This is a genomic window from Streptomyces sp. NPDC097617 (assembly GCF_044761485.1).
Lineage (GTDB): Bacteria > Actinomycetota > Actinomycetes > Streptomycetales > Streptomycetaceae > Streptomyces.
Window position 1 is genome coordinate 246,667 of record NZ_JBIWCL010000006.1, and the last position, 56,052, is coordinate 302,718.

At 69.7% G+C, this 56,052-nt stretch carries 53 protein-coding genes, 2 tRNA genes and 1 pseudogene (2 of these 56 cut by a window edge); 20 read left to right on the forward strand and 36 right to left on the reverse strand.

Translation table 11 applies throughout. From position 1 onward, the window contains the following. The 12 genes from ACIQZO_RS13795 to ACIQZO_RS13850 all read right to left on the reverse strand — a co-directional run. Positions 1-288, reverse strand: the start of a protein-coding gene (locus ACIQZO_RS13795) for a hypothetical protein (RefSeq protein WP_403624863.1). Its footprint begins 1,956 nt before the window's first position; 288 of the gene's 2,244 nt are visible here — the first part of the coding sequence; the start codon lies at positions 286-288; its stop codon lies beyond the left edge, outside the window. 1,224 nt (positions 289-1,512) lie between these two features. Then, complete coding sequence (locus ACIQZO_RS13800; protein ID WP_403624865.1) at positions 1,513-3,885, reverse strand: phage tail tape measure protein; 2,373 nt, start codon at positions 3,883-3,885, stop codon at positions 1,513-1,515. Between the two features lie 403 nt (positions 3,886-4,288). Continuing rightward, the gene (locus tag ACIQZO_RS13805) at positions 4,289-4,600 is read right to left on the reverse strand and encodes a hypothetical protein (protein WP_403624868.1); all 312 of its coding nucleotides are present in this window, start codon (positions 4,598-4,600) and stop codon (positions 4,289-4,291) included. 55 nt (positions 4,601-4,655) lie between these two features. Continuing rightward, positions 4,656-5,210, reverse strand: coding sequence for a hypothetical protein (locus ACIQZO_RS13810; RefSeq protein ID WP_403624871.1), 555 nt, complete (start codon positions 5,208-5,210; stop codon positions 4,656-4,658). 1,026 nt (positions 5,211-6,236) lie between these two features. Continuing rightward, positions 6,237-6,791, reverse strand: a complete 555-nt coding sequence (locus tag ACIQZO_RS13815) for a hypothetical protein (protein WP_403624874.1) — start codon at positions 6,789-6,791, stop codon at positions 6,237-6,239. 183 nt (positions 6,792-6,974) lie between these two features. Continuing rightward, entirely contained in the window at positions 6,975-7,931 is a 957-nt protein-coding gene (locus tag ACIQZO_RS13820) for a major capsid protein (RefSeq protein WP_403624877.1), read from the reverse strand. An 87-nt stretch (positions 7,932-8,018) separates the two neighbouring features. Continuing rightward, the gene (locus tag ACIQZO_RS13825; protein ID WP_403624880.1) at positions 8,019-8,579 is read right to left on the reverse strand and encodes a hypothetical protein; all 561 of its coding nucleotides are present in this window, start codon (positions 8,577-8,579) and stop codon (positions 8,019-8,021) included. A gap of 8 nt (positions 8,580-8,587) precedes the next feature. Continuing rightward, on the reverse strand, positions 8,588-9,445 hold the full coding sequence (locus ACIQZO_RS13830; protein WP_403624883.1) for a hypothetical protein: 858 nt from the start codon (positions 9,443-9,445) through the stop codon (positions 8,588-8,590). A gap of 122 nt (positions 9,446-9,567) precedes the next feature. Continuing rightward, on the reverse strand, positions 9,568-10,626 hold the full coding sequence (locus tag ACIQZO_RS13835) for a phage portal protein (RefSeq protein ID WP_403624886.1): 1,059 nt from the start codon (positions 10,624-10,626) through the stop codon (positions 9,568-9,570). Continuing rightward, positions 10,616-10,984, reverse strand: coding sequence for a hypothetical protein (locus tag ACIQZO_RS13840; RefSeq protein WP_403624889.1), 369 nt, complete (start codon positions 10,982-10,984; stop codon positions 10,616-10,618). The genes ACIQZO_RS13835 and ACIQZO_RS13840 overlap by 11 nt, the downstream gene beginning before the upstream one ends. Positions 10,985-11,036: 52 nt before the next feature. Next, positions 11,037-12,722 (reverse strand): terminase large subunit, encoded by a 1,686-nt coding sequence (locus ACIQZO_RS13845; RefSeq protein WP_403624891.1) that lies wholly within the window; start codon positions 12,720-12,722, stop codon positions 11,037-11,039. Then, positions 12,715-13,197 (reverse strand): P27 family phage terminase small subunit, encoded by a 483-nt coding sequence (locus tag ACIQZO_RS13850; RefSeq protein WP_403624894.1) that lies wholly within the window; start codon positions 13,195-13,197, stop codon positions 12,715-12,717. Before ACIQZO_RS13850 ends, ACIQZO_RS13845 begins: the two co-directional genes overlap by 8 nt. 550 nt (positions 13,198-13,747) lie before the next feature. Between ACIQZO_RS13850 and ACIQZO_RS13855 the strand changes: the two genes are divergently transcribed. Continuing rightward, the gene (locus ACIQZO_RS13855) at positions 13,748-13,978 is read left to right on the forward strand and encodes a hypothetical protein (RefSeq protein ID WP_403624897.1); all 231 of its coding nucleotides are present in this window, start codon (positions 13,748-13,750) and stop codon (positions 13,976-13,978) included. Here the strand turns inward: ACIQZO_RS13855 and ACIQZO_RS13860 are convergent, their stop codons facing one another. The 6 genes from ACIQZO_RS13860 to ACIQZO_RS13885 form a co-directional block, all read right to left on the reverse strand. Then, a complete protein-coding gene (locus tag ACIQZO_RS13860) occupies positions 13,979-14,326 on the reverse strand; it encodes an HNH endonuclease (RefSeq protein ID WP_403624900.1) in 348 nt (115 codons plus the stop codon). It lies immediately after the preceding gene. A 248-nt stretch (positions 14,327-14,574) separates the two neighbouring features. After that, a tRNA-OTHER gene (locus ACIQZO_RS13865) sits at positions 14,575-14,654 on the reverse strand. Positions 14,655-15,389: 735 nt separating this feature from the next. Continuing rightward, the gene (locus ACIQZO_RS13870; RefSeq protein WP_403624903.1) at positions 15,390-17,063 is read right to left on the reverse strand and encodes a recombinase family protein; all 1,674 of its coding nucleotides are present in this window, start codon (positions 17,061-17,063) and stop codon (positions 15,390-15,392) included. Between the two features lie 105 nt (positions 17,064-17,168). Beyond that, the gene (gene otsB / locus ACIQZO_RS13875) at positions 17,169-18,017 is read right to left on the reverse strand and encodes a trehalose-phosphatase (RefSeq protein ID WP_403624906.1); all 849 of its coding nucleotides are present in this window, start codon (positions 18,015-18,017) and stop codon (positions 17,169-17,171) included. Between the two features lie 39 nt (positions 18,018-18,056). Further along, positions 18,057-18,293 carry a DUF3263 domain-containing protein gene (locus tag ACIQZO_RS13880; RefSeq protein ID WP_030031449.1) on the reverse strand — a complete coding sequence of 79 codons (237 nt, stop codon included), beginning with the start codon at positions 18,291-18,293 and terminating at the stop codon, positions 18,057-18,059. A gap of 50 nt (positions 18,294-18,343) precedes the next feature. Further along, positions 18,344-19,642: an extracellular solute-binding protein gene (locus ACIQZO_RS13885; protein WP_403624909.1), complete on the reverse strand. Its 1,299-nt coding sequence runs from the start codon at positions 19,640-19,642 to the stop codon at positions 18,344-18,346. A 176-nt stretch (positions 19,643-19,818) separates the two neighbouring features. Between ACIQZO_RS13885 and ACIQZO_RS13890 the strand changes: the two genes are divergently transcribed. The 3 genes from ACIQZO_RS13890 (at position 19,819) to ACIQZO_RS13900 (ending at position 22,932) form a co-directional block, all read left to right on the forward strand. Continuing rightward, positions 19,819-20,751 carry an ROK family protein gene (locus ACIQZO_RS13890; RefSeq protein WP_403625046.1) on the forward strand — a complete coding sequence of 311 codons (933 nt, stop codon included), beginning with the start codon at positions 19,819-19,821 and terminating at the stop codon, positions 20,749-20,751. Then, a complete protein-coding gene (gene nagA, locus ACIQZO_RS13895; protein WP_403624912.1) occupies positions 20,751-21,914 on the forward strand; it encodes an N-acetylglucosamine-6-phosphate deacetylase in 1,164 nt (387 codons plus the stop codon). Before ACIQZO_RS13890 ends, nagA begins: the two co-directional genes overlap by 1 nt. A 100-nt stretch (positions 21,915-22,014) precedes the next feature. Continuing rightward, entirely contained in the window at positions 22,015-22,932 is a 918-nt protein-coding gene (locus ACIQZO_RS13900; RefSeq protein WP_403624915.1) for a 1-phosphofructokinase family hexose kinase, read from the forward strand. Positions 22,933-22,957: 25 nt separating this feature from the next. Here the strand turns inward: ACIQZO_RS13900 and ACIQZO_RS13905 are convergent, their stop codons facing one another. Next, positions 22,958-23,980: a CBM35 domain-containing protein gene (locus ACIQZO_RS13905; protein WP_403624918.1), complete on the reverse strand. Its 1,023-nt coding sequence runs from the start codon at positions 23,978-23,980 to the stop codon at positions 22,958-22,960. Between the two features lie 68 nt (positions 23,981-24,048). Next, a complete protein-coding gene (gene cdgB, locus ACIQZO_RS13910; RefSeq protein WP_403624921.1) occupies positions 24,049-25,797 on the reverse strand; it encodes a diguanylate cyclase CdgB in 1,749 nt (582 codons plus the stop codon). A gap of 302 nt (positions 25,798-26,099) precedes the next feature. Here cdgB and ACIQZO_RS13915 point away from each other — a divergent pair, with 302 nt between their 5' ends. Then, positions 26,100-26,669, forward strand: coding sequence for a flavin reductase family protein (locus tag ACIQZO_RS13915; protein WP_403624924.1), 570 nt, complete (start codon positions 26,100-26,102; stop codon positions 26,667-26,669). 65 nt (positions 26,670-26,734) lie between these two features. Here the strand turns inward: ACIQZO_RS13915 and arfB are convergent, their stop codons facing one another. Continuing rightward, complete coding sequence (gene arfB, locus ACIQZO_RS13920; RefSeq protein ID WP_403624927.1) at positions 26,735-27,160, reverse strand: alternative ribosome rescue aminoacyl-tRNA hydrolase ArfB; 426 nt, start codon at positions 27,158-27,160, stop codon at positions 26,735-26,737. A 188-nt stretch (positions 27,161-27,348) separates the two neighbouring features. Between arfB and ACIQZO_RS13925 the strand changes: the two genes are divergently transcribed. Continuing rightward, complete coding sequence (locus ACIQZO_RS13925) at positions 27,349-27,924, forward strand: TerD family protein (RefSeq protein ID WP_326589478.1); 576 nt, start codon at positions 27,349-27,351, stop codon at positions 27,922-27,924. Positions 27,925-28,025: 101 nt separating this feature from the next. Continuing rightward, positions 28,026-28,544 (forward strand): GNAT family N-acetyltransferase, encoded by a 519-nt coding sequence (locus tag ACIQZO_RS13930; RefSeq protein ID WP_403624930.1) that lies wholly within the window; start codon positions 28,026-28,028, stop codon positions 28,542-28,544. Between the two features lie 12 nt (positions 28,545-28,556). On the opposite strand, the gene ACIQZO_RS13935 is transcribed toward ACIQZO_RS13930, so the two are convergent. Beyond that, entirely contained in the window at positions 28,557-29,969 is a 1,413-nt protein-coding gene (locus ACIQZO_RS13935; RefSeq protein ID WP_403624933.1) for a M1 family metallopeptidase, read from the reverse strand. Between the two features lie 86 nt (positions 29,970-30,055). Beyond that, positions 30,056-30,613, reverse strand: a complete 558-nt coding sequence (locus ACIQZO_RS13940) for a heme-binding protein (RefSeq protein WP_403624936.1) — start codon at positions 30,611-30,613, stop codon at positions 30,056-30,058. A gap of 324 nt (positions 30,614-30,937) precedes the next feature. Between ACIQZO_RS13940 and ACIQZO_RS13945 the strand changes: the two genes are divergently transcribed. From ACIQZO_RS13945 to ACIQZO_RS13955, 3 genes are read left to right on the forward strand one after another with little or no spacing between them, the layout of a single operon-like run. Further along, on the forward strand, positions 30,938-32,143 hold the full coding sequence (locus ACIQZO_RS13945; RefSeq protein WP_403624939.1) for a sensor histidine kinase: 1,206 nt from the start codon (positions 30,938-30,940) through the stop codon (positions 32,141-32,143). Next, a complete protein-coding gene (locus ACIQZO_RS13950; protein ID WP_109780026.1) occupies positions 32,140-32,760 on the forward strand; it encodes a response regulator transcription factor in 621 nt (206 codons plus the stop codon). The genes ACIQZO_RS13945 and ACIQZO_RS13950 overlap by 4 nt, the downstream gene beginning before the upstream one ends. Before the next feature lie 44 nt (positions 32,761-32,804). Then, positions 32,805-33,308 (forward strand): hypothetical protein, encoded by a 504-nt coding sequence (locus ACIQZO_RS13955; RefSeq protein WP_403625049.1) that lies wholly within the window; start codon positions 32,805-32,807, stop codon positions 33,306-33,308. On the opposite strand, the pseudogene ACIQZO_RS13960 reads toward ACIQZO_RS13955, so the two are convergent. Both ACIQZO_RS13960 and ACIQZO_RS13965 read right to left on the reverse strand, forming a co-directional pair. Continuing rightward, a pseudogene (locus ACIQZO_RS13960) lies at positions 33,285-34,301 on the reverse strand (glycoside hydrolase family 26 protein); the annotation flags it as partial. The gene ACIQZO_RS13955 and the pseudogene ACIQZO_RS13960 overlap by 24 nt on opposite strands. A gap of 279 nt (positions 34,302-34,580) precedes the next feature. Further along, positions 34,581-35,228, reverse strand: coding sequence for a pentapeptide repeat-containing protein (locus ACIQZO_RS13965; RefSeq protein WP_403625052.1), 648 nt, complete (start codon positions 35,226-35,228; stop codon positions 34,581-34,583). A gap of 147 nt (positions 35,229-35,375) precedes the next feature. On the opposite strand from ACIQZO_RS13965, the gene ACIQZO_RS13970 reads away from it, so the two are divergent. The 5 genes from ACIQZO_RS13970 to ACIQZO_RS13990 all read left to right on the forward strand — a co-directional run bounded on the left by ACIQZO_RS13970 (position 35,376) and on the right by ACIQZO_RS13990 (position 39,847). Continuing rightward, positions 35,376-36,347: a zinc-binding dehydrogenase gene (locus tag ACIQZO_RS13970; RefSeq protein ID WP_403625054.1), complete on the forward strand. Its 972-nt coding sequence runs from the start codon at positions 35,376-35,378 to the stop codon at positions 36,345-36,347. A gap of 359 nt (positions 36,348-36,706) precedes the next feature. Next, on the forward strand, positions 36,707-37,459 hold the full coding sequence (locus tag ACIQZO_RS13975; protein ID WP_403624942.1) for a DUF6879 family protein: 753 nt from the start codon (positions 36,707-36,709) through the stop codon (positions 37,457-37,459). Then, positions 37,456-38,298: a helix-turn-helix domain-containing protein gene (locus tag ACIQZO_RS13980; RefSeq protein WP_403624945.1), complete on the forward strand. Its 843-nt coding sequence runs from the start codon at positions 37,456-37,458 to the stop codon at positions 38,296-38,298. Before ACIQZO_RS13975 ends, ACIQZO_RS13980 begins: the two co-directional genes overlap by 4 nt. 224 nt (positions 38,299-38,522) lie before the next feature. Continuing rightward, positions 38,523-38,669 carry a hypothetical protein gene (locus ACIQZO_RS13985; protein ID WP_403624947.1) on the forward strand — a complete coding sequence of 49 codons (147 nt, stop codon included), beginning with the start codon at positions 38,523-38,525 and terminating at the stop codon, positions 38,667-38,669. Continuing rightward, the gene (locus tag ACIQZO_RS13990; RefSeq protein ID WP_403624950.1) at positions 38,666-39,847 is read left to right on the forward strand and encodes a methyltransferase domain-containing protein; all 1,182 of its coding nucleotides are present in this window, start codon (positions 38,666-38,668) and stop codon (positions 39,845-39,847) included. Before ACIQZO_RS13985 ends, ACIQZO_RS13990 begins: the two co-directional genes overlap by 4 nt. 146 nt (positions 39,848-39,993) lie before the next feature. Here the strand turns inward: ACIQZO_RS13990 and ACIQZO_RS13995 are convergent, their stop codons facing one another. Then, entirely contained in the window at positions 39,994-40,905 is a 912-nt protein-coding gene (locus tag ACIQZO_RS13995; protein WP_403624953.1) for an aminoglycoside phosphotransferase family protein, read from the reverse strand. 251 nt (positions 40,906-41,156) lie between these two features. Here ACIQZO_RS13995 and ACIQZO_RS14000 point away from each other — a divergent pair, with 251 nt between their 5' ends. Further along, on the forward strand, positions 41,157-42,545 hold the full coding sequence (locus tag ACIQZO_RS14000) for an NAD(P)/FAD-dependent oxidoreductase (protein ID WP_403624956.1): 1,389 nt from the start codon (positions 41,157-41,159) through the stop codon (positions 42,543-42,545). Here the strand turns inward: ACIQZO_RS14000 and ACIQZO_RS14005 are convergent, their stop codons facing one another. The 3 genes from ACIQZO_RS14005 to ACIQZO_RS14015 all read right to left on the reverse strand — a co-directional run bounded on the left by ACIQZO_RS14005 (position 42,546) and on the right by ACIQZO_RS14015 (position 44,819). Then, a complete protein-coding gene (locus tag ACIQZO_RS14005; protein WP_403624958.1) occupies positions 42,546-42,953 on the reverse strand; it encodes a hypothetical protein in 408 nt (135 codons plus the stop codon). It abuts the gene before it with no gap. After that, positions 42,950-44,659, reverse strand: coding sequence for a right-handed parallel beta-helix repeat-containing protein (locus ACIQZO_RS14010; protein WP_403624961.1), 1,710 nt, complete (start codon positions 44,657-44,659; stop codon positions 42,950-42,952). The genes ACIQZO_RS14005 and ACIQZO_RS14010 overlap by 4 nt, the downstream gene beginning before the upstream one ends. A gap of 86 nt (positions 44,660-44,745) precedes the next feature. Further along, a tRNA-Thr gene (locus ACIQZO_RS14015) sits at positions 44,746-44,819 on the reverse strand. Positions 44,820-45,004: 185 nt separating this feature from the next. On the opposite strand from ACIQZO_RS14015, the gene ACIQZO_RS14020 reads away from it, so the two are divergent. The 3 genes from ACIQZO_RS14020 to ACIQZO_RS14030 all read left to right on the forward strand — a co-directional run bounded on the left by ACIQZO_RS14020 (position 45,005) and on the right by ACIQZO_RS14030 (position 47,516). Then, positions 45,005-46,093, forward strand: coding sequence for an ABC transporter ATP-binding protein (locus ACIQZO_RS14020; protein WP_403624964.1), 1,089 nt, complete (start codon positions 45,005-45,007; stop codon positions 46,091-46,093). 213 nt (positions 46,094-46,306) lie between these two features. Continuing rightward, a complete protein-coding gene (locus ACIQZO_RS14025) occupies positions 46,307-46,720 on the forward strand; it encodes a hypothetical protein (protein ID WP_403624967.1) in 414 nt (137 codons plus the stop codon). Between the two features lie 28 nt (positions 46,721-46,748). Next, positions 46,749-47,516 (forward strand): NDP-sugar synthase, encoded by a 768-nt coding sequence (locus tag ACIQZO_RS14030; RefSeq protein WP_403624971.1) that lies wholly within the window; start codon positions 46,749-46,751, stop codon positions 47,514-47,516. 162 nt (positions 47,517-47,678) lie between these two features. On the opposite strand, the gene ACIQZO_RS14035 is transcribed toward ACIQZO_RS14030, so the two are convergent. The 6 genes from ACIQZO_RS14035 to ACIQZO_RS14060 all read right to left on the reverse strand — a co-directional run bounded on the left by ACIQZO_RS14035 (position 47,679) and on the right by ACIQZO_RS14060 (position 54,013). Next, positions 47,679-49,199, reverse strand: coding sequence for a DoxX family membrane protein (locus ACIQZO_RS14035; RefSeq protein WP_403624974.1), 1,521 nt, complete (start codon positions 49,197-49,199; stop codon positions 47,679-47,681). A gap of 208 nt (positions 49,200-49,407) precedes the next feature. Further along, positions 49,408-50,379, reverse strand: coding sequence for a 23S rRNA (guanosine(2251)-2'-O)-methyltransferase RlmB (rlmB, locus tag ACIQZO_RS14040; RefSeq protein ID WP_403624977.1), 972 nt, complete (start codon positions 50,377-50,379; stop codon positions 49,408-49,410). Positions 50,380-50,474: 95 nt separating this feature from the next. Then, positions 50,475-51,881, reverse strand: coding sequence for a cysteine--tRNA ligase (gene cysS, locus ACIQZO_RS14045; protein ID WP_403624980.1), 1,407 nt, complete (start codon positions 51,879-51,881; stop codon positions 50,475-50,477). 94 nt (positions 51,882-51,975) lie between these two features. Continuing rightward, positions 51,976-52,497 carry a 2-C-methyl-D-erythritol 2,4-cyclodiphosphate synthase gene (ispF, locus tag ACIQZO_RS14050; RefSeq protein WP_403624983.1) on the reverse strand — a complete coding sequence of 174 codons (522 nt, stop codon included), beginning with the start codon at positions 52,495-52,497 and terminating at the stop codon, positions 51,976-51,978. After that, on the reverse strand, positions 52,487-53,233 hold the full coding sequence (gene ispD, locus ACIQZO_RS14055; RefSeq protein WP_403624986.1) for a 2-C-methyl-D-erythritol 4-phosphate cytidylyltransferase: 747 nt from the start codon (positions 53,231-53,233) through the stop codon (positions 52,487-52,489). The genes ispF and ispD overlap by 11 nt, the downstream gene beginning before the upstream one ends. 297 nt (positions 53,234-53,530) lie before the next feature. After that, entirely contained in the window at positions 53,531-54,013 is a 483-nt protein-coding gene (locus ACIQZO_RS14060; protein ID WP_006380568.1) for a CarD family transcriptional regulator, read from the reverse strand. Positions 54,014-54,646: 633 nt separating this feature from the next. Here ACIQZO_RS14060 and ACIQZO_RS14065 point away from each other — a divergent pair. After that, on the forward strand, positions 54,647-55,330 hold the full coding sequence (locus tag ACIQZO_RS14065) for a DUF461 domain-containing protein (RefSeq protein WP_403624989.1): 684 nt from the start codon (positions 54,647-54,649) through the stop codon (positions 55,328-55,330). A 246-nt stretch (positions 55,331-55,576) separates the two neighbouring features. Here ACIQZO_RS14065 and ACIQZO_RS14070 read toward each other — a convergent pair whose 3' ends face one another. Continuing rightward, positions 55,577-56,052: the 3' portion of a response regulator transcription factor gene (locus ACIQZO_RS14070; protein WP_030387286.1), read on the reverse strand. Its footprint extends 205 nt past the window's final position; only the last 476 of its 681 coding nucleotides appear in the window; its start codon lies off the right edge, out of view — the gene reads right to left on this strand; its stop codon occupies positions 55,577-55,579.

Here is a 56,052-nt window from a genome sequence, read left to right on the forward strand (position 1 = left end):
CACTGACTGACGCGGGCGGACGATGTCCCCTGTTGCCCTCGGAGCCCACGGGCCGTAAAGGGCCGGAGCGGGCTTTCCTCCGGTCCCTGCGAGGGTCACGTCAAGCTGTGCGGACGAGCTCCCCGAGAATGCCCGCATGCTCGCTGGCAGGTCTGTTGCGTACGCCCGGTCCAGAGACCAGGACTGCACTTGCGCGCCGAGCTCGCGGCCGGCGAGGCGGACCGAGTGCGAGGCGGTGCGCTCACCCTGTCCAAGGGCTGCCGTGATGAGCGGCATCGTCATCTTCACGTCGCCACCTCCACGAGCTCTAGCGATACGGACCGCTGGTCTGCGGTCCCGGCCGCTGACGACTGCGAGTAGCCCGTAATCGAGTAGGGCCGCATCCCCTCGCCCGGCGGGACAGACGGAGCGGCGAAAATCTCCAGCGAGGCAGCCCCGATGGCCGTAGCCGGAGTGACTGCCCCGAGCTCCACCACGGGCCACACAAAGGACGCTCCTGCGGGTGCTCGGCCTATCGCCGTGTCTCGGGACTGAGTGACGATGGCGCCCGCGCTGTCCGTCCAAAGGAGCGTGGTCGTAGTCGCCCCCGGAACCGCGTGCGTCAGGCTTACGAGCTCGCCCGGATTGACCGCGAAACGAGTGGCCGTACCGAAACTCAAAGTGGAGTTGGCACCCGAGCTGACGAGCATGGCCTTACCGCCACTGACGGACAGCGTGACCCCGGTACCGGCGGTGTAGTCCGTGGCCGGTCCCGTGCCGGCCTGCATGGCCGCACTGAATCCCTGCCGCTTGACGGTCCGGGCGGTGACGTCCTCGGGGTGTGCCTCACGCAGTACCGCCCCGGTCATGGGTAGGTCTACAAACGGTTTGTTGAACCACATCACGGGGACGACGTAGACGGCATCCTCCGGGGCTGTGGCAATGAACGGGCGGTCAACTTTGGCGCCTGTGCTCCCTGTTGACGAAACGCTGGCACCCGTCGCGGTCTGGAAGTAGTACCGCCATTCGTTAGCGGCTCCGACCATTCCAGGGACCCAAAAGCTAACCTGCATTCCCGGGGCTACCGGGTACGGTGTGCCGTCTGGTCGCTTGTACTGAATGCGCATACTGCCGCCGGATACTGGCATGGATATCCGGAGGATGTCCCAATCCAGCGAGGCCGGAGGGAAAATGACCGCCGGATCATGAATCCACTCGTCCTGAGTCGCAAGCATAATCCGCCCCGAACCGTGTGTAGCCGTAAGCCAGTTGTCCGAGCCCGGATCTACCACCTGAATTGGTCCGGGGCCGTCTACGCGCCGTGCGAGGCGGTCAATGTGGTATGCCTGCTCAGGCTGCATTGCGTCCCATGAGAGGGACAGTCGGCGCGGCTGTGTGGGGGGCGCCCAGGTGGTCACGCCACCGCCGAGCGACCGGAATTCGGTAACTCCAAGCTCGGGGCTTCGGTCCATTTCCGCACCATCGGTGATCTCACGCAGCGCACCTAGGCGCCCGATCCACAAACTCAAAATGTCACCTCCTAGCTAGCTGACGTTGCCCGTACTCCACTGCGCGGGCTATCTCTTGCTCTCCGACCTTGACGACGATTTCGCGTCCTTGGTCGTTCTTTAGAGCCCGCAGGACTGCCGCTAGGGCTTTGTCCTTTGCGCTGGATTCGTTGGCGAGGCGGACCGGGCCGGCTGCCCGTACCGAGCCGATATCGGGCACGGTGACCATTGCCTGTAGGCGTGCGTCCAGCGCCGATTGTTCGTCGTCGATTCCCTCGGCAATACCGGCGGGAAGCCAACGGCCGATTTCATCCCGCATCAAACGGGAAGGCGAATGGATGCCCAACGCGTCAGCAATCGGCCCCGGAATGGTGTTGCGAGCCCAGCTAATGAGCTTGTCCCGCAGCCAAGCGCCCATACTCTGAACACCCGACCAAAGGCCCCGGACCAAATCGGCGCCCTTGCCGACGAGATAGTTTCCGAAGTCGCCTAGCCCGTCGCGAATCCTCGGGCCTAGCCCGTCCATCCAGCGTGCGAATTCATCGAGTTTCGCTATCGCGTTCCGGCCGAAGTCGGCCACCCAGCGAACGGCCCCGACAAAGGCCTGTCCGAGACTGCCGATCCACCCGATGATGTTGGATATCCAGCCGATGGCTGTACCAATAGCCGAGAACAATCCCGAAAAGATCGGTCCCGCAAGTCGCAGAATGACCGGAATCACGACACTAAGAATGCTCGCGGCGAGCTTTGCCAGCCACTCAATCACCGTGACGATGACCGATATGACAGGCTGCGCTTTCTCGAACAGCTCTTGCAGCTTTCCGCCGATCATCTGCACCGCAGGCACAACCCGCGTGGTGATGAAATCCGAAAGGGCCGCAAGGACCGGTTGCACCTTCTCGTATACGGTCGCGTAAATCCGCATCAGGGCCGGTATCACGGTCTCGGTGAAGATCAGAACAATCCGCGTGACGATCGGCGCCAGAGAGCTGTATAGCGCGCTATAGAACGCCATGAAAGCGGGAATGACCTGCCTCGAAACCACCGCCCAAACACCCCGCAGTGCGGGAAGTACGCTGGTCTGAAACTGTGTAACCAGCGCGGTCACGCTCGGGGTTACCGCGTCACGGATCGTCATTCCGAGACCGAGCAGAGTTTGCCCGAAACCCGCAATGGACGATCCGCCGGCCCCGGACGAGAAAGCGGAAAGGAAACCGCCGACCATATCCCGAGCCGTACCGAGTGCGGGACCGAGAACATCTTTCGCCGTACTCGCAAAGCTGATGAGCGGCGGCAACACCTTGTCGCCAATGAAGTTGGTAACCGCTACCTCAGCCGTGCGCTTGAACTGCTCAATCTTGGCCGACGCATTGTTGTGCAGCGCGTCCGCCATTTTGTCGGCAGCACCCGCAGTTTCACCCATGGCCTTGACGGCCGTAGTCGTGTCCAGTGCGTAAAGCGCCTGCCCGAGATCCTCGGACGTCGTTCCGAAAAGCCCTACGCTTGCGGCGCTACGTTCGGCAGGGTCCTTAATGGCTTTCAGGCCGTCTAGGACTTGCTGCAAACCCTGCTTGGCGCCAGGGCCACCCGCAGCGATTTTCTTAGTCATCTCTGCGGCATTGAGCCCGATAGCAACATACGCATCGGTACTGGCCTTGCTGCCGTCCGTCGCCCTGATCTGAAATTCTTTCAGAGCGTCGGCAACGATGTCCGTATCTCGGGCACCCGCCAACATTCCTTGGGACATGAGCCCCATGGCGTCCGCAGCGGACAGACCGAGATCCCGGAACTTAGTGGAATACTCGTTGAACGTGTCCGCCATGTCATCGGCACGCGGACCCATCTTCTGCATTCCGGCAGTCAGGATGTCGAGCGCTTCCGCCCCATCCTTAGCTAGACCGTTCTTGAGCATCTGCCCAACGGCATTACTCGTCTGGCCTAGGTCGAGCTCGAAAGTGTCGGAAAGGTTCTTGACCTTCCCGGTAATCGCCTCAATCTGCGCGTTGGTCGCATCGGGCGGAAGGATGCCCGCTCGCATGACGCCGGATATCGCGTCCGCAGCTTCCGCGACGCTTTCCCCTACGCCGTGTGCGTAGAGCTGTCCGGCAGCCTTTCCGTACCTGGCCGCTTCCGCCGGAGTCGAGCCGAGCTGTGCCTGAATCTTTCCGTTGATAGCGGTCTGATCCAGAGCGTCTATGAAGCCTTTGGCGAGGACTGCCGCAGCGGCAATGCCGACCGCAGCGAGCCCGCCTTTAAGGATTCCGCCCATCTTGCCCGTGAAGCCCTCGCCGGCTGTCGCTCCGGCCTCTTGACCCGCTGTCTCTGCGGGGGCCGTGACTTCCCGCTGGAGCTGTCCCGCGAAGCCCTCGACTTCGGGAACGATGGACACATAGCCCATGCCTACTTCCACGGCCACTACGCGTCACCCGCCCCGGGCTGGAGGCGAACGAGAAACTCGGCAACTTCCTGCGGTGTGCGCTGTGTTCCGCCGATCCGACCGGGCCTTAGACCAGGGCGGGGAAGCGGCGTAGGGCGGCGGGACGGACTCTTAGAGCCTGCGTTGCCACGCTGCCAATTCCCCTCGGCGAGGCGGTCATGAACGGCCGCCAGGAGATGCGTTTGCAGCGTCCATCCCGCGTCCTCGCCGGCCATCTCGCGGGCAAGTGCGGAGTCTGCGGGCAGATGGGATATCAGAGCCCGCACACGGCGCCATGTGAGCCCCGAATCAGGGCGGTGAACATCCCGGATATCCGTGCCGTAGTAGCGCTGTAGGTCGCTTTCTATGGCCTCCCCGTGGTCACTCAGGAGTCGGAGGAGGCCGGAGATTCCCCCAGCGGCGCACCCTCGTAGTTCTGCCACTGCCGGAACAGCTCGCCGACTGCGGCAAGCGGCAGGGGCAGCGCATTGAAGCGGTCCCACTGTTCGCCGAGACCGGTCCGCAGCAGCGTCGTAATATCGCCCGTAGACGGATTCACGACGTTGACGGTTTCAAGGATGCTCTTATCGATCTCGCCTGCGGACGGCATTGTGTACTCGTCCTCGGCGAGGGTGAAGCGGAAAGGCTCGCGCCGTGCCTCTCGGACCCAAAGGTCCAGGTTAAAAGTTGTGCTCATTAGTAAATCCCCCGTGGGTTGTGCTGTGCTGGTAGATCAAGGCGGAACGTTTCTGCTACACGCCCCATGCGGGGTCATCGGAATACTTGATAGCGACCGTGCCCGAAGCGTCCGGGTAAGCAGTGATGGTGAGCTCGTACGAAATCGCTTCGTCGCCCTTGTAGGTGATATCTCCGGTCTCGGTTACCTCGCCGTCCGGAATGACGATGCGGATATGCGCATCCCCGTCCACGAGGTCGAAGCCAAAGACTCGGCGGTCCGGGCCCGGAGCCTTAATGGCAAGAACCGACTTACCGGAAGCGGTAACCACCTTCGAGCCCTTGTGGTAAAGCTCAAGAACCGTCTTGCTCGACTCAATGGCCGTAAACGAGAACGACACTTCGGACGAGCTGATGACCTTGCGGACGGTCTGCCCGCCCTGCCAGCCCTTGATTTCCGTAACGTCCGTCGAGTTGGATTCGGTGATCCCGTCATCCGAGATCCAACCGATATCCTTGACGGCAGCCGGCCAAGCTGTAACCGCGTCGGTCGGCAGACCAGCGGTCTTGGGCGGTGCAACATAGGCGGCGCCAGTAATGGCGACGCGAACCGCATTAGCGGAAAGTGGCATGGGTGTCCCCTTGAACGTAAATGGATTTGATTTCTAGGCGGGCTTCGGAGTGTCGAGCACTCGACCACGCACGTGAATGTCAGCGGCGTATGCGAAGCGCGCTGCACTCGTTTTCTCGTCGGGTAGCCATTGCGGGCCCCCAACTTCGGTCACGCTGTAGACCGCCACCCCGCCGCGTACTCCGGGCATTGCCCCGAGGAGTCCGCGCACCAGGGCGCACAGGTCATGTGCTGCCGCTTCGGTCTCGGCCCACATGTGGAAGTCGAGCCGAGCGGAGTCGGACACCGGTGTTTGCCGCGTACCCCCGAGCCGCTGCACCTGTAGGAACCGCACGGGGCGAGGCGAGGGGATGCGGGAGACAACCGGTACGGGCTCGCCGGCTGCCGCGAGGACGGTCCGGAGATAGCCCGTGGTGACCGCCACAGCGTCCGGCATGACGATCACGGGAAGGCTCACCCGCCACCCCGCAGGTTGCGGAGTAGAGCGGCCCTGGTGCCCGAAGCGTCCCCGTGCTTGGCGTAGTTACCGATCACTGCGGCACGCCAACGCTTCGCGCCTAGAGCGGAGTCGGTTCGGAAATCCCCCTCGGCTGCCGCAGCAATACGGGCCGCAATCCGCTCGACTTCGCGCCCGGTCTCGGCCGTCTTCATCAAGGAATTGATGCCGCTGCGGTTAGGACGGAATCTCATCCGGTCACCTCCTTTAGACGTGCTTCCGTGTGGTGCAGTCGCCCCCCGACGACCCACCGCGCAACGTCCCCGTCTGTATCCACGAGTCGCCCCAGGGCAATCACGCGATCCCCTGGCGTCAGCTCGATGTCGACACCCCGGCGGGTAGTCAGCCGGAGCCCGCTCGTTACGGCGGGGCGGTCCCCGTCCTCCTCGGCCGATGCGTCGGGTTGTACGGACACACGGCGAACCGTGGTCCGCGTGGCGTTCGGCCAGTCGCGTTCCGACGTGGTGTTGCCGTACCGGTCCACCACGAATGGCGCCCGGAGGATCACAACCGTCTGCGTGTAGTGGAGCGTCACCAGGGCGCCCCCTTACCGAGACCGACTACCGCAGCGCGGGGCCGGTACCGGGCGAGCTGGTCGCGTTCGATGGGGGCGAGGCTCGCGCCGATGGTCTCGGCCGCGTAGGTCACGCTGACGCTGCCGACGCTTTCTTGTCGTAGGTCGTTCGGGTTGGTTAGCACACGGCCGGCGAGCGTGAGCACGATGGCCCGTACGTCCGCCGGAACGGTTGCGTATCCGTGTGTGTAGGTGACGTAGGCAGGTCCGGCCCCGAGCTGCCGGAAATGGAGCTCGTCACGCCATAGCCGATAGTCCTCGGGCGGTAGGTCCCTGCCTCCGCGCCGCACCCGCTCAATGGAGATCACGGGTCGTTGCGGTAGCGGGGCGTACTGGCCGCGCGGGGACACTGCGACGGTCGTTGTGCCCTTCGTGAAGCGCTGCCGAGCTTCCGCCCTGACGATGGCCGATGCGGTGTCGAGCACCAGGGCCGTGCCCTCGGGCATCTCTGCCGGCTCGCGCTGCATCCACGCTGCGAGCTCGTCAACGGTGGCCAATGCGGGGAGTGCCATTACGCGTTACCTCCCTTAGTCGATTTCCTGTGTGCCGCACTCAAGACAGCGCCGCACGGTCCGGGCTGCCCCGGACGAGTCGAGAACGGGAAAGCTCTCCACTCGGTCCGGGGCAGCGCACGAATCCGTGTGCGTGATCTTTGGGGCGGACACTCGCTTACGCGGCGGCATCCGATTCCCCCTTTACTTGGCGAGGACGCCGTTAAGACGCGCAGCGCCACGGCCACCGAAGATTGCGAGGCCGGTGTAAAACTCGATTCGCGTCCGGTAAGAGGGCTTGGTCTCAAGCTCTCCCAGGTCCGTAACCTGAATTCCTCCATTGGTCAGACCAGTTACCGCACGGTCATCCTCGGACTGTCCGAAGCGCACGGCGTAAATGCTGGACGCGTCGACCGCCGAGCCCTGAGTCTCGGTCTGCGGAAGAATGTCCGCACCCGCAGCAGTCTGGCCCGGGTCAAGGATCGGAATGCCGTTGTACGTCGCAACGAGCTTGCCGGTAAGAGCCTCGCGGACCATTTCGAAACCGCCGATCCGGCGAGCCGCAGAACGAACCTTGGCAATCACCTGACGGTTTGCGTACAGCGCGCCGTTAGTGCTGTTCAGGCCCGGAACCTGCGCTACGAGCTGATCCATAAGGTCGAAGAACTTGTGGGAGTCGTCAGCACCAGCGCCCACAATCGGAGCGCCGTTAGTGCCCGCGCTCAGAACCTGCCCGCCAGTAAGACGCTTCCGCAGGCCATCGAAGGACTTGGAATCGGTCGCGGTGTCGCCGTTGAAAAACGTTTCGGCGAACTTGTAGGACGCCGCCTTGATCTTCATGCCGGTCTGAATAGCGCGCTGGTCGTTAAGGTTGCCACGCGTCTGCACAATGAACTTATCCACGTCCGCGTCACCGCCGAGAATGACGAGCGTCTCGGACTTCTGGTTAACGGTGCCCGTGCTTTCGGCGTACGCCTCATTGACCGAACGGAACTGCACGCCCGGAAGCGTGCCTTCCTCGTTGTAGGCGTAGGCATTGCCCTGAATAGTCAGCAGCGGGATACGGTCCAGAATGCTGGACTCCTGCACGAAAGTCTCAATGACGCCGCGCTGGAGATCCGTGGTCGAAAGCTTCGCAGCCTCCGGAAGGGTCAGAGCCATTTAGTAAATCCCCCTGGTTTTGGGCATGAAAAAAGGGACGGCACTCGAATTGAGTGCGTCCCCAGAAATGGGTAAGGCGGTAGTGGGTTAGGTAGTGGTGTACGCGCGCCGCAGACGGTCCTGCGGGGTAGCGGGCTCGGGCTCGGCGGACTCGCGCTGACCCGCGCCTACGTCGCCCCACATCGGGGCCTGTCGGTTCGGGTCCAGTGCGGCGGCAAGGTACGGCTTGTCCTTGATCAGCTTTTCCACGGCAGCCGACACCGCCTTGACATCGACCTCGCCCCCCTTGCCCGTGAGAGCGGCAACGTCCACCAGGGCGAGCGCATCGGCAGGATCTCGGAGCCGACCAGCGGCAGCCGCACGTACCTCGGCGCGGACGAGCTGCGTGGCGAATTCGCTGCGGATCTCCTCGCGCAGTGCGGCAACGTCGTCCGGCTTCTGTGCCGCATTCGAGCGACGGAGCCGAGCCGCTTCGGTCTCAGCCTCGCTTGCACGCTTCTCGGCAGCCTCTCGGGCCGTCCGCTCGGCAGTAAGCTCTGCGGGCTCGGCACCCTCGGCCGGCTGTTCGCCCCCAGGCTTGTTGGCGCCCTGGTGCTCGCCCTCGCCGGTCGGCTCGTCCGCAGTGCTCGTGTTCGGCGTATCCGCCATGAATCCCCCTAGGTGATGTAGCCGTGTTTCTTGAGCATGGCTATTTGATGCTCGCGGGATTCCCCAGCGAGTTTGAATATGGTTTCGGGCATGAGCCGCGCCTCTTTGGCACGCTGGTATCGGGTCCCCGGGATCTTCTGAAACTCGGACTGCATGGCCCGTGCTCCGAGCCCGCGAACCGTCACACCCTCAGTCGTAACTCGCATAGGTCCACGGCCGGTTACAGCGGTTGCCATTCCTCGGCGTGCGTTGATGATCTGCCCGAGATCCGCCCCAGCTTCAAGGGCCTTAACCCCTGCCGCGCCGAGCCGCTTGTGTTGCTCCTCCGGGCTCATCTCACGGAACAGATCCTCGGGGCTCTTACTCGCCTTCCACTCGTCATCGGTCATGGGCTGCATGCCGCAATCACACTTCGGATGACGCTTGAAACCCGTGCTGTAGCTGTACTGACGACCAGCGAGGATGATGCACCGCGCACAAGCGGGAAGCTTCACCACGCGGACGTAGGACACGCAGCGTGGATGCGCTGCCATGGCAACCGAGTTGGCCGTTCGGGCGGTGTCCGCTATCTGCGTGCTCACCATCATGGACATTTGCGTAAGGCCCCGTAGCGCGGCCATCTCGGCACTCTCGCCGGCTGCCAAACTCTGCGCGGTTGTGATGCTCGGCAGGTACAGCAGCGAGGCAAGCGGACGAGCGTCCGACGCAATGCCGACCAGGGCCGACGGGTTGACTGTTCCGAGCGGTGCCGCTGCGGCCCCCTGACCGGCCATAGACGCCCCAACAAACATTTGCGCGCCCTGAGTTGCCGAGAGCTGCCCCGCCATGACTGCGCGGAGAATCTGCGCCCCGGTCTCACCTTGCATCGCTGACAGAATCCGGTCCGCAGGAACATCCCGCCAAAGACCCTGGATAGCCGCTACAACGGCTCGGGAAATGCTTTGGGCCTGCCCGTACCGAGCGGCTGCCAACTCGTCCACAAGGGCCATCAGGCAGCCTCTACGGGCGCGCTCTCGGGCGGGTCCTGCTCCCGGTCGGGCTTCGGTCCAAAGAGATCCGCCATGCCGCCCCCGAGGATCGCCGAAGCCTGGTCGTCCCGCATGGACTTCCATCGGTTGATGACTTCGGGTGTGACTCCGGGGATACGCTCCCAAAGAGCTTCGTCCGGTACGCCGATGGCTTTCATCTTGACCAGCGCATCGGAATACTGACTGTCACTTCGGAACTGCGGGTCACGCCAGATGACACCGCCGAGTGCGAGCGACTCCGCCCGTTCCTTCTCTCCGTTCGCCAGGGCTTCAAGCCGCATGATCTCGCGGAGCGCGGAGCCGAAATGGCGCTGACGTTCCGTGACCTTTGCGACTAGGCCCGCCTCACTTGCCGCGAGAGCATCGGCGCTCACCTGAATCAGAGCACCCGTTAGATACGTAGCGGGTGTGCGCGTCTGAGCCGCAATGTGCTCGACCGCCTTATCGATAACGCGCAAATAGTTATCGAGATCAGCGGCGGAGAATTCGGCAATGGAGGCCCCTTCCTTCTCAAGCCACAGCAGACGGTCAGACCGGAACTTGTCCAGCGGCAAATCCTCCTCGCCCACCACTTCGCCCGTGTCGTCGGTGATCTCCCGTACGGGTCGATCCATTCCGAGCACAGCGCGAGCGGGAAGGGCGAGACCATCTGATGCGGTCATAAGGTGAGCCCAAAGGGTGTTGACCGCATCCTGTAGCGGCAGCACCGTTGCGAGCTCGCTACGGGGTGACCCATGCAGGCGCGAACGGTTCTGCAACTCGACCAGCGGCACCACTCCGAGTGGATTGGGTATGTGGCTTGGCTCGCCACGGGAAAGCCCCGCAGTGCGTCCGGTCCATGCCCCGCCCTCGCGGTTCGGGCGCTGCCACCGATACACCATCTTGGGCGTGAACAGTGTTGAGAATTCCGTTTCGGAATCCCGCCACGTGATCAGGCCGGCTGATCGGGCACGGCGACGGCCCGGAACGTATTCGACAATGGCGCTGGACGCAGGCTTAAAAGTGATCTCAACTGCCATCGGTGCCCCAAACCAGCGCATACGAGCGCCCGGTAATCAGGGCTTCAAGCAGAGCCAGACCAATTTCTACGTCACATTCCGACCGGCGCCATGCCTTACTAGCGGCATCATCAACCGAACCGTCTTCCAGCCGGAATCCGATCGGCACCAGCCTTTCAACCGTGGCATCCGGTACCACCGCACACCAGTTGTCGGAGAACTCATCAAAGAGCCCACCCGTCTGCGTACTGAATTCCGGTGAGGAAAACAGGAGAGGTCGCTTGCCCTCGTACGCGTCGGACCATTTCTTAGCGGCTGTCTTACGGCGCTGCACCTTGGCATACAGCCGTTCTGTCATCTGTAGCGGTGTCTCCGCCATGAACCCCCCTCGGGCATAAAGAAACCCCGGCGGGCTGTTCCCGAGCGGGGTGTTAGGCACTCGCAGCGCGAGGGCGCTTAAGCGGTCTGCGTACGTATCCGTCCAGTGCCATGACCGCAGCGGCAATGCCATCGATTCGAGCCGATGACTTTCCCCGGTCTGGCTTGACGGGCCGTAGGTTGTCGTTACCGTCTCGGTAGACTTCGACAACGGATGCATTCCAGCGGAGCACGGGATTTCCCCCGTGACGTATCTGTCCCTCGCGCAGTAGCCGTTCAAGCTCTTTCGACCCTGGCGACATTCCTAGATAGGTCTGTGCGATCGGCACCACGTCCACACCGCGCGTTTTCGCTTCTATGCGCTGGACGAGCTGACCCGCGAACATTCGGTCATAGCTGATCCGCTGGACGTCCAGCCGGCGACAGTCCGCAATGATCTGTTTCTCGATAGCGTCATAATCGATTGCGTCGCCCTCGGTCAGCGTCAGCAGTCCATCGGCAACCCATTGCCGCAGCGGGACCTGTAGTTGCTGCTCTAGCTCGTCTACGCGTTCTTCCGGTAGCCAGAAACGGGCGACTAGTTCAAGCTCGACCCCGGGCACGCGGGACTCAACTGCGAGGACCCATGCGGAAAGGTCAGAGACCGCTGAAAGGTCCACGCCGCCCCATGCCCGCCGGTATCGGAACGCTTTCTCGTTGACCTCCCCGGAATTCTCGTCCCACAGCGCCATAGGCAGCCACCGTGAAGCGGCACGCATTCGGCGGTTAAGAGACAGCCGGCAGAACGTCGGGAAGTAGGAAGGCGTGCTCTTAGCCTTTGCAGCCTCACGCCGCATGTAGGCGAGCGAGGGAGACGCGCCGAGTCCGGGATTGGCCTTACGCCATGTCTGTTCACTGAAAGGGTCGTCTGACTCCTCGGCAGCCCAAATGACGCCGTAGTGACCGGGGTCATCAACGATGCCATCTGCACACCTGCGGGTGTAGACGTGTTTCTCGTCGTAGATACTGCCCTCGGTACCCTCATCAGCAGTCGTAATGAAGATGACGAGCGGCTGATCTCGTGCACCCGTACCAGTCTCGATAGCGTCGATAAGGTCACGGCGCTTATGCACGTGGACTTCGTCAACGATCGCCCCGGACACATTCAGTCCGTGGGCGGTCTCGGCAATCTTCGAAAGGGCCCTGAAGACACCGCCGGTACGAGGGACACGGATAAGGCCCCGTAGAACCTCCACGCGGCCCCGTACGGCCCTACTGGTGAGCGCCATACGCTTAGCGTCATCGAAGACGCGTTCGGCCTGTGGAAGGGAACCAGCGGCCGCATAGACCTCGGCGCCAATCTCGCGGTCTGCGAGGAGCAACACCAGCCCGATACCGCTGGACAATGTGCTCTTGCCGTTCTTACGCGGTACCTCAATCCACGCCGAGCGAACCACACGGACAGCTCGGCCAAGCTCCTCCGAGTAGGCGAGCCATCCGAAGATTGGAGCGATGACCCAAACGACCTGCCACGGCGAGAGTTTTAGCGGAGTAGAGCCCCAACGGCCCTTTGTGTGCTTGAACGTCTGGATAGCGCCGATAGCTCGTCGGGCAGACTCAACATCGAAGAACGCGCCCGGAGCCTGCGAAGCCTGCACCGCAGTAACCAGCGGACGGGAACGGATAGCGTCGGCTATCTCATCATCGGTAAGCCCCAGCTCGTACAGAGCGTCCAGGGGGACGGGCAGCTCGTCAGTCAAAAATCCCGTCATCGTCGCCCCCGCTGAATTCCGGCGGGGTGATCCGGGTTGCCGATGCGGGGCTCAGCCCCAACTCGCCGACCAGCGACCGGAAATGACTCCGGTACTGATGGGCAATCGTCACCCACGGACTCTTGACGTTCCCGCGCTCAGTCTCGACCACTAGGCCGTTTCGAGAAAGCTCCCGCTCTGCCTGCCATAGGCGAGCGGCTGTCAGGCAATACTCAACAGCGGTTTCCCGCTGCGCATCCGTGAGGCCGGCTGAGTGCACCAGGGCCGGAATCGTCCGTGCCCACACGTCAGCAGCCATACGCCGCACGTCGGCGGAGTCGGCTCCGGGCAGACGGTCCGACCAGTCAGGTTCAATAGGTGCAGCCGGAGCGAATCGAGCGCCCTCGGAATTACGGTCCGGGCGGAACGTGCCTTCCCGAACGGCCTGAATATGGGGTTTGGGTTTCTGTCCGGGAACAGCCATGAATTCACCTCCGTGAAAGCGGTCTAATTAGCCATGCGAGTTTTTTGCCTCCCTGCCGCTCGGGAATGAGGGGGGTTGACCCCCTCCCCCTGGTCAGAACGGCGGAGCCTCGCGAGATTCGCGACGTGACCGAGCCTCAGCAGCGAACCCGCCCGGCTGATGACGTGCCGTCTCGCGGTTGTGGCACGCGACGCACAGCGGACGCAGATGACGTGACGCGTCAGGGCTCATCTCGCCCCGTGCGATCAACTCGCGGCGGGACAGCGGCCAATGGTCGACAACGTTCGCCAGACAGCCACACAGCACGCACCACGGGTGCTTGTACAGGTAGGCACGCCGCATGCGCTGCCAACGCGTGTCATAGACAGCGCCACCACGTGACGCACGGTCCGCGTTCGCCTCCCGCTCATGCTCGGCACAGCGTCCGCCGGCTCGGGTGAGCTCAGGACACCCGGGTACCGAACACGGGGGGCGGGGACGTCGGGGCATGGGGGTACCTCATTTGCAGGGCTTCGGGTGACCGGTGCCGGTCGAGATCGTTGGGCCCGGCATGAACAACACCAAGCGTGTACTTGCCGCCATCGCCCTCGCAGGGGCCGCACTGGCCATGTCCGGGACCGCTCACGCCGACCAGGGCAACTCGATGGGCAACATTGGAAGCGTCAACCGGGATGAGTCGTTCAACTTCAATACCCAGAGCTTCGGCGACTCCCTGAACAACGGGATCGGAAACATGATCTCCCCCGTCTCAGACCTGCAAGACAGTTCGAACTTCTTCTAGTCAGAACGGGGGGTTGGTCGCCCCGAAGTCCTCGCGGGTCTTGAGTCGGTGGCATGGACGGCAGAGCGTCTGTACGTTCCCGTCCGTGTCCGTCCCGCCCAACGCGAGCGGCTCTATGTGGTCCACGTCGATGTTCGACGCGAGCACATGCCGACCACAGCGGACGCACGCCCAGTAGCCCGACTTCCGGATGATCCGGCGGAGCCGAGCCGCAGCACTGTTGCCCCGTGCGAGAACCTCCCGACGCTCGCGCCGAGCCCGTACCGCAGGCCGATCCTCGTAGGCCCGGTAGTGGGGCTCGCAGCGGCCCCGATGGGTCGCAGGCTCGGCGCAGTCGATACAGCTCATGTGCACCCCCGTGTCGTTGCTCCCGGTGCTCGTTGTCGTTGCGTGCCCGCCCGAGGACTTGAACCCCGGATCTCTGCGGCCGATGTCCCCTCGCGGGGCCGGTACCGCGCACCTCTGGCCGTTGGGTCAGCGGGCGGAAACTGCGCTACCAGGTAGCGTCAGTTTGGGTTGACACGGGCGGTGCTCGCCGTGCGCCTGGTGCTCATTGCCGATCGGCGTAACCCCTGGTCGGGGCGTGCCGCACTGCGTGTTCCCGACTGGATTCGAACCAGCATCGACCGCCGGATTGTTGTAAGACGGCCGTTCGCAACCAATGAACTGCGGGAACGGGGCGGAGCCTCGCCGGCGAACCGGTCCGGCCATGGGGACCACACGCGCTTACAACCCCTTTCGGCGCACCCCGGAGGGTGGGTTACTCATGGGCGGTGTGGTCCCCGTACGCGCTGCCTCACGACTCCTGCGGCCACCCCCGTAACGGGAGGGTGCGTGGTGCACGGGCAGTGCTGGTAGAGAGAGTGGGCACTCGGTCCGCCGTTCACTCTGCGGTGGGGTGCGCGGTAGTCCCGCTCTCTCTGGGAGTAGTAGGGAGGGACGAATTCCCGCGCTCCTACTTGCTGAGGTAGCAAGCTTGGGCGGGCTCGTCTTCTCCCTCTCTCTGGGAGTAGTAGGGAGGGACGAATTCCCGGAGCCCCAACAGTGATGCGATGTCGAACGAGGCGCCTGTCTCTCTTCTTCTATATTTTTTTACGTGTTTTAAAAAAACCGGTTGTAACCGTCACTTCAACATCGATCGCTCCGCTGTAGGGCAGCCGGCGAGAGGCCGCGTGAGGCTCTGTGCGCCCGTCTGCGGGCATGGGTAAGCCCCGGCGGTCCGCAGGGACTACCGGGGCTGGTCGGGCTGGTCGTACTGCTTCCAGGACGAACCTGTGAGGCACCAGCCCTAACCCGTACACCCATGTTGGTACGGAGTGCGACGAGCTTACCGGGCAGGGCCACAGAGCCACGCAGAAAGCCCCGGACAGTCACGGGGACCGTCCGGGGCTGGTAAGGCGGTACAGCGCTGTTACGCGGCTGCCTGGTAGTCGTCTGCGTCGGTCTCGGCTCCCTCGGGGGTGGCCCATGCGATGGTGACGCGCTTCATTCCGTCGAAACGGTGTCCGCGCCCCGGAGACTTTGTGACGGTCACGCTGTCGATGGCGAGTCCGAGTAGGTCACGCTGCATACGTGCGTCGGCAGTGTTCCAGTACGCCTCACCGTTGCCATTCAGCAGGAACGAGAGGTTCACGGGTCCGGTGTTGCCGACGAGCTCGGCGAGGACATCCTCAGCTTTGCTGATCCGCGCTTCGGCAGCGTTCTTGTGCGGGATGCGGTACCGGGCAGAGCGGCCCGTGTAGAAGTCGGAAGCATCGTCCGCGTGGAACTTGTCGAGCTTGACCTGTGCGGCCCGCAGTTCGGCGCGTGCGTCCCGTACGGCCTGCGTCTCCTCGGGGCGCGTAATGGCCTGCCAGCGTTCGGCCACGGCAACCAACAGCGGGTCGTCATCGTCGGTCGCTGCGAGCCGCTCGGACCACGTCTGTACGACGTACTTTTCGATGGCAGCACGGGTGACGAACGCGGGCTCGGCGCATGCCTGGTCACCGTCGCCGTAGCGGGTGCACGCGTACGACGATCCCTCTAGCGTCATGGCACTGTCGCAGGATGCGCACCGCATGCGGCTCGTCAGTGCCCGGACAGCGCGGCCCGGAGTCGCGGGAATCTTGCTGATGGTCTGGTTCCCGGACAGCACGCGGCGGGCACGCTCGGCGAGCTCGGACGGAATCATGTGCGGCAGCGTCTCGGCCGTGACCACACGAATCCGCTCGCCCTCGCTGTTCAGGAACGGCACACGGTCTCGGTGAGCCTTCCCGCCGGGGCAGTGCGTGAGCCACCCCTCGTAGACCGGGTGAATGATGATCGCCCGGACCGCATCAGCACGCCACGGAACACCCGTCCCGGTACGCAGACCCTCGCTGTTCAGCTTCCGGGTCAGCGCGCGGGACGACACTCCGTCGGCAATGGCCTTGAACACCCGGCACACGATGTCCCACGGGGTGACTTCCCGCCGGTCGGCAACGGTGCACATGTAGGGGGTGCGGTCCGGGGTGAGTTTCCGCGTGACCGGGTCCGCGAACAGACCGAACGGAGCCTTGGACAGCCACTTGCCCTCGGTGCGCTGCCGAGACTTCGTGCCCCGCACGTTGTAGGACAGCCGCTGTGAGTATTCGCGCGCGTTCTCGGCACGGTCGATGATCCATCGGCGGTCCCGCTCGTCCGAGCTGTCCAAGCGCTCGTAGTCGAAGATCACGCGAGCCTTGCCGAGGATCGGTACTACCGCTTCGGCGCCCTTGCGGCTGAAACGGTCAAGCGCGTAGCACCAGAGCGCGGGCACTTCGCCGGCGAGCACAGCAGCCATGGCCTGGTCGTACTTCGGGCGCTGTACGTCCGACCACGCGGACAGGTTCTCTCGCCACACCTTCCGCACGCAGTACCCGTGCTCGTCCGCCCATGCCCGGCCCCGGTCCTCTTGCGCCCGGATGGACAGTGCGTGCTCGCCCTGGCGAACGATCTTCGACTTACGGAGGAGGAGGTCTACATACGGGCGTCCGTGGCACGGGCAGAGCCCGTCAGTAGTCTTGTTCATGCCCTCTGTAGGGAGGGACGATGTCCTGACGGGGCGCTCAAGAGTGCTCGTAGACATGGGAAAGCCTTTGTGAACTGCGAAAACGGTTCGCTGTCCGGAAGAACCCAGGGTGTTGGTTCCACTCCGGACCCCGCTCCTCGAACGCCGGAGGGGCTGAATTCGTCAGGGGCGGATGGCGGCGGCCAGGGCGGCCAGGAAGGTGGCTACCGAGGACGGGCCCGGGAGGACCAGGTCGGCGCGGGAGGCCAGCTCCGGGACCTCCGCGGAGCCACTGCACACCAGCAGCCCCGGCAGCCCGTCCGTACGGCCCTTTTCCACGGCGGCGTAGGCCGCGAGGTCACCCAGGTCGTCGCCCGCGTACAGCACCGCCCCCGCGTCCCGCTCCGCCAGGAACTCGGTCAGGGCGACGCCCTTGTCCATGCCCGGCGGCCGGAGCTCCAGTACCGCCCGCCCCGGCTCGACCATCAGCCCGTGCCGGGCCGCCAGCTCGGTCAACGGCTCCCGCAGCGCCGCGAACGCCGCCGCCGGATTCTCCGCCCGCCGCGTGTGCACGGCCAGCGCGCGGCCCTTCTCCTCGATCCAGGTACCGCGCCAGGCCCCGATCGAGTCCAGGAACCCCGGCAGCTCCGCCCGGACCGCCGCCACCCCGGGGTGCTCGCCAGGGGCGTGGACGATGCCGCTGACGGCGTCCCAGCGTTCGGCCCCGTAGTGGCCGAGGACGACCATATGCTCCAGTCCGGGGACTCCCGCGAAGCCCCCGTAGCGGACGGCGACGCCCGCGGGCCGGCCGGTGATCACGGCCACCGAGTCCACCTCGGGGGCGAGTGCGGACAGGGCCGGTACGGCTCCGGGGTGGGCCCGGGCCTGGTCCGGGTCCGGGACGATGTCGGCGAGGGTGCCGTCGAAGTCCAGGGCGACCACGGACCGGCGAGGTGCGCGGAGGAGGGCTTCGAGTCCCTCGCGTCCGGCTGCGGTGACGGGCATCGGCAGGTCGTGCGGATGGCTCCCCATACGCACGACCCTAACGGCCCGGCCGTGCGACGGCTACGGCTATCGCCGGGCTCGCTGGGCCTCGCGGATCCTGCGCAGCCGGTTGACCGTGCCCGGGGCGTGGGCCAACGCCCGCGGGTCGTCCATGAGCGCGTTGAGCAGCTGGTAGTAGCGGACGGGGGTCATCCCCAGCCCTTCGCGGATGGCCCGCTCCTTGGCTCCGGGCCCGGGCCAGGTGCGTCCCTCGTACGCGAGCACCGCGGCCTCCGTGGCCGTCAGCTGCCCCTCGTCCGTCATACCGCCAGATTAACGCCGCCGTCTGACACCCGGCCCGCCGCCCACGCCCGTCAGCGCGGGTCCGCCGCCCGCGCGGCCGTCGCGATCCCCTCCAGGACCTTGGCCGGCTGTCCGCCCGGCTGGACGGTCTTGCCGATGTTCTGCTTGATGTCCTCGCTGACGCCCGCCCAGGACTTCTTGCCGACCGGGTACAGCCGCGAGCCGGGCAGCGCCGTCAGGAACGGCTTCAGCTGCGCGGCCGAGCCGCCGGCCGCGGCCTGCTTGGCCTGGTAGCCGCTGGTGGTGGCGGGCAGCAGGTCGTACTTGTCGGTGAAGGCCGTCACGTTCTTCGGCTGGTACAGGTAGTCCAGGAACTTGCCGGACTGCTGCTGGTGGCCCGTCTTGAAGGCCATCACCCAGTCCGCGACGCCCATCGCCGGCTGCTCGCTGCCGTCGGAGGTGGGCAGCGGCACCATGCCGTACTTCACACCCTTGGCCTCGGCCTGCTTGAGCAGCGTCGGGTGGCCGTTGAGCATGCCGACCTCGCCCTTGGTGAAGGCTTCGAAGGCGGCCTGCCGGTCCAGCTTGCCGGGCTCGACGGGTCCGGTCAGCCCCTGGCCGACCATCTTGTCCCGCAGGAACTCCAGCGCCTTGATGTTGTCGGCGGCGTCGATCGAGTAGGACTCCTCGTTGTCGGTGTAGCCGCCACCGCCCGCGAGCATCCACATCATCGTCTCGGCCTGCGCCTCCTCGCGGCCCAGCGGCACCGCGAAGGGGGTGGGCACGTTGGCGGCCTTGAGCTTCTTGGCGGCCGCCTCCAGGTCCGCCCAGCTCTTCGGCTGCCAGCCCTTGGCGTCCTTGCCGATCACACCGGCGTCGGCCAGCAGCTTCTCGTTGTAGAAGAGCAGCCGGGTGCTGGCCACGAAGGGCATCCCGTACTGGACCTGCTTGACCTTGCCGGCGTCCGCGAGCGGGCCCAGGAAGTCGGCCTCGGTCTTCACGGAGAGCAGCTCCGCCGTCGAGTAGAGCTTGTCGGCGGCCGCGTAGTCGGCGTAGGCGCCGATCTGGGCTATGTCGGGGGCCTTGCCGGCCTTGACCATCTCGGCGACCTTGGCGTCGACCTCGGACCAGGAGTAGACGCTGACCTCGACCTTGGTGCCGGGGTTGGCCTTCTCGAAGCCCTCGGCGAGGTCCTTCCAGTAGGCCTGCGAGGAGTTCTGCGGATTGTCCCCGTAGTCGGCCGCCACGACCCGCAGGGTCACCTCGTTGTCTCCGGTGAGTCCGCCGATGGCTCCGCAGCCCGTCAGCGTCACGGCAGTCAGGCACAGCGCGGCGCCGGACGCGGCCAGGCTCAGGTAACGGCCCTTCACAGTTCTCCATCCACCCCTTGTTGTACGTACGATCCACGTAAGGTCTACACCACTTTGGCGGCTCGTCCACATCGGGCTCCCGGTCGGGGTCCCGAATTTGTATGGCCGCTCAACAATGTCCCTCATTGGACTAGACCTTTCCACGCCGAGCACGCGAGACTGTCTCTGTGAAACCCGTGAAACACGTCATCGCCCTCGATGTGGGCGGCACCGGGATGAAGGCCGCCCTCGTCGCCGAGGACTGGACCCTGCTCCACGAAGCGCGCCGGGCCACCGGCCGCGACCGGGGCCCCGACGCCGTCGTCGAGACGATCCAGGACTTCGCCGCCGAGCTGCTCGCCACCGGCCGGGAGCGCTTCGGACGGCCCGCGTCGGCCGCCGGCGTCGCCGTCCCGGGCATCGTCGACGCCGGGAACGGGATCGCCGTCTACGCGGCGAATCTGGGCTGGCGGGACGTACCGATGCGGACGCTGCTCAGCAGACGCCTCGGCGGCATCCCGGTGGCCCTCGGCCACGACGTGCGCACGGGCGGCCTCGCCGAGGGCCGCATCGGCGCCGGCCGGGGCGCCGACCGCTTCCTCTTCGTCCCGCTGGGCACCGGCATCGCCGGAGCCATCGGCATCGCCGGCCGCATCGAGGCCGGCGCCCACGGCTACGCGGGAGAGATCGGGCACATCGTCGTACGCCCGGGCGGCCCCGCCTGCGGCTGCGGCCAGCACGGCTGCCTGGAGACCCTCGCCTCCGCCGCGGCCGTCAGCCGCGCCTGGGCGGCCGCCTCCGGCGACCCCGAGGCCGACGCCGCGGACTGCGCGAAGGCGGTCGAGTCCGGCGACGCGCGCGCCCGGGAGGTCTGGCTGGCCGCCATCGGCGCCCTCGCCGACGGACTGGTCACCGCGATCACCCTGCTCGACCCGCGCACGCTCATCATCGGTGGCGGGCTGGCGGAGGCCGGGGAAACCTTGTTCACACCACTACGGACGGCCGTGGAGGAGCGCGTGACGTTCCAGCGGCTCCCCCACATCGTGCCGGCGGCCCTCGGGGACACCGCCGGATGCCTGGGCGCAGGGCTGCTCGCCTGGGACCTACTCGCCACGGAGGTACCGGCCTGATGTCCGGAAGCGCGCACAGCACTGTTCTTTCGGGCGCCAGGGTGGTGCTGCCCACCGGAACGGTGGCCAACGGCAGGGTCATCGTCGACGGGGACCGCATCGCGGGCAGCGCCCACGAGGGCTCCACCACCATCGACCTGTCGGGGCACTGGATCGTCCCCGGCTTCGTCGACATGCACAACCACGGCGGCGGCGGCGCCTCCTTCACCTCCGGCACCGCCGAGGACATCCTCAAGGGCGTCCGCACCCACCGCGAGCACGGCACCACCACCCTCGTCGCCTCCACCGTCACCGGGGACCTGGACGAACTGGCCCGCCGCGCGGCCCTGCTCGCCGAGCTGACCCAGCAGGGGGAGATCGCCGGCATCCACTTCGAGGGGCCGTTCATCAACGCCTGCCGCAAGGGCGCGCACAAGGAGGACCTGCTCCGCGACCCCGACCCGGCCGAGGTCCGCAAGCTGATCGACGCCGCGCACGGCGCCGCCCGCATGGTCACCCTCGCCACCGAACTGCCGGGCGGCCTGGACTCCGTACGGCTGCTGGCCGAGCACGGGGTCATCGCCGCGATCGGCCACACGGACGCCACGTACGAGCAGACGCGCGCCGCCATCGACGCGGGCGCGACGGTGGCCACCCACCTCTTCAACGCGATGCCGCCCCTCGCCCACCGCGAGCCCGGCCCGATCGCCGCGCTGCTGGAGGACGAGCGGATCACCGTCGAGCTGATCAACGACGGCACCCACCTGCACCCGGCGGCACTCGAACTGGCCTTCCACCACGCGGGCGCGCACCGCGTGGCGCTGATCACCGACGCGATGGACGCGGCCGGCTTCGGCGACGGGACCTACCACCTGGGCCCCCTGGAGGTCGAGGTCAAGCACGGCGTGGCCCGGCTGGTGGAGGGCGGCTCCATCGCCGGCTCGACGCTGACCCTGGACACCGCCTTCAAGCGCTCGGTGACCCTCGACAAACTGCCGGTGGAGTCCGTGGTCCAGGCGATCTCCGCCAACCCGGCCAAGCTGATCGGCCTCTACGACGAGATCGGCTCGCTGGAGCCCGGCAAGTACGCGGACCTCGTCGTCCTGGACGCCGGATTCGACGTCCAGGGCGTCATGCGGCGCGGCGAATGGATCGTCAGCCCGCCGGTGCGACCGGCGATCTGACGGCCAAGAGGCTGTACGCAGGGAAAACGGTCGGCCCGAGGACTGGGCCGACCGCCTTGTGTTTGGCATGATCCCGGCAGCAACAGACCCGGGAGTGCCCATGATCCTTACCGTGACGCTCAACACCGCACTCGACGTCACGTACCAGGTGCCACGGCTGCTTCCGCACGCCTCGCACCGGGTGTCCGCCGTCACCGAACGCCCCGGCGGCAAGGGGATCAACGTCGCGCACGTCCTGGCCGCCCTCGGCCACGAGGTGACCGCGACGGGCTTCGCGGGAGGCCCGGTCGGCTCCGTCGTCCGCGGGCTGCTCGCACGGTCCCCGGGGGTGGTCGACGCCCTGGTGCCGTGCGCCGGCAACACCCGGCGCACGGTGGCCGTGGTCGACGCGGCCTCAGGCGACACCACGCAGTTCAACGAGCCCGGCCCGCCGATCACGGCCGCCGAGTGGTCGCGCTTCCTCGCGCGCTACGAGGACCTCGTGTACGGCGCCCGCGCCGTGGCCCTGTGCGGCAGCCTCCCGCCGGGCGTGCCGGTGGGCGCGTACGCCCTGCTCGTCCGCTCGGCCCGTGCGGCCGGGGTCCCCGTCCTGCTGGACACCGGCGGCGAGGCCCTGCGCCGCGGGATCGCCGCCCGCCCCGAGATCATCAAGCCGAACGCCGCCGAGCTGGCCGAGCTCACCGGATCCCGCGACCCGCTCCCCGCCACCCGGGACGCCCGCCGCCGGGGCGCCCACGCGGTGGTCACCTCGCTCGGCCCGGACGGTCTGCTGGCCGCCACCGCCGAGGGCACCTGGCGGGCGGCCCCGCCGCGCCCGCTGTCCGGCAACCCCACCGGAGCCGGCGACTCCGCGGTCGCCGGCCTGCTCTCCGCGACGGCGGAGGGCCTGGACTGGCCCGCCCGCCTCACCCGCGCGGTCGCCCTCTCGGCGGCCACGGTCCTCGCCCCGGTGGCGGGAGCATTCGACCCCCGCACCTACGAGGAGGTACGGGGGTCGGTGACGATCACGACGGCCTAGGGGCCACCGGGGGGCGCGGGGCGGATCAGCCCTGCTCCAGCCAGAGCTGGTCGAGGACGACCTCGCACTGGTTGCCCGCCTCGCACGAGATCCTGATCGTGTTGGCGCCCTGCTTGAGGTCCACCAGCGAGTAGGTGTTGGTCCAGCCCTTGGCCCAGTCGCCCGCGGCGGCCTTGGAGAAGTTCGCCATGTTGACCGGCCGGGTCTGCGCCTCGCCGTTGATGGTCAGCGTGGTGTTGGCGTCCTTGCCCGGCACCCCGTAGGTCATCTTCAGCTTGTACTTGCCCGCCTTGGGAACCTCCAGCGACCAGGTGGCCGCCGCGCCCTGCGCGTTGAGGCCGCCCACGTACTGGCCGCCCTCGCTCTTCGCGCCCGGCACCGTGTTCTGCAGCGTGGCACCGCCCGTGAGGGACATGCCGCTGCCGGCGAAGTCCGCCTTCGGCAGGGGAGCCTGCGACGGCTTCGCGCTCGGGGCCTGGCTCGCCGGGTTCTGGGGGGCCGCCGACTGCTGGCCGCCCGTCGTGGACGCGTCGTCCTTGCCCTTGTCCTTGTCGCCGAACTGCAGCGCCGCGACGATGCCGATCACGACCACCGCCACCACCGCGACCGCCGCGATCAGCAGGCCGCGGCGGCTGGAGCCACCGCCGCCGCCGTGGCCGCCGGGCTGGGCGACCGCCTGGGTCTGGTGCTGCGGGGGCTGGCTCTGCTGCGGGACGCCGTAGCCGCCCGCCTGGAGCGCTTCCGGGGCCTGGTACTGCGGGTACGCCGGGGGCTGCTGCCCGGGGCTCGGCTGGTGCGGGACGGGACCGCGCTGGCCGCCGTTCCTGCGGTCGCCGACCGTACGCACCTGGTGGTGCGAGGTGCGGGGGACACCGGGCTGGGGACCGTTGTGACCGCCGGCCGACGCGCCCGGGTAGCCGTATCCACCGCCCGACGCGGGCGGTGTGGCTCCGGCCGCCTGGCCATCCTCGTAGAGATAGCCGAACGGATCGTCGTCCTCGGGCTTGTTCGCCCCACCGTGCGGGCCGTTGTTCGCGGGCGTCGTCATCGCAGGTCACTCCTTTCGACCCCCGGGAGCCTACCCCGAACACGTGCACCCACGAGCGGCAGATCGCCTCAGCCGGCCCTGCGATGGGCCTTCGACCGGGACCTTTTCTCGATATACATCCGCTGATCGGCCGAGCGCAGCACCTCGTCCGCGGACATCCCGCAGCTGGCCCAGCCGATGCCGAAACTGGCTCCGACCCGCACCGCACGGCCGTCGACCCTGATCGGCGGGATGATCGCGTTGCGCAGCCGGACCGCGAGGTCGGCGGCGTCCGCCGCACCCAGGCCGTCCGCCAGAACGACGAATTCATCACCACCCAGCCGAGCGACGGTGTCACCGTCCCTGACGCCGGTCGTCAGCCGCCGGGCGACCTCGATCAGGACCGCGTCGCCCGTGTGGTGCCCGAACCGGTCGTTGATCGACTTGAAGCCGTCGAGGTCGCAGAAGAGGACCGCGAGCCCCTTCGTGCCGTCGTCGATGTCGGTCGCGGGCGCCACCGTGTGCACGTGGTGGTCGTACGGACCGTCCGACGGGGCGGGCGGCGCCCCGGGGAACTCGAAGGGATCGGCCCCGGGGAACCGGTCGGGGCCGTCGGCGTGAAACCCGTGCTCACCGGCACCACCCGCCTCCGCCGCCACCGGGTGCCCGTCGTGCCCCAGGTGCCCCGTGTGCCCGTCGTACGCGTCACGCCCCTCGAAGGCCGCGTCCAGCGCCTCGACCGCGGTCGCCCGTACCGACTGCGGTCTGCGGCACAGCCGCGCGCCGAGCCGGGCCCGCAGCTCGGCGCTGTTGGGCAGGCCGGTCAGCGAGTCGTGGCTGGCGCGGTGGGCGAGCTGGAGCTCGTGCCGCTTGCGCTCCTCGATGTCCTCGACGTGCGTGAGCAGGAAGCGGGGCCCGTCGGCGGCGTCGGCGACGACGGAGTTGCGCAGCGATACCCATACATACGTGCCGTCGCGGCGGCCCAGGCGCAGCTCGGCGCGGCCGCCCTCGGCGGAGGTGCGCAGCAGCGTCCCGATGTCCTCGGGGTGGACCAGGTCGGAGAAGGAGTAACGGCGCAGGACGGAGGCGGGCCGGCCGAGCAGCCGGCACAGCGCGTCGTTGGTCCGCAGCAGCCGGCCGTGCTGGTCCCCGCCCATCTCGGCGATGGCCATACCGCTGGGCGCGTACTCGAAGGCCTGGCGGAACGACTCCTCACTGGCCCGCAGCGCCTGCTGTTCGCGCTCCAGCCGGACCAGCGCCCGCTGCATGTTCGCGCGGAGCCTTGCATTGCTGATAGCAATCGCCGCCTGGAACGCGTACATCTGGAGCGCCTCGCGGCCCCAGGCGCCGGGCCGACGGCCGTTGCGCGGCCTGTCCACCGAAATGACACCCAGAAGTTCCCCGGCGGACGCGTACATGGGTGCGTAGAGCCGGTCCTCGGGGTGCCACTCGTCCTCGAAGCGCGGATCGGGGCCGTCGGTGTGCCACTGGGGGACGTCGTCCTCCATGAGGACCCAGCCCTCGGTGTGCGGGATGAACCTGAGTCCGTCCCAGTTCTCACCCATCGTCAGGCGGCGTTCCCAGGAGGCGCGGGAGCCGACCCGGCCGGTGATGAGGGCCTCCGCGGCAGGATCGCCGGCGAAGGCGGCGACGACGAGATCACCGTCCGGGCGAACGAGGTTGACACAGGCGAGTTCGTAGCCGAGGCCCGCGACGATGCCGTCCACGACGGTCTGCAGAGTGTCCGCCAGGCTCCGGGCCGTATTGAGTTCGGCCACCACCCGGTGCAGCTGCCGCAGGGTCGCAAGACGGACGTACGGCTCCGACTCGGTCTCCATTGCTCGCTCTCCCCGAGACCTCGACAGCAACTCCAGGTTTGTCATCGGCGTTTCGTTGCGGTGTCCCGTCCACTGAATCACAGTGAGCTGTGCGGCAGGTACACAGGGTCAACAAATCTTGCCCTCTGTGACTCAAGTCACATGAGGTGAATATCGGTGCGCAGCGGGCTCGTGCATGACGGGGAGCGCTCCCTCCCCTTCCCGAGAGCAAACGATACGCCCGGGCCTGGGCCAAGGGGCGGGGACGCGACTCGGACCATGGCCCGATGTGCGGCGCGGAAGGGCGAGATTAGCGTTTCAACGTGCTGAAGACGACCCCCGTACCCACCGCGCCCCAAGGAACCCCCCATGCTGAGGGAGTGAGCAATGACGAGTTCCGGGCAGCCATGTCCCGGCTGGCGGCGGGCGTGTGCCTGATCACCGCGCACGAGCCCCCGCTGACGGCGGACGGCCCGCGCGGCGAGGACGTCGGTATGACGGCGACCGCCTTCATGTCCGTGTCCCTGGACCCGCCACTGGTCCTGGTGAGCCTGCGCGAGGGCTCCCGGATGGACGACCTGCTGGCGGAACAGCCCCTGTGGGCGGTCTCGGTCCTCGCCGACCACCAGCTCCAGGTCGCGGGCCGCTTCGCGATGAAGGGCCGCATCAGCGACCGACTGCTCTTCGCCGACCTGCCGTACGTACGCGGCGAGGCCTCCGGCGCCCCCGTGCTGACCGGCGCCCTGGCCACCCTGGAATGCCGTACGGAGAACCGCGTCGAGGCGGGCGACCACACCCTGGTCGTCGGCCGGGTCCTGACGGCGGGCCTGCCGGCCCCCGACTCGGCCCCGCTGACCTACTTCCGCGGGCGCTACCGGCACCTGGGCGCGTAGCAGGGGCACGGCGCGCAGGGCACCCGGGGCGGGCGGAGCGGGCGGTAAGACGGGCACGGGCGGGGCTACCAGTCCCGGCCGGTGCGGCCGCGCTTGGTCTCGGCGCGCGCCTTCTTCTCGCGCAGCCGCCGCTCATTGATCCCGCGCGGGATCTTCGTCGCCCGGCGCTGCTTCGGCGGCGGCGCCGTCGCCTCGGCCAGCAGCGAAGCCATCCGGACCAGCGCCATCTCCCGGTTGCGCAGCTGCGAGCGGTGCTCGGAGGCCCGTACGGTCACCACCCCGTCCACCAGCTTCGCGGCGAGCCGCTCCAGCGCCCGCTCCTTCCACACCTCGGGCAGCGCCGTGGTGGCCGCCAGGTCGAACAGCAGCTCCGCGCGCGAGTCCGAGGTGTTCACGTGCTGACCGCCGGGTCCGGAGGATCGCGAGAACCGCCAGGCGAGCTCTCCCTCGGGGAGCACGACCGAACCGCGGATGACATAAGGACCAGGCATGCCCCTATGATCCGCCCCCGACAGCGCCGCCGTCACCCTCATTTACCGGCCGCGCGTTCCGGCCCGCCGAGATGCGAGGTCACGGACAATTCACGACGGGAACCCGACCGGCCTCTCGTCGCGTTATAGGGGGCAGCGGTAGTTTGACCGCCTGTACGAGCATGTTGGATGAGGAAAGGGACATTCCCATGGCTGTCAGCCTGTCCAAGGGCGGCAACGTCTCGCTCACGAAGGAGGCCCCGGGCCTCACTGCCGTCACGGTCGGCCTCGGCTGGGACGTCCGTACGACGACCGGTGTCGACTTCGACCTCGACGCCTCGGCGATCGCGGTCAACCCGACGGGCAAGGTCGTCTCCGACGGCCACTTCGTCTTCTTCAACAACAAGTCGACCCCGGACCAGACCATCGTCCACACCGGTGACAACCGCACCGGCGAGGGCGCGGGCGACGACGAGGCCATCAACGTCAACCTCGCCGGCCTCCCGGCCGACGTGGACAAGATCGTCTTCCCGGTCTCCATCTACGACGCCGAGACCCGCAGCCAGAACTTCGGCCAGGTCCGCAACGCGTACATCCGCGTCGTGAACCAGGCCGGCGGCGCCGAGATCGCCCGCTACGACCTCTCCGAGGACGCGGCGACCGAGACCGCCATGGTCTTCGGCGAGCTCTACCGCAGCGGCGCCGAGTGGAAGTTCCGCGCGGTCGGCCAGGGTTACGCCTCCGGCCTCACCGGTATCGCGCAGGACTTCGGCGTCAACGTCTAAGACCTCCGGCAGCACCGCAAGGTCCGGCACCCGCCGGACACCGGCGCTGGTGAAGCCCCCTCCCGGCCGTCCGGGGAGGGGGCTTCGCTACCGTTCGACAGGTGATCCTGCAACCGCTCGTCCCCGTCGACGGCGCCCTCCCCGGCCCGGTCCTCACCGAGATCGCCGCCCTCTACTCGACGAACCACGCGTTCTTCGAACTCAGCGGCGACTTCCCCGACCCGGACCGCATCACGGTCGAACAGGTCGCCGCCGCACTCGCCGACGAACTGGCCCACGACAGCGCCGAGGTACTCCTCGCCCGCTCGGCCGGCCGCCTCGTCGGCCTGGCCGCCACCCTCACTCGGGCCCCGGCCGCCGACGACCCGGACCCGTGGATCGGCCTGCTGCTCATCGACGCCACCGCGCACCGCGAGGGGTACGGGCGCGCCGTGGCCACCCTGGTCGAGGACCGCTTCCGCGCCGCCGGACGCACGGGCGTGCGGATCGCCGTACTGGACAACAACCCCGAGGCCCTCGCCTTCTGGCAGTCCCAGGGGTACCTCGAGCTGCGCAGGGCCAAGGACCGCGAGATGGGCCGCGACTGCACCGTGCTGCGCAAGCCGCTCGAAGCCCCGTAGCCGGCACGAGCGCTACTCGGGACGGTCCTTCCCGTACAGCCACGCGTCCCAGACCTTCTTCAGGTCGTGGCCCGTCTTCTCCTCGGCGTAGGCGGTGAAATCGGCCGTGCTCGCGTTCCCGTGCCGGTGGTCGGCGGCCCAGCCGCGCACCAGGGCGAAGAACTTCTCGTCGCCCACCTCCTGGCGGATCCGGTGCAAGGCCATCGCGCCGCCGTAGTACACCGGCTCCGCCGAGATGTCCTTCGGCCCGGGCGGCGCGGCCGGCGGGAAGGCCTGCCAGTCGACGCCGGCGTCCCGGTCGACGTCCGTGTCACCGGTCCGGAAGGCATCGAAGTGCTCCTGCGCCGTGGGCCCGTTGTGGTCCTCGGCCCACAGCCACTCGGCGTAGGTCGCGAAGCCCTCGTTGAGCCACATGTCCTTCCAGGACTTCGGTGACACCGAGTTGCCGAACCACTGGTGCGCGAGCTCGTGCACGACGAGCTCCTCCTCGGTCGGCGTGCCGGGGAAGACGGGCCGGCCCTGGGTCTCCAGCGCGTAGCCGAGGGTTCCGGCGGGCACCACGATCGAGCCCGCGGCGGCGAACGGGTACGGGCCGAACCGCCCGCTGCCCCACTCCACCATCTCCGGCAGCCGCGCGAGCGGCCCCGAACCGGCGGCCGGCTCCCCCGGCGCCACGGCGCTGTAGAGGCCGATCCCCGAGGGCGTCCGCCCGGTCGTCACCTTGTACGGCCCGATCACGGCCGTCGCCAGATAGCTCGCCATCGGCTCCGGGCTGTGCCAGGCGAAGGCGGTCCGCCCGTCCGCCTCCTCGGTCCGGGAGCGCAGCTCGCCGTTGGAGACGGCCTCGTAGCCGCGCGGGACGGTCAGGGTGATGTCGTAGGCGGCCTTGTCGCTGGGGTGGTGGTTGCCGGGGAACCAGGTCATCGAACCGAGCGGCTCGCCGACGGCGACCGCGCCGTTCCCGGTGGTGATCCAGCCCTCCCGGGAGCCGTCCGGGTCCACGAGGGGCTTCGGCTTCCCGCTGTAGTCGACCTCCGTACGGAAGACCTCGCCCTTCTTCAGGTCCTCGGCGGGGCGCACGGTCAGCTCGTTGCCGGTCCGGTTGTACCGGGCGCCCGCCCCCTGGACGGTCACGCCCTCGACGTTCAGACCGCTGAAGTCCAGGTTGAAGGAGCTGAGCCCCTGCTCGGCGCGGGCGGTGATCACGGCCTTACCGCGCAGCCGCCCGTCGGCGGGGTCGTAGTCCAGGTCCAGCGCGTAGTGGTCGACCTGGTAGCCGCCGTTCCCGGCCCGCGGGAAGTACGGGTCACGCAGCCCCGACGCACCCGGCCGCCCCTGGACCGTGTCGCCCGTACAGCCCGTGGTGAGGGCGAGCAGGGCGGCGACGGCAGGGGCGGCGAGGTGGGAGAGAGCACGGTGTTCCACGTACTCGATCCTAGGCGGGGCGGACCCGCGGGCTACTTGTTCGGAGCATCCATGGCTGATTACTTGTTCAGCGCGTCCACGGCGGGCTACTTGTTCAGCGCGTCCACGCCGGCCTTGGCGAACTTCTCGTCCAGGTCACCGCTCGGGGCGCCGGCCACACCGATGCCCGCGACGGGCGCGCCGTCCGCCTGGACCGGGGTGCCGCCACCGAGGAAGAGGGTGCCGGGGATGTCCTTCAGGTTCGGGGTCTGGGCGAGCCGGCCCGCGAGCACCGAGGTCGGGGCGTTCCAGGACACGGCGGTGAAGGCCTTGCGCTCCGCCGACTCGTAGGACTGCGGGCCGGCGCCGTCGCCGCGCAGGGTGACGATGGTGTTGCCGTTGCGGTCGACGACGGCGACGGTCACCTTCTGGTTCTCGGACTCGGCGGCCTTCAGCGCGGCCTGGGCGGCGCGGGTCGCGGCGTCGACGGTCAGGTGCGTCGTCGTGGTGAAGTTCTTGCCGCTCGGGCCGTCCTTCTTGCCGGCCACGGAGACCTGGGCGGTCTCGGCGGCGGGGGTCGCGCTGGCGCTCACGGCACCGAAGGCTCCGGCGCCCAGGGCGACGGCGAGGGCGGTACCGGTGAGAACGCGGGTGCGGGTCTTCATCTCTGCTCCTGAGAACGGTGGCACGGTGGCACGGTGACGGCATCGGGTCGGTCGTTCGGGGCCGGTCGGGCCGGCTCCCTCACTGCTCCAAGCCTCGGCCCGAAACCCCCCGCACCCCGTCCCCGTACCGGCTCGCCCCGCCCACCTCACCGGCTGACCCGGGGGTCATCCGATCGGTCGATGCGGATCGCCTCCGGCGAGGTATTTCCTGTTCAGGACCGCCTCCGCCCCAACCGACCCTCCGGCCCCTCCAGCCTCGCCGGCGTTTGAGGCGCGGGGTCCGGGCGGAGCCCCGGCAGCGACACCGCAGCCGACAATGGACGCATGCCCCCGACCGAGGAGCACCCCGTGCACCCCGTGCACCCCGCGCACCCCGCCCCACCGCGCGACGACACCCGAACGCTGGCCACGGTCGCGCACACCGCGTTCTTCCTCCTCCTCGGCGCCTCCGTGGTCCGCTTCCTGCTGCGCCACCCCGGCGAACCCCGCACCCCGTGGATCATCGCCCTCAGCATCACGCTGGCCCTGCTCTACGTACTCGGCCCCGCCCTCGGCGCCGCCCCCACCGCCCGGCGACTCCTGTGGCTCGGCCTGGTCGTCACCACCTGGGTGGTCCTGGTCATCCTCGCGCCGAGCTTCGCCTGGTGCGCCGTGCCGCTGTTCTTCACCGCCCTGCGCACCCTCCCCCCGCGCGCCGCGATCGTGCTGGTGGCCCTCCTCACCGGCTTCGTGGTGATCGCCCAGCTCCAGCTGGCCAAGTCCTTCGACCCCAACCTCCTCCTCGCCCCGCCCGCCGTCGCCGCCCTCGCCACCGCCGTCTTCGTCCACATGGAACGCCAGGCCCAGGCCCAGCGCACGCTGATCGACGACCTGATCCGCACCCGCCGCGAACTGGCCGCCACCGAACGCCGCGAAGGCACCCTCGCCGAGCGCCAGCGCCTGTCCATGGAGATCCACGACACCCTCGCCCAGAACCTCTCCAGCCAGCAGATGCTGCTCCAGGCCGCGGACCGCACCTGGGAGACCGACCCGGCCACCGCCCGCGCGCACGTCCGTACCGCCACCGACATCGCCGCACACGGGCTCTCCGAGGCCCGGCGGCTCGTCCACGACCTGGCCCCGCCCGAGCTCGCCGACGGCGCCGGCCTCACCGACGCCCTGCGCTCCCTGGACGCCGGCCCGGACATCGAGGTCCGCTTCCACCTCGAAGGCACGCCGACCCCGCTCCCGGACCGCGTCCAGTCCGCACTGCTGCGCATAGCCCAGGGCGCGCTGGCCAACGTCCGCGAGCACTCAGGGGCCCGTACGGCCGCGCTCACCCTGAGCTTCCTCGGCGACCAGGTCGTCCTGGACATCGCCGACGATGGCCACGGCTTCACCGAGCCCCGCACCGACACGGCCCAACGCGGACACGGGCTCCCGGCCATGCGGGCCCGCGTACGCCAGCTCGGTGGCACCCTGACGATCGAGTCCACGCCGGGCGAGGGCACCGTCCTCTCCGCGGCCATCCCCCTGGAGCCGGCCCCATGACCACGATCCTCCTCTGCGACGACCACGTGGTGGTCCGCGCCGGGCTGCTGGCCCTGCTCGGCAGCGAACCGGACATCGAGGTCCTCGGCGAGGCGGGCAGCGGTGAGGAGGCGGTCGCCCTCGCCGCGAAGCTCCGCCCCGACGTGGTCCTGATGGACCTCCAGCTGGGCGAGGGCATCGACGGAGTCGAGGCCACCCGCCGCATCACGGCGCTCCCCACGCCCCCGCACGTCCTGGTCCTGACCACCTACGACACGGACGCGGACATCACCCGGGCGATCGGCGCGGGCGCCACCGGCTACCTCCTCAAGGCCGAACGCCCCGAGGAACTCTTCGCCGCCATCCACTCCGCCGCCCAGGGCCGCACGACGCTGTCCGCGCCGGTGGCCAGCCGGGTGATGGCCCACATGCGCGGCACCCGGCCCACCCTGACCGACCGCGAACTGGACATCCTCGGCCAGCTGGCCCGGGGCCTGGGCAACCGCGACATCGCCCGCGCCCTGTTCATCAGCGAGGCCACGGTCAAGACCCACCTGGGCCGCATCTACGACAAGCTCGGCGTCGACACCCGCGCGGGCGCGGTCTCGGTGGCCAAGGAACAGCGCCTGCTGCCCTGACACCGGAGGTGAGCGGTCCCGGCGCGCGTGACACCATCAGCTACGTGCTCGACATCGGCTACTCCCTCTCCCGGCGCTTCCCCGACCCCCCGCAGACCGACTACCGCTCCGCGGACGTCCACACCCTGCGGCACGACCTGTTCTGCGGGGACGTGTACCTCGCCGACACCAACGCGGACCGGGAAGTATCCACAGCCTGGGGATGGGTGCCCGTACTGGACTTCGCCTGGGCCCTGTGCGACATCGTCGAGCAGCTCGACAAGGACCCCCGCGGCAACCGCTCCGCCAACCGGCAGTACGCCGAGCTCGACTTCACGGAGTCCACGGACCGGATGCTCTTCGAGCGCCGCTTCGGCTGGGTCGACGTCGAGTCCGACTGGATGCCGGCCGAAGAGGCCCCGCTGACCTTCAGCCACCGCCTGCTGCGCCGCGAGGCCCGCGACTTCCTCCACGACCTGATCGCGGACCTGATCGACATGCACGACGGCCTGGCCGACAACCCGGCCATCTGGACCCTCCAGGCCCGCTTCCCCCGCGTCCCGGCCTAGGAACTCCCGGAACACCTGCGTGGAACGCGGGTTCTGTCCGCACTGCCACACGCCGTGCGGGCAGTAGTCGGTGATGCTGTGGTAGAGCGGCTTGTGCTCGTCGAACCAGGCCAGCATGCGCCGCATGTACTCGGGGTTGTCGCCGTGCCGGAACAGCCCCCATTCGGGGTACGAGATCCGCTTGCCGTGCGCCTTCGCGAAGTCGACCTGGTGCTGGAGTCCGTAGGGCTGGGTGACCTGCTCGTCGAAGGTACGGCCGGGCTCCTGGTCGTAGGAATCCATGCCGATGACGTCGACCACGTCATCGCCGGGGTAGCAACGCGTCCAGGCGATCGCGTCACCCCCGCGGTTGGGGGCGTAGTCGAACCGGAACCGCTGCCCCTCCACCGACCGCATGGCGGCCACGATGCGACGCCAGTACGTTTTCCAGTTCACGGGGTCGGGACGGCAGCGGTGGGTGTAGTTGAAGCCGTTCATCTCCCAGCCGAGCACGATCACCGTGTCCGGCACCCCCAGGTCGACCAGACGCCGGGCCAAACGCTGGAAGTGATGGTCGTTCACACCCCGGGCGCCGGATCGAATCAGCTCAGCGACCCGGCCGTCGGGGACACTGGCCTCGTTGCGCTCCTGCATGGGCACGTTCAGGACGAACAGCCGGTCGGCCCTCTCCCTGCGCCACCGTGCCCAGCTGCGCAGGGAATCGGGAGCCCCCTCGACGTTCGACCAGGTGTCGCCGGGCAGATAGGTGTGCCCGGCGCGCAGCTCGGTGCCGCCGAGCCAGCGCGAGAGTTCCCGCATCCGCTCGACACCCGGCGAGCCGTAGTGAAGATAGGCGCCCACGGCCGTCCCGGACGTACCGTCGGCCTCGGACCCTGTGCTGCCCCCGGCCCCTCCCCGAGGAGCAGGCGTGCCGAGGACGCCTCCCACGACGAGCAGGCCGATGGCGACCGTGCCGGCACAGGCACCCGCCAGTCGGCGACTCCACTGCGACATGACGCCTCCACGAGCCTCGTACACCGGTGTGCCTGCCTGAGACGTTAGGCACCTCGCCCGGTGAACCGCCCGTCCGGACATCCGTCTGCTCGGCCATTCGTCGCAGCCGCCCGTCCGCACCCGCCGCCACCCCTCCAGCCCCGTCGGCGTTCGAGGCGCGGGCCCGGGCGGCGCTCGTCAGGGCCCGGGGCAGCGGCCCCTGCAACGGCGCAGCACCCCGGAGGGCTACGCCTCCACCCGCACCCCGGAGCGCTACGCCTCCACCCGCAGCCCGGAGCGCTACGCCTCCACCCGCAGCCCCAGCTGCGCGGCCATCGCCGGGGCCAGCTCGAACAGCTGGCCGGGGCTGATCACCGCCCCGGCCAGCGCCTCCACCCCCCGCGCGATCTCCAGTACGGAGACCCCCCGCAGGTCCACGTCCGCCATCCGCACCCCGCTGAAGTCCGCCCCCCGCAGCCCGCAGTCCCGGAACTCCACCCGCTCCAGCACTGCCCCCGCGAAGTCCGGCTCCACCAGCACGCACCCCTCGAAGACCACGTCCTTGAGCCGCGCCTTCCGCAGGTTCAGATAATCGATCTTGCCCCCGCGCACCACCACCCGCTCCAGCACGGCCCCGTGCATCTGCACGCCGCCCAGCCGCGCGTCCACCAGCTCCACGTCCCGCAGCGAGGCCCCCGACAGGTCGGTCCCCACCCCCCGGACCCCCTCCAGTACCGAGTCCAGGATCCGCGCCTTCGACAGCCCCGCCTCGTCCAGCGCGCACCGCCGCAGCGCGCAGTCCATGAACCGGGCCCCGATCCCCTCCTGGCCGGCCAGGTCCAGGTCCGCGAACTCCAGCCCGTCGTAGTCCCCGTCCGGCTCCAGCTCGCCGCCGTCCCACCCGGTCAGCTCGGGCAGCCGCAGCTCCGGCCGCCGCGCCGCCTTCACCGTCTGCTGCCGCCCCTGCTGACCTTGCTGCCCCTGCTGCCCCTGCTGCCCTTTGCGCACCATCCCCCCATCGTGAAGCACCCCACTGACAACGGCCGCTCTTGACCTCAACCCCGCTCGAGGTCGCACCCTGGCGCCATGCCCGCCATGCGAGCCATCCGCCTCCACGCCTTCGGCCCCGCCGAGAACCTCACCCACGAGCACACGGACATCCCCGTCCCCGCCCCCAGCCAGGTCCGCATCGCCGTGGCCGCCGCCGGCGTCCACCTGCTCGACACCAGCCTCCGCCGGGGCATCCAGGGCCCGCCGGCCCCGCTGCCCGAGCTCCCCACCGTCCCCGGCCGCGAGGTCGCCGGAACCGTCGACGCGCTCGGCCCCGGCACCGACCCGGCCTGGCTCGGCCGCACCGTGGTCGTCCACCTCGGCTTCGCCCCCGGCGGCTACGCCGAGTACGCCGTCGCCGACGCCGACCGCCTGCACCCCGTACCCGACAGCCTCGACCCCGCCGAAGCCGTCGCCATGATCGGCACCGGCCGCACCACCCTCGGCATCCTCCAGTTCGCCGACCTCGGCCCGGACTCCGTCGCCCTGATCCCCGCCGCCGCCGGAGGCATCGGCACCCTGCTCGTCCAGTACGCCCGCTCCGCCGGCGCCACCGTCATCGCCCTCGCCGGCGGCCCCGCCAACGGCGCCCACCTCGCCCTCGACTACACCGACCCCGGCTGGCCCGACGCCGTACGCGCCCACCACCCCGGCGGCGCCACCGTCCTCTTCGACTCCGTCGGCGGCGACACCGCCCGCACCGCCCTCGGCCTCCTCGCCCCCGGCGCCCGGCACCTCGTCTTCGGCTGGTCCGGCGGCCCCCTCGACCTCACCGACGCCGAACGCGCCGACCTCGCCGCCCGCTCCATCACCACCCGCGGCGTCCTCGGCCCGGCCATGCTCCAGCAGGTCGGCGCCCCCGACCCGCTGCGCGTCCTGGAGACCAGCGCCCTCGCCGAGGCCGCCGCCGGCCGCCTGCGCCCGGCCCTGACCCGCTACCCGCTCGCCGAGGCCGCCGCCGCCCACCACGCCCTGGAAACCCGCGCCACCACCGGCAAGGTCGTCCTGGAACCGTGACGACCCAGCCCCGCGACTCCGGCGGCGGACGCAGTCGCCGTCCTCCACCTGCGGCTTTCACACGAGCCGTTCGTCTCCGACTCCCTGGAGGGCCAAGAGGCGGACTGTGTCCGCAAGGCCGAAGAACCGGGCGCGACGGAGGTCGTGAGGTCGTGGTCTTCCGGGAGGTCATCACGGCCTCCGCGCCTTCACCCGTCAGCTCCGGGACCGCGAGAAGCCCCTGGTTCCCTGGCATGCGCCTGGAACCAGGGGGCTCTTTTGCGTCGCGTCCGGAGAATCATTGCGAATCACGCGGGACAGGGAGCCCGTACCCGTCCCATCCTGGTCGGGACTTTTCCGCTGGTGGGAGGGGAACGGCAATGGCCCGGCGACTCCGGTTCATCGGTACCAACTCCGGCAACGACGGATGCCCGACCCTGTACGAGGACCTGGACACCGGGGAGGTCCTGGTCCAGGGCGACGCGGTGACCGACCCCGACGACGTGTCGCAGCTGCGGAACGTCAAGGATGGGGAGGGGGTCGTGGTCGTCCCGCGCGTGCTCCTGGCCGACTTCGCTCCGCGGGACGTGGAGAGGCCGCCCGTGCTGATCGACTTCGAAGAGTTCGCCGGGATGTTCCGGACCTTCGCGCACACGGCTTGGCGCCTGGAGACCCGGCGCCGCTACCAGTCGGACGAGGAGACCGAGACGTACCAGCGGTTCGTCCGGGGCGAGGACGCCGGCTGGGACCTGAACGACCCCTGGTGCGCGTCCCGGCGCGAACAGTCCGCCCTGGGCAAGCGCTTCGAGCGGGTGAGGATCGCCGACAACCCGCCCACCCCCGGTCAGCGCTACCTGCTCGACAACGCCCGCCGCAACAGCGCCGTGGGCGAGGACATCCGCAACCTCTGGCGCTCCGACGCCGAAGCCCTCCAACTCCCCGACGCCGACTTCTGGCTCTTCGACTCCCGGGTCATCGCCCGGCTCCACTTCGATGACGACGACATGATGACGGGCGTCGAGCTGGTCACGGACCCGGTCGAGGTGGCCCGCGCGTGCCAGGTCCGGGACGCCGCGTGGCATCACGCCGTGCCGTACGAGACCTTCGCGGAACAGGTGCCGTCCGCCGAGTGAGCACCGACTTCCAACAAGCACGGGTTGCCCTCGGTGCGCGGCTGCGCGAGCTGCGCACCGATCGGCGGCTCACCGGACGCCAGTTGGCGGTCCTGCTCGGCTGGACCCAGTCCAAGATCAGCAAATTGGAGACCGGCCGCCAGACCGCCACGACGGACGACCTGCTGGCGTGGGCGGACGCCACCGGCCATCCGCAGGCGGCCGAGGAGCTGATCACCAGGCTCCGGAGCCTGGAGTCCCGGTCCCGCGCCTGGCGCAGACAGCTCGCCGCGGGCCACAAACCGGTCCAGGACACGCTGACGGCCGAGTACGAACGCACGAGGACCTTCCACGTTCGGCAGGGCTCCACGGTCGTGGGAATGCTCCAGACCGCCGAGTACGCCCGCCACGTCTTCACCCGCTACGCCGATCTCCACCAGTCCGTCCGGGACACCGAGGAGGCCGTACGGGCCCGCGTGAAGCGCCAGGAGATGCTGTACGAGCCGGGGCGCACGTTCCACATCGTGATGCGGGAGGCCACGCTCCACGCCCTCGTGTGCCCTCCTCCCGTACTGGCCGCCCAGCTCGACCGCCTGGCGGGCGTCCTCGGGCTGGACACCGTCTCGCTGGGCATCGTCCCGTTCGGCGCCTCCCTGAAGATCCCGCCCGCCAACGGCTTCTGGCTGTACGACGACCGCCTGGTGATCGCGGAGGACTGGCACGCGGAACTCTGGCTGGACGACGCGGACAGCGTGGGCGTGTACCGGAAGGTCTGGCAGGCACTCTCCGACTCCGCGGTCTACGGGACGGACGCTCATCGCGTGATCGCCCGCGCCCGGCGGGCTCTCGACGCCGCCTGAGAATCCACCGGAAGATCACGGACCAGCCCGAGGATCCCGGCGAATCAGCCCCGACAGGGCCGGGCACCCGGCCCTAGCGTCCCTCTCACCGGCAGCACGCAGCGGCTGGACGACGCGAACGGGCTGCGCCAGGGGTCAACGCGACTCCGCCCCCGGTGACCGGTCCACCGATCGGCCGGGGCGGCTCACAGCACCACTCATCCCTCCCGAGAAGGAGCACGTTCATGGGCGGACAGCACGGCGGGGGCGCCGGCTCGGGTCAGGGCGGAAGCCAGCAGGACGACGGCCAGTCGGGCGCCGGTCACGGCGGAGGCGGCTCGGAAGGCCAGGACTCCGGTCACAGCGACACGAAGGGCAGCGGCACCAAGTGACCGAACGCGGCACGACGGAGGCCGGCCCCCAGGGGTTGGCCTCCCGGCTCATGGACATCGGGGCCCTGACCTCCGACTGGCTCCCCGCCTACCAAGCCGTACTCCGGGAGTCGTTCGTCCCGGACGTGATCTGGCCCGGAGTCGGCCCGGCCGACGGCGGACCGGTGGAGGCCATCGACCGCCGGACCGACCCGCAGGCGTGGTTCCGCGCGGTCTACTCGGACACCTCCCTGACCACCCAGTGGGACGACGGCAACCACACGGGACCCGACCGGGGCAACATCCCGACATGCAGCAACTCCCAGCCCGCCATGGTGTTCTCCATGCTGGCGGCTCTTGACGTCCAGCCTGGGGTCAAGGTCCTGGAAGTAGGCACGGGCACCGGCTGGAACGCGGCTCTGCTGTCCGAACGGGTCGGTGCGGAAAACGTGACCACCATCGAGTTCGACCCGGAGAACGCTTCCACGGCCCGAGCCCGCCTGGACGCCACCGGCTACAACCCGGTCGCCGTCGTCGGAGACGGCTCACAGGGCTGGCCGGGGTGCGCCCCGTATGACCGTGTGCTGATCACGGCCTCCCTCCGGGAGATCCCGGCGGACATCATCCGGCAGACCCGGCCCGGCGGGATCATCGTCTCCCCGTACGCCACGGAGTACGGCGGGGAGGCCGTGGTCCGCCTGACCGTCCAGGCGGACGGGAGTGCGTCCGGCCTGTTCGTCGGCTCCTCCGCCTTCATGCGGCTCCGGCAGCACCGCGCCTACCGAACGCACGTGAAGACGTACCTGGGCAGGAAGCCGTGGCCGGCCGATGGCCGCCGGACGACCTCGTCCCTGCCCCCGGAGGACGTGGCCGACTGGCTCCCCATGTTCGCCATCGGACTCCAGACACAGGGGATGTTCCCCTACCCCGAGAAACTCGACGGCGGGTGCTACACGCTCTGGCTCCGGGACGCCCAGGTCACGTCCTGGGCGTCGATCGACTTCGTTCCCGGCGCGGAGGAGTTCGAGGTCTACCAATCCGGCCCGCGGGAGCTGTGGAGCGAACTCAGAGCAGCCCACGCCTGGTGGAACGAGCAGGACCGCCCCGGGTTCGAGCGGTTCGGCCTCACCGTGAGCCCTGACGGAACCTCCCGGGCCTGGCTCGACTGCCCGGAGCACCCGGTCCCGGCCGTCGGGTAGGCGGACAGCCCACCCGCCCGGTGCCGCCTCCTTACGGTCCCGGGCGGGCGCCCGGCGGCTACTCCGCCCCGCTGCCCAGCTTGCGCAACGCATCGTCCGTCAGGCGATTCATCGCGTGGACGGCGGGGACATCGGTGCGCTACGGATCACCGCCCCGGCCCGGAACGCGGGCACAGCACTTCGACGACCGTCAACTGCTCCTCGTCCAGACGCTCTTCCCCGTCCGCCACGTCCCACAGGCAATTCTGGAGCACCCGCCCCAACGTCCAGGCCCGCGCCCGCTCCCGGTCCCGGTCCAGCCCCGCCGCCTCCGTCAGCAGGTCGAACCGCCACCGCACGTCCTCGGCCCGGAAGTCGTTGACGATCGCCGGCAGCAGCTCGAAGCCCGGATCGCCCGACAGCGGCTTCGGATCGATCGCCAGCCACGGCTCCCGACCGCCCGCCAGCACGTTGCCGTAGTGCAGATCCCAGTGCAGCAGCCGGTCCCCCGGCTCCCCGGCGACCTCCGCCACCGCCGCCGCGCAGTCCGCCAGCAGCCGCCGGTCCCGCTCCTCCACCAACCGCCCGAGCGCCCCCGGCACCTCCTCCAGCATCCCGGCGGCCATCTCCCCGAGCCCGCGCAGCCCGGCCGGCGCCGGAACCGCCGTCAACCGCGCCAGCAGCCCCCCGACCACCGCCACCGCCCGCCGCGCGTCGGTCCGCGCGAGCTCCGCCAGGTCCCGCGCCTCGTCCAGCCGTTCCAGCAGCAGGGTGCCCGTGTCCGCGTCGTGCTCCAGCAGCCGTACGCAGCCCCGCCCGGCCCACGCGCGCAGCGCGACCGGCTCCCCCGCGCTCTCCTCGTCCACCGCCACCAGCTTCAGCGCGGCGCGGCTGCCGTCGGCCCGCGCCACGGGCAGCACCAGGGAGGTCATCCCGTGCATCGCCGGCCCGGTGCGGCGCAGCTCCCACTCCTCCAGGAACCGCGCGGCCCGCGCGGGCAACCCGGCGATGAACTCCCGCCCGGCGTCACCGCCGTACCGCACCTGCGAGTCGACCAGCTCCTGAGGAATCTCGACCATACGGCGACGGTAACGGGCGGTGCGGTGCGATGCGGTGCGATGCGCGGCGGCACTTGAAAGGGGTGGGCCGGCGCCCCGCACACATCCAGCCCCGCCGACGCTTGAGGCGCGGGTCCGGGCAGCGCCCGGCACACCACACCGGCCACCACACCGGCCGAGCCGCCCGCAGGGCGCACCGTCGAGCGTACGGGCCGGAAACACGACGTCCCGTCCCTGGACACCCCTCCGGAACGAGGTGTACCAACTCCCCCATGACGATCAACGGCGGTATTTCCTTCTGGTACGCGACCGCGCACGGCACCCCGCCCGCCCCTCCCCGCACCCCCCTCACCGGTGACGCCACCGCCGACGTCGTCATCATCGGCGGCGGCTACACCGGCCTGTGGACGGCCTATTACCTGAAGAGCGCCGCCCCCGACCTCCGCGTCACCGTGCTGGAGCAGAAGTTCTGCGGCTACGGCGCCTCCGGCCGCAACGGCGGCTGGCTCTACAGCGGCATCGCAGGCCGCGACCGGTACGCCGCCCTGCACGGCCCGCAGGCCGCCCGCCGCCTCCAGCGCGCCATGAACGACACCGTCACCGAGGTCATCGACGTCGCCGCCAAGGAGGGCATCGACGCCGACATCCACCGCGGCGGCGTCCTCGAAGTCGCCCGTACCCCCGCCCAACTGGCCCGCCTCAAGGCCTTCCACGCCCACGAGCTCGCCTTCGACGACGGCGCGGGCGACCGCGAGCTCCTCGACGCCCCCGCCACCCGCTCCCGTATCGACATCGCCGACGCCGTCGGCGCCGACTGGAGCCCGCACGGCGCCCGTATCCACCCGCTGAAGCTGGTCAGGGGCCTGGCCGCCGCCGTCGAGGCCCTCGGGGTGGTCATCCACGAGTCCACGCCGGTCACCGAGATCGCCCCCCGCCGCGCCGTCACCCCGTACGGCACGGTCCGCGCGCCCTACGTGCTCCGCTGCACCGAGGGCTTCACCGCCGCCCTCAAGGGCCAGAAGCGCTCGTGGCTCCCGATGAACTCCTCGATGATCGTGACCGCCCCGCTCCCGCCCGAGACGTGGGCCCGGCTGGGCTGGTCGGACAGCACGCTGCTGGGCGACATGGCCCACGCGTACATGTACGCCCAGCGCACCGCCGACGACCGGATCGCGATCGGCGGGCGCGGGGTCCCGTACCGCTTCGGCTCCCGGACCGACAACGACGGCCGCACCCAGCCGGCCACCGTCGCCTCCCTGACCGCCCTCCTGACGTCGTTCTTCCCGCAGCTCGCCGGTACGGAGATCACCCACGCCTGGTCGGGCGTGCTCGGCGTGCCCCGCGACTGGTGCGCCACCGTCACCCTGGACCGCGCCTCGGGCCTGGGCTGGGCGGGCGGTTACGTGGGCTCGGGTGTCGCCACCGCCAACCTCGCGGGTCGTACCCTGCGCGATCTGGTCCTCGGCGAATCCACCGAACTGACCGCCCTCCCCTGGGTGAACCACCGCGTCCGGCGCTGGGAGCCGGAGCCCTTGCGCTGGCTCGGCGTCCAGGCCCTCTACGCCGCCTACCGCGAGGCGGACCGCCGCGAGAGCGCCACGCACCGGCCGACGACCACCCCGCTGGCCCGCCTGGCCGACCGGATCTCGGGCCGCCACTGATCAGACGGCCGAGGTCAGGCCCTCGATCGCCGTCCGGGCCCATTCCTGCGCGCCCACCGCCGTCCCGGCCACCACCCCGGTCGCCACCGGCGCCAGGGCTCCCTTGAACGCGGCCAGGGCCCGGCGCAGCCTCCCCCGGTCGGGCTCGCCGGTCCCGGCGACCTCCGCCAGGACGTCCTGGGCGGCGGCCTCGGCGTCCTCACGGTCCCCGTCGGGCAGGCCCGCCCCGGGGAGCTGCCGCATCAGGTCGGCGACGAGGGCGGCGAGGGCCTCGAAGCCGGGCGCGGGTGCGGTGTTGTTCTGCTGGTTCTGGTTGACCGTCTCGTTGCTCCAGGCGAACTGGGCCCCGGACACGGCGCCGTGGAAGACGGGGCCGGACCCGTCGGCGTCCTGCTGCTGATCACTCATGTGCGGGTACCGTCCTCGTTCGTCGTCCGGTTCTGGACGGCGTGGATGTTCCTCCACGCCAGCTGGACATCGTGGACCGGGCCGTTGAAGACCGGTCCCTCGTAATGGTGATGGACCACCGTGGGGCCCGGTTCGGTCCGGAGGGCCTTTTCCACCACCGGCAGCGACGTGCGCAGTGCGACCAGGTCGACGAGCCCGTTGTGCACGACGCCCAGCTGCCCGGTCCCCGTCACGGAGCAGCCTTCGAACCGGCCCCAGGCGCGGTCGACGAAACTGGCGCCGCTCACCGCGCAGTCGACGAGGGTGGCGTCGACGACCTCCACCCGGGCCGAGTCCCTCGCGAAGACGCCCAGTCCGTCGCAGCCGGTCACGGTGAGGTTCCGCGCGACGGCCCGCGCGCTGCCGAAGGAGGACATCCCGCCGGTGGTGACCGCCGCGGCCCCGCAGTCGTGCAGGAACAACTGGGCCTCCTCCCCGGCTCCGAAGGCCAGCGCCGCCCGTTCCACCGACACCCGTCGCAGCGTCACCCAGGACTGCCCCAGAGCGGTCACCGCGGCCATCTCCACGTCCCGCATCACGCCGTCGGTGACTTCGGCCTGCGTGCCGCCGTTGCCCCGTGTCTCCAGCCCGGACGCGCAGCGTTCGACCGTGACGTGCTCGAAGACGGCGGTGGCCTCGTCGTGGACCCGCAGGGCGGCACTGGCCAGGTCCCGGACCTCGATCCGGGTGAAGCGGCCCCGGCCGCGGTCGGTGACGGCGAAACCGACCTTTCCGCCCTCGACACGGCAGCCGTGGACCTCCGGTGCACCGCCCTTCGTCACGAGCACCGCGACATTGCCGGCCCCGGAGACCACGCAGTCCTCGAACCGGCCCCGGCCGGCGTTGTTGACCTCGAGGCCGGTGTCGCGGCAGCCGGTGAGCACGCAGTCGCGCACCACCGGGTCGGCGCCGCTCGACACCGCGATCCCGAACCGCGCGTCGACGACGCGGGTGCGCTCGACGCGGCCCCGGGACTGCTCGATGTACGCGATGCCCTCCGCCTCCACGGACTCGACGAGGCAGTCGGTCACGGTCAGTTCCGCCCGCGCGCCCGCGAGGACCGCGGCCATCCGGGTACGGGTCAGCACGCACCCCTCGATCCGGGCCCGCCCGCCGCTGACGAGGACCCCGTGGATCGCGCTGCCCTCGATCCGGCTGCCGACGACCTCGAGCCGGCCGCCGTCGATCACGGCGAGCGCGTTGTCCGCGGCGTCGGTGAAGCGGCACCGCTCGACGAGCCCGCCGGCGCCCGCGAGCAGGACCCGCCCGTGCAGGACCGTGCTGTCCCGCAGCGTCACCGCGGTGCCCGGCCGGGCGTGCAGGGCGATACCGTCGTGGGCCCGGATCTCGCTCTGTTCCAGCGTCAGGGTCCGCGCGTGGCAGCCCACGACGTCGCCGCCCCGGCCGACCAGTACGAGCCCCTGGACGACCGTCGGCGCGAAGCTGTCCAGGACGGCGCCCCGGGGCCGCGTCACCACGACCGAGCCGGGACCCCCGACCGCGACCAGCCGGACCTCGCCGCGGACGGTGAGCGCCTCCTCGTAGTGGCCGGGCTCGATCTCGATCAGCGCCGCCCGTCCGCGCCGGGCCGCCTCGGCGAGGGCGGAGGCGATGTCCCGGTGGGCGCGCCGGCCCCCGTGCTGTGAGACCACGTACCGAGCGGCCATTCCCGCCTCCCCTGCCGGACAGCCCCCGAACGGTCAGAGGCCCTGCCGTCCGCTCGGACGACAGGGCCTCTGGTGTGCTTCCTCGGAGCCCCCTGTCGGATTCGAACCGACGACCTACGCTTTACAAGAGCGTTGCTCTGGCCAGCTGAGCTAAGGAGGCGCAACCGTCCTCACTCTACACAGCGGCCCACATCGCGTAATGCGGAATTCGACACCTTCCCGGTGCTGACAGGAGCCCTCCGGACGGGTAGCGTCGAGCGGAAGTCCACCTAGTGGACTAGACCCATTCTTCCTTCCACTCGGATCGTCCGGCACGTTCCTGCCGGTAGAAGGGATTCATTCACCATGGCTTCTGTCACTTTCGACAAGGCGACCCGGCTGTACCCCGGCGGCGACAAGCCCGCCGTGGACCAGCTCGAGCTGGAGATCCACGACGGCGAGTTCCTCGTCCTCGTCGGTCCGTCCGGCTGCGGCAAGTCCACCTCGCTGCGCATGCTCGCCGGCCTGGAGGACGTCAACGGCGGTGCCATCCGCATCGGCGACCGCGACGTCACGCACCTGCCGCCCAAGGACCGGGACATCGCGATGGTGTTCCAGAACTACGCGCTCTACCCGCACATGAGCGTCGCCGACAACATGGGCTTCGCGCTCAAGATCGCCGGTGAGGACAAGGCCACCATCCGCAAGAAGGTGGAGGACGCGGCGAAGATGCTCGACCTCACCGCGTACCTCGACCGGAAGCCGAAGGCCCTCTCGGGCGGCCAGCGCCAGCGCGTCGCCATGGGCCGCGCCATCGTGCGCAAGCCGCAGGTGTTCCTCATGGACGAGCCGCTGTCGAACCTCGACGCCAAGCTCCGCGTCTCCACCCGCACGCAGATCGCCGCGCTCCAGCGCGACCTCGGCATCACCACCGTCTACGTCACCCACGACCAGGTCGAGGCCATGACCATGGGCGACCGCGTGGCCGTGCTCAAGGACGGGCTGCTCCAGCAGGTCGACACCCCGCGCAACATGTACGACCGCCCCGCGAACCTCTTCGTCGCCGGCTTCATCGGCTCCCCGGCCATGAACCTGGTCGAGGTCCCGATCACCGACGGCGGCGTGAAGTTCGGCGACAGCGTCGTCCCGGTGTCGCGCGAGGCACTGTCCGCGGCGGCCGACGCGGGCGACCGCACCGTCACGGTCGGCGTCCGCCCGGAGCACTTCGACGTCGCCGAGACCGGCGGTCTGACCGTCGTCGTGAACGTCGTCGAGGAACTCGGCGCCGACGGCTACGTCTACGGCTCCACCGCGACCGCCGAGGGCTCGCAGGACCTCGTGGTCCGCGTGGGCGGCCGGCAGGTCCCGGAGAAGGGCTCCAGCCTGCACGTGGTGCCGCGCGCGGACGAGATCCACGTCTTCTCGACCTCCTCCGGCGAGCGGCTGTCCAGGTAGCAGCTCCCGCAGCGTTCAGCAGGATTGAAGGGGCGTCCCGCCAAGGGGCGCCCCTTCGGCGTCCGTTGCCCCGCCCCTGCGCTGCCGGAACCCCGGCAGACCGGGCCATTCGGCCCCAACCGTCAACCCCCAATTCGAAAAACCACGTCGAACCATCCCCCGACAGAGTGACTAAATGTCGCCAAATCTTCACCGAGCGCTACTCTCGCCCTCGTGACCCACACTGCCCGCCGTATCGGCCGATCCCTCGCCCTGGTCCTGCCCGTCGTCCTGGTGCTGTCCGGGACCCTCGCGGTCACCATGGTCCCCTGGGCGGACACTTCGTCCTCCCAGGTCCTGACCGCCTCCGCCGAGGACGTCTCCGTCCCCGCGAAGCCGCGCGCCGCGCACGAGGTGCTGCGCGAGCAGCTCGTCGGCGAGCTGCAGCAGGGCGGCCGGCCGGACGACGTCCTGACCCACCTCCAGCAGGAGGTGAACCGGCGGCCCTCGCTCGCCGAGCACTGCGTGGGGATCGCGCGGGCGCTGGGCCGGGCCGCCGTCGACGCGTACGGCCCGACGAAGGCCCAGTCCTTCGCCCGTCCCGTGTGCGACACCGCGTACGCCACCGGCGTCGCCTCCATGGGCTGACCCGCGCCACCTCCCTACGCTGGCCGGCATGACCGACGACCACCGATCCGACTCCCCCGCTCCTTCCGCAGCCGCGTTCCCCGCCGCCCCCACCCAGGCCGTCGTCCTGGCGGGCGGCCAGGGTTCGCGGCTGCGCCCGTACACGGACGACCGACCGAAGCCGATGGTCGAGATCCCGGGGACGGGGGTGCCGATCATCGGACACCAGCTGGCCTGGCTGGCCGCCGAAGGGGTCACGGACGCCGTGGTCTCCTGCGGTCACCTCGCCGAGGTGCTCCAGGAGTGGCTGGACGGGGCCCGGTTGCCCCTGCGCGTGACCACGGTGGTCGAGGACGAGCCGCTGGGCCGCGGCGGCGGCCTCAAGTACGCCGCGCGCCGCCTCCCGCACCCCGACCGGCCCTGGTACGCGACCAACGGCGACGTGTGGACCCGCTTCTCGCTCCGCGAGATGGCCGCCTTCCACGCCGAGCGGGACGCGGTGGCCACGCTGGCGCTGGCCCGGCCGCGGATCCCCTGGGGGGTCGTGGAGACCAACGAGTTCGGGCACGTACTGGACTTCATCGAGGCCCCGCCGTCGCCCTACCTCGTCAACGCCGGGGTGTACGTCTTCAGTGCCGAATTCGCCGCGCTGCTCCCGGACTTGGGCGACCACGAGCGTACGACCTTCCCGCGGCTGGCCCGTGAGCGGCGGCTCGCGGGCTTCCCGCTGCCCCAGGGGGCCTACTGGCGGGCGATCGACACCGCGAAGGACCTCACCGAGGCCGCACGGGAGTTGGCGGCGCAGACGGGCCCCTGAGCCCCTTCCCGGCCCGCACACCCCGTACGGCGCCCCGCGAGCCCGGCACACGCGGAGGGGCCCGGCACACGCGGAGGGGCCCGGCACACGCGGAGGGGCCCGGCACACGCGGAGGGGCCCGGCACGCTCGCGCGTACCGGGCCCCTTCTCTCTCGGCCGGTGTCAGCCGATGAGGCCGCCGATCAGGCCCGGCTGCTTGGCCGCAGGTGCGCCGCCGCCCGTGCTGCTCCCCGAGGAGGAGGACGGCTGCCTCGGCGAGGAGGACTGCCGGGGCGTACTGCGCGGGGTCTGCTTGCCGGTGGTGCCCCGCGTCGCCGTGGGCGACTCGGAGCGCGTCCCCGAGGTCCCCTTGGAGGGGGCGCCGGACGCGGTCTTCCCGGACTTCGCGGCGGGCTCGGTGGCGCTCGCCGAGGGGGACGCGGCCTTGCTCGGCGGCTGCGTGGGCCGCTGCTGCCCGGGCTGCTGCCTGGCCGGCTCCTGCGGCAGCGGGCGGCCCGGCAGGTAGTTGCTGGGGGCCTCGCCCGGGCCGGGGACGGTGACCACGGTGGAGGAGCGGACGGCCCCGCCGAGGAGCGAGCCCACGAGCAGGGTGAGCCCGCACACCACGGTGGCCATGACGGCGCCGCGGCGCAGCACGCGCCGCCGCAGCCGCCAGACCTCGGAGCGCGGCCCGAGGGTCCGCCAGGCCTCGCCGGCGAGCCGTGCGTCGAGGGAGTAGACGGGGGCGCCCGCGATGATCAGCGGGCTCCAGGCGGCGAGGTAGATGATGTCGGGCGCGTCGTAGGCCGGGACGGTCTTCCAGCTCACCGTCATCAGCAGCGCGGCGGACAGCAGCGCCCCGAAGCAGGCGGCGAACCGCTGCCACAGGCCGAACACCGTCAGCACGCCCACGATGACCTGGAGGAACGCCACGCTCAGTCCCGCGCCCACCGGGTGCGCGAGCGCGAAGTCGCGCAGCGGCTCGGCGAGGGCCCAGGGGCTCAGCGTGTGCAGCCAGGTGACCATGGAGCCGCGCTCGCCGCCGTCGAAGTAGACGGGGTCGCACAGCTTGCCCATCCCTGCGTAGATGGAGATGAAGCCGAGGAAGACGCGCAGCGGGAGCAGCACGACCCCGAGGTTCATCCGGCGGCCGGGGTAGTACGAAGCCTGCCCGCGCGCGTCGGGGCCGGCCCGGCGGGAGTCCGACCCGGGCCCGGAGCCGGGCGGCTCCTGGTGGGGCAGGTCCCGTACGGCGGCCAGCGGACGCGTATCGGCGGGGTCCCCGTAGCTGCGCTGGCCGATGACGGTCGGCGGGGCGAGGGTGTCCTCGGCGAGGTCGTGGGCCAGGTCGATGCGGGGGATGACCTGGGTGGCGCCGCCGTCGTACTCGTCGTGCCCGCGCCCGGCCTCGCGGACGGCCTGGAGCAGTCCGCCCATGGCCGCGGCGTCGCCGGCGTCGGACTTGCCGCTCCAGACCACGGGGGCCCGGCGGCGGGTGGCCCCGGCGGCCGCCACCGCGGCGCCACCCAGGACGGGTGCGCGGCCGGGGGCGTTCGCGGGCTTGGAACGCGCGCTCGGGCTCGGTGCGAGCCGCACGCGGAAGCTGGCGTGGTTGACGATGACCTGTGCGGGATCGCACGGCACCTTGACCATGCTCAGCGCGGGCTGGTCGTCGAACCCTGACGTTCTGGTGTCCACACTCATCTAACCGAGTGATCAGTGTTTAGGACACTGCCTTGACGACAGGGATGTGTCCGAGACCCGTCAAGATCAAGCCACCCCGCCCGAATCGGGCGGGGTGACACGCTCACGGGTCACATTCCCTGAGCCAAGTGGATCAGTTGCGCGAGCGATCCGGATACGCGGGCCCGATACGCGGGGCCCCGATGCGCGGGGATCAGACGCGCGGGGATCAGGCGCGACCGCGGTCGGCGCGGCGGCGGGCGGCCTCGTACAGCACGACGCCGGCGGCGACACCGGCGTTGAGGGACTCGGCGCCGCCCGGCATCGGGATGCGCACCAGGTAGTCGCAGTTCTCGCCCACGAGGCGGCCGAGGCCCTTGCCCTCGGAGCCGACGACGATGACGACCGGGCCGCCGAGCGCCTCCAGGTCGTTCACGGTGTGCGTCCCCTCGGCGGCGAGGCCGACGACGGTGATGCCCGCCTTCTTGTACTCCTGGATGGCGCGCGTCAGGTTGGTGACGCGGGAGACCGGGGTACGGGCGGCGGTGCCGGCCGAGGACTTCCAGGCGCCGGCGGTCATGCCGGCGGCGCGGCGCTCGGGGATGACCACGCCGTGACCGCCGAAGGCGGAGACGGAGCGGACGATCGCGCCGAGGTTGCGCGGGTCGGTGACGCCGTCGAGGGCCACGATCAGCGGGTCCTCGCCGTTGTCGTACGCGGCGGCGGTGAGGTCCTCCGGGTGCGCGTACTCGTACGGCGGGACCTGGAGGACCAGGCCCTGGTGGTTGAGCCCGTTCGTCATGCGGTCGAGCTCGGGGCGCGGGGCTTCCATCAGGTTGATGTTGCCGCGCTCGGCCGCGAGCTGGAGGGCCTCGCGGACGCGCTCGTCGTTGTCGATGAACTGCTGGACGTAGAGCGTCGTGGCCGGAACACCGTCGCGCAGCGCCTCGAAGACCGGGTTGCGGCCGACGACCATCTCGCTGGTGCCCTTGGCACCGCCGCGGCGCGGGGCCGGGCGGCGCTTGGCTGCCTGGCGGGCCATCGCGTTGCTGATGCGGTTCGCCTTGTGCTTCTTGCGGTCCTCGGCCTTGGGCGTGGGGCCCTTGCCTTCCAGACCCCTGCGCCGCTGGCCACCGCTGCCGACCGTCGCGCCCTTCTTGTTGGACGTGCGGCGGTTCCTGCGCTGGCTGTTCCCGGCCATGACTTCTACCTGTTTTCGTTGGTGCTGCGGTATGTACGTATGAAGAGTGTGCCGCCCGGAACGCCGGGCAGCACACCAAGCTCAGCTGCCCGGGCTCAGCGGGGGCCGAGCGTCCAGCGCGGACCCGTCGGGCTGTCCTCGATGACCAGCCCCGACTGCTGGAGCTGGTCGCGGATCGCGTCGGCGGTCGCCCAGTCCTTGCGGCCCCGGGCGGACTCGCGCTGCTCCAGGACGAGCCGTACGAGGGTGTCCACCGCGCCGTGGAGCTCCTCACCGCGGTCGGAGCCGTTCCCGCCGTCCCAGTGGGGGTCGAGCGGGTCCAGGCCGAGGACGCCCAGCATGGCCCGCACCTCGGACAGGCGCGCGATGGCCGCGTCCTTGTCGTCGGCGGCGAGCGCGCTGTTGCCCTGGCGGACGGTGGTGTGGACGATCGCGAGCGCCTGCGGGACGCCCAGGTCGTCGTCCATGACCTCGGCGAAGGCGGGCGGGACCTCGGCCGCGGGCTCGACGGGACCGCCGGCCTTCTCGATGACGCGCTGGTAGAACCCCTCGATGCGGGCGAAGGCCGACTCCGCCTCGCGCAGGGCCTCCTCGCTGTACTCGATCATCGACCGGTAGTGCGGGGTGCCGAGGTAGTAGCGCAGGACGATCGGGCGCCACTGCTTGACCATCTCGGAGACGAGCACCGAGTTGCCCAGCGACTTGGACATCTTCTCGCCGGACATGGTGACCCAGGCGTTGTGGACCCAGTACCTGGCGAACTCGTCGCCGAAGGCCCTGGCCTGGGCGATCTCGTTCTCGTGGTGCGGGAAGATCAGGTCGAGCCCGCCGCCGTGGATGTCGAAGGCCTGGCCGAGGTACTTGTGCGCCATGGCCGAGCACTCCAGGTGCCAGCCGGGACGGCCGCGGCCCCACGGGGTCTCCCAGGAGGGCTCGCCGGGCTTCACTGACTTCCACATGGCGAAGTCGCGCGGGTCGCGCTTGCCGGTCTCGCCGGTGCTCTCCGGCTGGCGGATGTTGTCGAGCTCCTGGCGGGAGAGCGAGAGGTAGCCCGGGAAGGACTTCACGTCGAAGTAGACGTTGCCCTCGGACTCGTAGGCGTGCCCGCGCTCGATGAGCCCGCGCATCATCTCGATCATCTCCGGGACGTGCCCGGTGGCGCGCGGCTCGTAGGTCGGCCGCAGGCAGCCGAGCGCGTCGTAGCCGGAGTTGAAGGCCAGTTCGTTCTCGTAGCCGATGGACCACCAGGGGCGGCCCTGTTCGGCCGCCTTCGCGATGATCTTGTCGTCGATGTCGGTGACGTTGCGGATGAAGGTCACGTCGTAGCCGCGGTAGGCGAACCAGCGGCGCATGACGTCGAAGTTCAGGTACGAGCGGATGTGCCCGATGTGCGGGGCGGCCTGCACCGTGGCGCCGCACAGGTAGATCGAGACACAGCCCGCGGTGAGCGGGGTGAAGTCGCGGATCTGCCGGGCGCTGGTGTCGTACAGGCGAATAGTCACGGCATCCAGGGTAGTGGGCCTGTAGCAGTGCCCCGCGACCCTTTCGGGACCCGGGGCACCTTTGTTGCCGGTGACGTGCGGCCGCTACGGGTATTCAGGCCCGGTTCGTCCTGTACACGAGGGCCGTGGCGATGGCGGCGAGCCCCTCGGCGCGGCCGGTGAGCCCCAGCCCGTCGGTGGTGGTGCCGGACACCGAGACGGGGGCGCCGGCCGCGGCCGCGAGCGCCTTCTGCGCCTCTTCGCGCCGTTTGCCGATCTTCGGGCGGACGCCGATCACCTGGATGGCGATGTTGCCGATCTCGAAGCCCTCGGCGCGGACGATACGGGCCGCCTCCGCCAGAAGGGTGACGCCGGCGGCGCCGGACCACTCGGGGCGGGAGGTACCGAAGTGCGCGCCGAGGTCACCGACGCCGGCCGCGGAGAAGAGCGCGTCGCAGGCGGCGTGGGCGGCGACGTCACCGTCGGAGTGGCCGGCGAGGCCGTCCTCGCCCTCCCAGAGCAGGCCCGCGCACCACAGCTCGCGGCCGGTCTCGAAGGCGTGCACGTCGGTGCCGATGCCGACGAGCGGGATCAGCGGGGCGGCGCAAGACGTCGGAGTCGCGGTCTCAGTAGCCATCGGTGGCCCTCCTGCGGGCGAGTACGGCCTCGGCGAGGACCAGGTCGAGCGGACGGGTGACCTTGAAGGCCTCTTCGTGGCCGGGGATCACCACGACGGTGACACCGAGCCGTTCCACCATGCCCGCGTCGTCGGTGGCGCCCTCGCCGTCGACGGCGATCTCGGCGTGCGCGCGCAGGAGGGTGGCGAGGTCGAATCCCTGCGGGGTCTGCACGGCGCGCAGCCGGGCCCGCTCGGGCGTGCCGAGGACCGGCTCGGGCTCGCCGGGCTTGCCGGGCTCGACCTCCTTGACCGTGTCGGCCAGGGGCAGCGCGGGCACCACGGCGGGCGCTCCGTCGCGTACCGCCTCGATGACCGAGTCCACTGTGTCCACGGGGACGAGCGGGCGGGCCGCGTCGTGGATGAGTACGGAGGTGACGTCCGCGGGCAGCGCGTCCAGCCCGGCGCGCACGGACTCCTGGCGGGTCTCCCCGCCGGGGACGACCAGCAGCTCGGTGCGATCGGGCAGCGCGTGCTCGCCCAGCAGCAGGCGCACCTCGGCGGCCTCGGCGGGCGGGGCGACGACGACCACGAGGGAGACCGCCCGGGAGCGGGCCATCGCGCGGACGGCGTGGATGAGCATCGGGGTACCGCCGAGGGCCCGCAGGGCCTTGGGGGCACCGGGACCGAGGCGTACCCCCCGGCCGGCGGCCGGGATCACCGCGGCGGTGCGGTGGGGACGCGTTACGTCAGACATTCAGTAGCTCCGAGCCAGGTTTGTGACTTCGGCCGACATGGGTATGGCCTGAAGGGTGCCGGGTGCGACGCCCTCGCCCCTTCCGTGACGACCGGTCGAGCAGGCTGCCCGGGCCCGGCACGCCATCGCGATGGCCGCAGCGATGGTGGCAATGAGGCAGTGAAGACAAGAGGTACGGATCAAAAGGTACGGATACAGACATGCCGCAGCGCCCGGCAACAGGCCTCTCGTGGAGGAGAGACCTTGTCATCGGGCACCGCGGCAAGCTGTGCACCGAACGGTGCACGGGAACTCGCGTCAGGACGCGAGCACCTCGTCGAGGAGGGCCTCGGCCTTGTCCTCGTTCGTGTTCTCAGCGAGCGCGAGCTCGCTCACCAGAATCTGACGTGCCTTCGCGAGCATGCGCTTCTCACCCGCGGAAAGCCCGCGCTCGCGCTCACGACGCCACAGGTCACGCACGACTTCGGCGACCTTGATGACATCGCCAGAAGCGAGCTTCTCCAGATTTGCCTTGTAGCGCCGGGACCAGTTCGTCGGCTCTTCTGCATACGGTGCGCGAAGCACCTCGAAGACCCGGTCCAGCCCTTCCTGGCCGACTACGTCGCGAACGCCGACGAACTCCGCATTGTCCGCAGGCACACGAACCGTCAGGTCGCCCTGGGCGACCTTGAGCACCAAGTAGGTCTTGTCCACGCCTTTGATCTGACGAGTCTCAATGGCCTCGATCAGCGCGGCCCCGTGATGGGGATAGACCACGGTGTCGCCAACCTTGAACGTCATGTGACAGGTACCCCTTCCGTGGCTATCCAGGGTAACACGAGAACTGACTGTTATGAATGGCGTTTTCGCAGGTCAGGGCACATCTCGGGGCTTGACAACAGCGACAGGAACGTGCTGCGGAAGGCTTCCGGAAGGGGGTATTCGCAGGTCGGGGGCGCTGCGTGGACCAGGCGAAAGGGCCACGCTACACCTGCCCCGCACCCCCATCCGTGTGACGTACGTCCCGTTTTGTCGGGTTCCGAGTCGAGAAACCGAACTACTCCGTTCGACTGGCGGCCGCCTCTGCCGGGCGGGTTCCGGCCCAATCCCGAATTGATCACGGAGGGGTGTTCGAGGGAATCCGGAAATTGATCAACGGGAGGCCGGCGCACGATATGCGAGCGCCACAAGATCGGCGCGGCGGACGAGATGGTGAACGCCGAGCGGAATGCAAGATCGCGGGGTGCGCCCAGGGTGGCGGCTCCGCTGCGGAGGGTCGGGTGCGGGGGCGGGGCGGCGGCTCGGTAACCTAAGCGCGCTGACACACCCTTAGAGCGGCTTTACCTCGGCCGTTCCAGGGGGTACCGGTACCTCCCAGCGCCAGCTGGGCGGAGCCCACCCTCCCTTCCGATCGTCCAAGGAGTTGCCGCCGCCGTGAGCCGCAGCCTTCGACGCGGCGCCCTCGCCGCCGCCGCCGTCGTGTTCTCGATCGCCTCGCTGGCCGCCTGTGGTGCGGGCACCGATGCGCAGACTCTCCAGATCAAGCCGGACAACGCCGCCGTCACCAAGGGCGAGATCCAGGTCCAGAACGCTCTGGTGATCACCCAGGGCGAGAAGGGCAAGAAGGGCCCGGCCGCCGTCTCGGCGACGGTCTTCAACTCCGGCACCAAGGCACAGACGATTGACGGCATCACCCTCCCGGGTGGCAAGGGCAAGGTCGTCCTGAAGCCCGCCGAGGGCACTGGCAAGATCACCGTGCCGGCCGGCGGTTCCGTGGTCCTCGGCGGCAAGGGCAACGCCGCCGCCGTGATCGAGGACGGCGCCGAGGCCGCCAAGAACGGCGACGTGCAGAAGGTCGTCTTCCAGCTCAGCAGCACGGGTGGCGTCGAGCTGGAGGCCCTCGTGGTCCCGGCCGTCGGGATGTACGCGGGCTTCGGCCCGACCGCGGCCCCGGCCACCGCCCCGTCCGGCTCCCCCTCGGGCACGCCGTCGGGCTCCCCCTCCGGCTCCCCGTCGGGCGCGGCCTCCGGTTCCCCGTCGGGCGGCCCGTCCGGGTCCCCCTCGGCCGGCTCCACCGGAACGCCGTCGGGCTCCCCGTCGCACAGCGCGGGCCACTGACGTACGCGAACGGGAAGGGCCCCCACCCGCATCAGCGGGTGGGGGCCCTTCCCCTTGCTCCGGCGTAGCCGGCCTACGGCTCGAACCTGTAGCCCGGGACACAGACCGTGACCAGGTGGGGCGGCGCGCCCGGGTCCGGCTCGAACCCCTCCCGCGTGCGCCCCTCGCACGGCGAGGCCCGGGGGGCCTGGCCGGCTTCGGGACGCTGCGCAGGCCTCGGGCCCGCAACGGCGCGGCGTCGTCGGTTTACGGCTCGAACTTGTAGCCCAGGCCACGGACCGTGACCAGGTAGCGCGGCGCGCCCGGGTCCGGCTCGATCTTCGCGCGCAGGCGCTTGACGTGGACGTCGAGGGTCTTGGTGTCACCGACGTAGTCGGCGCCCCAGACCCGGTCGATGAGCTGCATACGGGTCAGCACGCGGCCCGCGTTGCGCAGCAGCATCTCCAGCAGGTCGAACTCCTTCAGCGGGAGGTCCACCTTGCCGCCGGCGACGGTGACCACGTGGCGGTCGACGTCCATCCGTACGGGGCCGGCCTCCAGGGCCGCCGGCGTGACCTCCTCCGGCTCGCCGCGGCGGCGCAGGACCGCGCGGATGCGGGCGACCAGCTCGCGGGAGGAGAAGGGCTTGGTGACGTAGTCATCGGCTCCTATCTCCAGCCCGACGACCTTGTCGATCTCGCTGTCCTTGGCGGTCACCATGATCACGGGCACGTTGGAGCGGC

Coding starts and splice junctions, on each gene's coding strand:
- ACIQZO_RS13870 (WP_403624903.1), bottom strand. CDS start 17,063: ATGTCTACGAGCACTCTTGAGCGCCCCGTCAGGACATCGTCCCTCCCT.
- ACIQZO_RS14060 (WP_006380568.1), bottom strand. CDS start 54,013: ATGACGTTCAAGGTTGGCGACACCGTGGTCTATCCCCATCACGGGGCC.
- ACIQZO_RS13975 (WP_403624942.1), top strand. CDS start 36,707: ATGGCCCGGCGACTCCGGTTCATCGGTACCAACTCCGGCAACGACGGA.
- ACIQZO_RS13985 (WP_403624947.1), top strand. CDS start 38,523: ATGGGCGGACAGCACGGCGGGGGCGCCGGCTCGGGTCAGGGCGGAAGC.
- ACIQZO_RS13830 (WP_403624883.1), bottom strand. CDS start 9,445: ATGCAAGGTGAGACCGGGGCGCAGATTCTCCGCGCAGTCATGGCGGGG.
- ACIQZO_RS13820 (WP_403624877.1), bottom strand. CDS start 7,931: ATGGCTCTGACCCTTCCGGAGGCTGCGAAGCTTTCGACCACGGATCTC.
- ACIQZO_RS14000 (WP_403624956.1), top strand. CDS start 41,157: ATGACGATCAACGGCGGTATTTCCTTCTGGTACGCGACCGCGCACGGC.
- ACIQZO_RS13805 (WP_403624868.1), bottom strand. CDS start 4,600: ATGAGCACAACTTTTAACCTGGACCTTTGGGTCCGAGAGGCACGGCGC.
- ACIQZO_RS13950 (WP_109780026.1), top strand. CDS start 32,140: ATGACCACGATCCTCCTCTGCGACGACCACGTGGTGGTCCGCGCCGGG.
- ACIQZO_RS14005 (WP_403624958.1), bottom strand. CDS start 42,953: ATGAGTGATCAGCAGCAGGACGCCGACGGGTCCGGCCCCGTCTTCCAC.
- ACIQZO_RS13945 (WP_403624939.1), top strand. CDS start 30,938: ATGCCCCCGACCGAGGAGCACCCCGTGCACCCCGTGCACCCCGCGCAC.
- ACIQZO_RS13970 (WP_403625054.1), top strand. CDS start 35,376: ATGCGAGCCATCCGCCTCCACGCCTTCGGCCCCGCCGAGAACCTCACC.
- ACIQZO_RS14030 (WP_403624971.1), top strand. CDS start 46,749: ATGACCGACGACCACCGATCCGACTCCCCCGCTCCTTCCGCAGCCGCG.
- ACIQZO_RS13995 (WP_403624953.1), bottom strand. CDS start 40,905: ATGGTCGAGATTCCTCAGGAGCTGGTCGACTCGCAGGTGCGGTACGGC.
- ACIQZO_RS13800 (WP_403624865.1), bottom strand. CDS start 3,885: ATGGGCTATGTGTCCATCGTTCCCGAAGTCGAGGGCTTCGCGGGACAG.
- ACIQZO_RS14010 (WP_403624961.1), bottom strand. CDS start 44,659: ATGGCCGCTCGGTACGTGGTCTCACAGCACGGGGGCCGGCGCGCCCAC.
- arfB (WP_403624927.1), bottom strand. CDS start 27,160: ATGCCTGGTCCTTATGTCATCCGCGGTTCGGTCGTGCTCCCCGAGGGA.
- ACIQZO_RS13855 (WP_403624897.1), top strand. CDS start 13,748: ATGAACAACACCAAGCGTGTACTTGCCGCCATCGCCCTCGCAGGGGCC.
- ACIQZO_RS13810 (WP_403624871.1), bottom strand. CDS start 5,210: ATGCCACTTTCCGCTAATGCGGTTCGCGTCGCCATTACTGGCGCCGCC.
- ACIQZO_RS14035 (WP_403624974.1), bottom strand. CDS start 49,199: ATGAGTGTGGACACCAGAACGTCAGGGTTCGACGACCAGCCCGCGCTG.
- ispD (WP_403624986.1), bottom strand. CDS start 53,233: ATGTCTGACGTAACGCGTCCCCACCGCACCGCCGCGGTGATCCCGGCC.
- ACIQZO_RS13860 (WP_403624900.1), bottom strand. CDS start 14,326: ATGAGCTGTATCGACTGCGCCGAGCCTGCGACCCATCGGGGCCGCTGC.
- ACIQZO_RS13835 (WP_403624886.1), bottom strand. CDS start 10,626: ATGGCAGTTGAGATCACTTTTAAGCCTGCGTCCAGCGCCATTGTCGAA.
- ACIQZO_RS13925 (WP_326589478.1), top strand. CDS start 27,349: ATGGCTGTCAGCCTGTCCAAGGGCGGCAACGTCTCGCTCACGAAGGAG.
- ACIQZO_RS13825 (WP_403624880.1), bottom strand. CDS start 8,579: ATGGCGGATACGCCGAACACGAGCACTGCGGACGAGCCGACCGGCGAG.
- nagA (WP_403624912.1), top strand. CDS start 20,751: ATGTCCGGAAGCGCGCACAGCACTGTTCTTTCGGGCGCCAGGGTGGTG.
- ACIQZO_RS13815 (WP_403624874.1), bottom strand. CDS start 6,791: ATGGCACTCCCCGCATTGGCCACCGTTGACGAGCTCGCAGCGTGGATG.
- ACIQZO_RS13905 (WP_403624918.1), bottom strand. CDS start 23,980: ATGACGACGCCCGCGAACAACGGCCCGCACGGTGGGGCGAACAAGCCC.
- ACIQZO_RS14020 (WP_403624964.1), top strand. CDS start 45,005: ATGGCTTCTGTCACTTTCGACAAGGCGACCCGGCTGTACCCCGGCGGC.
- ispF (WP_403624983.1), bottom strand. CDS start 52,497: ATGGCTACTGAGACCGCGACTCCGACGTCTTGCGCCGCCCCGCTGATC.
- ACIQZO_RS13880 (WP_030031449.1), bottom strand. CDS start 18,293: ATGACGGACGAGGGGCAGCTGACGGCCACGGAGGCCGCGGTGCTCGCG.
- rlmB (WP_403624977.1), bottom strand. CDS start 50,379: ATGGCCGGGAACAGCCAGCGCAGGAACCGCCGCACGTCCAACAAGAAG.
- ACIQZO_RS13850 (WP_403624894.1), bottom strand. CDS start 13,197: ATGGCTGTTCCCGGACAGAAACCCAAACCCCATATTCAGGCCGTTCGG.
- ACIQZO_RS13840 (WP_403624889.1), bottom strand. CDS start 10,984: ATGGCGGAGACACCGCTACAGATGACAGAACGGCTGTATGCCAAGGTG.
- ACIQZO_RS13900 (WP_403624915.1), top strand. CDS start 22,015: ATGATCCTTACCGTGACGCTCAACACCGCACTCGACGTCACGTACCAG.
- cdgB (WP_403624921.1), bottom strand. CDS start 25,797: ATGGAGACCGAGTCGGAGCCGTACGTCCGTCTTGCGACCCTGCGGCAG.
- ACIQZO_RS13940 (WP_403624936.1), bottom strand. CDS start 30,613: ATGAAGACCCGCACCCGCGTTCTCACCGGTACCGCCCTCGCCGTCGCC.
- otsB (WP_403624906.1), bottom strand. CDS start 18,017: ATGGGGAGCCATCCGCACGACCTGCCGATGCCCGTCACCGCAGCCGGA.